The sequence below is a fragment of the Bradyrhizobium sp. CW1 genome (assembly GCF_023100665.1).
In the GTDB taxonomy this organism is placed as follows: Bacteria; Pseudomonadota; Alphaproteobacteria; order Rhizobiales; family Xanthobacteraceae; genus Bradyrhizobium; species Bradyrhizobium canariense_D.
Genome location: NZ_CP064684.1, coordinates 2518491 through 2574077 on the forward strand (window position 1 = coordinate 2518491; position 55587 = coordinate 2574077).

At 62.0% G+C, this 55587-nt stretch carries 53 protein-coding genes and 5 pseudogenes (1 of these 58 cut by a window edge); 26 read left to right on the plus strand and 32 right to left on the minus strand.

Features of this window, described 5'->3' with window-relative positions; genetic code table 11:
- The 7 genes and pseudogenes from IVB54_RS12160 to IVB54_RS12190 form a co-directional block, all read right to left on the minus strand.
- A protein-coding gene (locus IVB54_RS12160; protein ID WP_247361295.1) for a hypothetical protein crosses the window boundary here: on the minus strand, positions 1 to 378 show its 5' portion. 45 nt of this gene lie to the left of the window's left edge; 378 of the gene's 423 nt are visible here — the first part of the coding sequence; it begins with the start codon at positions 376 to 378; its stop codon lies beyond the left edge, outside the window.
- Between the two features lie 19 nt (positions 379 to 397).
- A complete protein-coding gene (locus tag IVB54_RS12165; RefSeq protein WP_247361298.1) occupies positions 398 to 619 on the minus strand; it encodes a hypothetical protein in 222 nt (73 codons plus the stop codon).
- 841 nt (positions 620 to 1460) lie between these two features.
- Complete coding sequence (locus IVB54_RS12170; RefSeq protein ID WP_247285483.1) at positions 1461 to 2681, minus strand: IS701 family transposase; 1221 nt, start codon at positions 2679 to 2681, stop codon at positions 1461 to 1463.
- A 185-nt stretch (positions 2682 to 2866) separates the two neighbouring features.
- On the minus strand, positions 2867 to 3100 hold the full coding sequence (locus tag IVB54_RS12175; RefSeq protein ID WP_247441793.1) for a hypothetical protein: 234 nt from the start codon (positions 3098 to 3100) through the stop codon (positions 2867 to 2869).
- 40 nt (positions 3101 to 3140) lie between these two features.
- Entirely contained in the window at positions 3141 to 3884 is a 744-nt protein-coding gene (locus IVB54_RS12180; RefSeq protein WP_247777232.1) for a Crp/Fnr family transcriptional regulator, read from the minus strand.
- A gap of 665 nt (positions 3885 to 4549) precedes the next feature.
- Entirely contained in the window at positions 4550 to 4912 is a 363-nt protein-coding gene (locus IVB54_RS12185; protein ID WP_247441790.1) for a hypothetical protein, read from the minus strand.
- A gap of 363 nt (positions 4913 to 5275) precedes the next feature.
- Positions 5276 to 5518 (minus strand): annotated as a pseudogene (locus tag IVB54_RS12190) (IS256 family transposase); the annotation flags it as partial.
- Between the two features lie 391 nt (positions 5519 to 5909).
- On the opposite strand from IVB54_RS12190, the pseudogene istA reads away from it, so the two are divergent.
- The 4 genes and pseudogenes from istA to IVB54_RS12210 all read left to right on the plus strand — a co-directional run.
- A pseudogene (istA, locus tag IVB54_RS12195) lies at positions 5910 to 7400 on the plus strand (IS21 family transposase); the annotation flags it as partial.
- Between the two features lie 8 nt (positions 7401 to 7408).
- Positions 7409 to 8272, plus strand: a complete 864-nt coding sequence (gene istB / locus IVB54_RS12200; RefSeq protein WP_346658833.1) for an IS21-like element helper ATPase IstB — start codon at positions 7409 to 7411, stop codon at positions 8270 to 8272.
- A 170-nt stretch (positions 8273 to 8442) separates the two neighbouring features.
- Positions 8443 to 9842: pseudogene (locus IVB54_RS12205) on the plus strand (IS1182 family transposase).
- Between the two features lie 731 nt (positions 9843 to 10573).
- Positions 10574 to 10783 (plus strand): hypothetical protein, encoded by a 210-nt coding sequence (locus tag IVB54_RS12210; RefSeq protein WP_247441385.1) that lies wholly within the window; start codon positions 10574 to 10576, stop codon positions 10781 to 10783.
- Positions 10784 to 10894: 111 nt separating this feature from the next.
- Here IVB54_RS12210 and IVB54_RS12215 read toward each other — a convergent pair.
- Positions 10895 to 11108: pseudogene (locus IVB54_RS12215) on the minus strand (hypothetical protein).
- Positions 11109 to 11742: 634 nt separating this feature from the next.
- On the opposite strand from IVB54_RS12215, the gene IVB54_RS12220 reads away from it, so the two are divergent.
- Positions 11743 to 12360, plus strand: a complete 618-nt coding sequence (locus tag IVB54_RS12220; RefSeq protein ID WP_247777233.1) for a hypothetical protein — start codon at positions 11743 to 11745, stop codon at positions 12358 to 12360.
- 641 nt (positions 12361 to 13001) lie between these two features.
- A complete protein-coding gene (locus tag IVB54_RS12225) occupies positions 13002 to 13193 on the plus strand; it encodes a PilZ domain-containing protein (RefSeq protein ID WP_345947063.1) in 192 nt (63 codons plus the stop codon).
- Between the two features lie 658 nt (positions 13194 to 13851).
- On the opposite strand, the gene IVB54_RS12230 is transcribed toward IVB54_RS12225, so the two are convergent.
- The 3 genes from IVB54_RS12230 to IVB54_RS12240 all read right to left on the minus strand — a co-directional run bounded on the left by IVB54_RS12230 (position 13852) and on the right by IVB54_RS12240 (position 16102).
- Positions 13852 to 14442 (minus strand): tyrosine-type recombinase/integrase, encoded by a 591-nt coding sequence (locus IVB54_RS12230; protein WP_247441381.1) that lies wholly within the window; start codon positions 14440 to 14442, stop codon positions 13852 to 13854.
- Entirely contained in the window at positions 14393 to 15187 is a 795-nt protein-coding gene (locus IVB54_RS12235) for an Arm DNA-binding domain-containing protein (RefSeq protein WP_247441379.1), read from the minus strand. The genes IVB54_RS12230 and IVB54_RS12235 overlap by 50 nt, the downstream gene beginning before the upstream one ends.
- Positions 15188 to 15883: 696 nt before the next feature.
- Entirely contained in the window at positions 15884 to 16102 is a 219-nt protein-coding gene (locus IVB54_RS12240) for a hypothetical protein (protein WP_007612884.1), read from the minus strand.
- A 228-nt stretch (positions 16103 to 16330) separates the two neighbouring features.
- Between IVB54_RS12240 and IVB54_RS12245 the strand changes: the two genes are divergently transcribed.
- The 4 genes from IVB54_RS12245 (at position 16331) to uraD (ending at position 18940) form a co-directional block, all read left to right on the plus strand.
- Positions 16331 to 16609 (plus strand): hypothetical protein, encoded by a 279-nt coding sequence (locus IVB54_RS12245; RefSeq protein ID WP_018456703.1) that lies wholly within the window; start codon positions 16331 to 16333, stop codon positions 16607 to 16609.
- Between the two features lie 88 nt (positions 16610 to 16697).
- Positions 16698 to 17111 (plus strand): DUF3830 family protein, encoded by a 414-nt coding sequence (locus IVB54_RS12250; protein WP_007601448.1) that lies wholly within the window; start codon positions 16698 to 16700, stop codon positions 17109 to 17111.
- Positions 17112 to 18047 carry an allantoinase PuuE gene (gene puuE / locus IVB54_RS12255; protein WP_247297953.1) on the plus strand — a complete coding sequence of 312 codons (936 nt, stop codon included), beginning with the start codon at positions 17112 to 17114 and terminating at the stop codon, positions 18045 to 18047.
- Positions 18048 to 18052: 5 nt separating this feature from the next.
- The gene (gene uraD, locus IVB54_RS12260) at positions 18053 to 18940 is read left to right on the plus strand and encodes a 2-oxo-4-hydroxy-4-carboxy-5-ureidoimidazoline decarboxylase (RefSeq protein WP_247297950.1); all 888 of its coding nucleotides are present in this window, start codon (positions 18053 to 18055) and stop codon (positions 18938 to 18940) included.
- On the opposite strand, the gene IVB54_RS12265 is transcribed toward uraD, so the two are convergent.
- Together IVB54_RS12265 and IVB54_RS12270 are read right to left on the minus strand one after the other, a co-directional pair.
- A complete protein-coding gene (locus IVB54_RS12265; protein ID WP_247777234.1) occupies positions 18937 to 21663 on the minus strand; it encodes a molybdopterin-dependent oxidoreductase in 2727 nt (908 codons plus the stop codon). The genes uraD and IVB54_RS12265 overlap by 4 nt on opposite strands.
- Positions 21660 to 22487, minus strand: a complete 828-nt coding sequence (locus IVB54_RS12270) for an FAD binding domain-containing protein (RefSeq protein WP_247441375.1) — start codon at positions 22485 to 22487, stop codon at positions 21660 to 21662. The genes IVB54_RS12265 and IVB54_RS12270 overlap by 4 nt, the downstream gene beginning before the upstream one ends.
- A 153-nt stretch (positions 22488 to 22640) precedes the next feature.
- Between IVB54_RS12270 and IVB54_RS12275 the strand changes: the two genes are divergently transcribed.
- Positions 22641 to 23990: an 8-oxoguanine deaminase gene (locus tag IVB54_RS12275; protein WP_247338199.1), complete on the plus strand. Its 1350-nt coding sequence runs from the start codon at positions 22641 to 22643 to the stop codon at positions 23988 to 23990.
- A 112-nt stretch (positions 23991 to 24102) separates the two neighbouring features.
- Here IVB54_RS12275 and IVB54_RS12280 read toward each other — a convergent pair whose 3' ends face one another.
- The 4 genes from IVB54_RS12280 to IVB54_RS12295 form a co-directional block, all read right to left on the minus strand.
- On the minus strand, positions 24103 to 25179 hold the full coding sequence (locus IVB54_RS12280; protein WP_247777506.1) for a BMP family ABC transporter substrate-binding protein: 1077 nt from the start codon (positions 25177 to 25179) through the stop codon (positions 24103 to 24105).
- 78 nt (positions 25180 to 25257) lie between these two features.
- Positions 25258 to 26175 (minus strand): ABC transporter permease, encoded by a 918-nt coding sequence (locus IVB54_RS12285; protein WP_247390827.1) that lies wholly within the window; start codon positions 26173 to 26175, stop codon positions 25258 to 25260.
- Positions 26162 to 27253, minus strand: a complete 1092-nt coding sequence (locus IVB54_RS12290) for an ABC transporter permease (protein ID WP_247777235.1) — start codon at positions 27251 to 27253, stop codon at positions 26162 to 26164. Before IVB54_RS12290 ends, IVB54_RS12285 begins: the two co-directional genes overlap by 14 nt.
- Positions 27237 to 28808: an ABC transporter ATP-binding protein gene (locus tag IVB54_RS12295; protein ID WP_247390825.1), complete on the minus strand. Its 1572-nt coding sequence runs from the start codon at positions 28806 to 28808 to the stop codon at positions 27237 to 27239. Before IVB54_RS12295 ends, IVB54_RS12290 begins: the two co-directional genes overlap by 17 nt.
- A gap of 571 nt (positions 28809 to 29379) precedes the next feature.
- Between IVB54_RS12295 and IVB54_RS12300 the strand changes: the two genes are divergently transcribed.
- Positions 29380 to 30489 (plus strand): hypothetical protein, encoded by a 1110-nt coding sequence (locus IVB54_RS12300; RefSeq protein ID WP_247777236.1) that lies wholly within the window; start codon positions 29380 to 29382, stop codon positions 30487 to 30489.
- Between the two features lie 132 nt (positions 30490 to 30621).
- On the opposite strand, the gene IVB54_RS12305 is transcribed toward IVB54_RS12300, so the two are convergent.
- The 6 genes from IVB54_RS12305 to IVB54_RS12330 are packed head-to-tail and all read right to left on the minus strand — an operon-like array spanning position 30622 to position 36494.
- Positions 30622 to 31107 (minus strand): nucleoside deaminase, encoded by a 486-nt coding sequence (locus IVB54_RS12305; RefSeq protein WP_085361054.1) that lies wholly within the window; start codon positions 31105 to 31107, stop codon positions 30622 to 30624.
- A gap of 13 nt (positions 31108 to 31120) precedes the next feature.
- Positions 31121 to 32653 (minus strand): ABC transporter ATP-binding protein, encoded by a 1533-nt coding sequence (locus IVB54_RS12310; RefSeq protein ID WP_247777237.1) that lies wholly within the window; start codon positions 32651 to 32653, stop codon positions 31121 to 31123.
- A complete protein-coding gene (locus IVB54_RS12315) occupies positions 32650 to 33333 on the minus strand; it encodes an isochorismatase family cysteine hydrolase (protein ID WP_247777238.1) in 684 nt (227 codons plus the stop codon). The genes IVB54_RS12310 and IVB54_RS12315 overlap by 4 nt, the downstream gene beginning before the upstream one ends.
- 11 nt (positions 33334 to 33344) lie before the next feature.
- Complete coding sequence (locus tag IVB54_RS12320) at positions 33345 to 34271, minus strand: ABC transporter permease (protein ID WP_247372376.1); 927 nt, start codon at positions 34269 to 34271, stop codon at positions 33345 to 33347.
- Position 34272: 1 nt separating this feature from the next.
- The gene (locus IVB54_RS12325) at positions 34273 to 35385 is read right to left on the minus strand and encodes an ABC transporter permease (protein WP_247375636.1); all 1113 of its coding nucleotides are present in this window, start codon (positions 35383 to 35385) and stop codon (positions 34273 to 34275) included.
- Entirely contained in the window at positions 35382 to 36494 is a 1113-nt protein-coding gene (locus tag IVB54_RS12330) for a BMP family ABC transporter substrate-binding protein (RefSeq protein WP_247777239.1), read from the minus strand. Before IVB54_RS12330 ends, IVB54_RS12325 begins: the two co-directional genes overlap by 4 nt.
- A 404-nt stretch (positions 36495 to 36898) precedes the next feature.
- On the opposite strand from IVB54_RS12330, the gene IVB54_RS12335 reads away from it, so the two are divergent.
- Both IVB54_RS12335 and IVB54_RS12340 read left to right on the plus strand, forming a co-directional pair.
- On the plus strand, positions 36899 to 38158 hold the full coding sequence (locus IVB54_RS12335; RefSeq protein ID WP_018456684.1) for an allantoate amidohydrolase: 1260 nt from the start codon (positions 36899 to 36901) through the stop codon (positions 38156 to 38158).
- 97 nt (positions 38159 to 38255) lie between these two features.
- Entirely contained in the window at positions 38256 to 39629 is a 1374-nt protein-coding gene (locus tag IVB54_RS12340) for a hypothetical protein (RefSeq protein WP_247777240.1), read from the plus strand.
- Between the two features lie 10 nt (positions 39630 to 39639).
- On the opposite strand, the gene IVB54_RS12345 is transcribed toward IVB54_RS12340, so the two are convergent.
- Together IVB54_RS12345 and IVB54_RS12350 are read right to left on the minus strand one after the other, a co-directional pair.
- Positions 39640 to 40959: a dicarboxylate/amino acid:cation symporter gene (locus IVB54_RS12345; protein WP_018456682.1), complete on the minus strand. Its 1320-nt coding sequence runs from the start codon at positions 40957 to 40959 to the stop codon at positions 39640 to 39642.
- Between the two features lie 213 nt (positions 40960 to 41172).
- Positions 41173 to 41394 carry a hypothetical protein gene (locus IVB54_RS12350; RefSeq protein WP_018456680.1) on the minus strand — a complete coding sequence of 74 codons (222 nt, stop codon included), beginning with the start codon at positions 41392 to 41394 and terminating at the stop codon, positions 41173 to 41175.
- A 351-nt stretch (positions 41395 to 41745) separates the two neighbouring features.
- Here IVB54_RS12350 and IVB54_RS12355 point away from each other — a divergent pair, with 351 nt between their 5' ends.
- Entirely contained in the window at positions 41746 to 41928 is a 183-nt protein-coding gene (locus tag IVB54_RS12355; RefSeq protein WP_018456679.1) for a hypothetical protein, read from the plus strand.
- A 19-nt stretch (positions 41929 to 41947) separates the two neighbouring features.
- Here the strand turns inward: IVB54_RS12355 and IVB54_RS12360 are convergent, their stop codons facing one another.
- The 3 genes from IVB54_RS12360 to IVB54_RS12370 form a co-directional block, all read right to left on the minus strand.
- A complete protein-coding gene (locus tag IVB54_RS12360; protein WP_247452791.1) occupies positions 41948 to 43324 on the minus strand; it encodes a VWA domain-containing protein in 1377 nt (458 codons plus the stop codon).
- Positions 43325 to 43329: 5 nt separating this feature from the next.
- Positions 43330 to 44277 (minus strand): MoxR family ATPase, encoded by a 948-nt coding sequence (locus IVB54_RS12365; protein ID WP_085395396.1) that lies wholly within the window; start codon positions 44275 to 44277, stop codon positions 43330 to 43332.
- Between the two features lie 148 nt (positions 44278 to 44425).
- Entirely contained in the window at positions 44426 to 44626 is a 201-nt protein-coding gene (locus IVB54_RS12370; RefSeq protein WP_007612817.1) for a hypothetical protein, read from the minus strand.
- 224 nt (positions 44627 to 44850) lie between these two features.
- On the opposite strand from IVB54_RS12370, the gene IVB54_RS12375 reads away from it, so the two are divergent.
- Positions 44851 to 45825, plus strand: a complete 975-nt coding sequence (locus IVB54_RS12375) for a quinone oxidoreductase (RefSeq protein ID WP_247297903.1) — start codon at positions 44851 to 44853, stop codon at positions 45823 to 45825.
- A gap of 143 nt (positions 45826 to 45968) precedes the next feature.
- Here the strand turns inward: IVB54_RS12375 and IVB54_RS12380 are convergent, their stop codons facing one another.
- Positions 45969 to 46244 carry a hypothetical protein gene (locus tag IVB54_RS12380; protein ID WP_247297900.1) on the minus strand — a complete coding sequence of 92 codons (276 nt, stop codon included), beginning with the start codon at positions 46242 to 46244 and terminating at the stop codon, positions 45969 to 45971.
- A gap of 95 nt (positions 46245 to 46339) precedes the next feature.
- Complete coding sequence (locus IVB54_RS12385) at positions 46340 to 46948, minus strand: S24 family peptidase (protein ID WP_247297883.1); 609 nt, start codon at positions 46946 to 46948, stop codon at positions 46340 to 46342.
- Between the two features lie 165 nt (positions 46949 to 47113).
- Between IVB54_RS12385 and IVB54_RS12390 the strand changes: the two genes are divergently transcribed.
- Together IVB54_RS12390 and IVB54_RS12395 are read left to right on the plus strand one after the other, a co-directional pair.
- Positions 47114 to 47641, plus strand: coding sequence for a GcrA family cell cycle regulator (locus tag IVB54_RS12390; RefSeq protein ID WP_247338212.1), 528 nt, complete (start codon positions 47114 to 47116; stop codon positions 47639 to 47641).
- 46 nt (positions 47642 to 47687) lie between these two features.
- Positions 47688 to 48257: a hypothetical protein gene (locus IVB54_RS12395; protein WP_247452794.1), complete on the plus strand. Its 570-nt coding sequence runs from the start codon at positions 47688 to 47690 to the stop codon at positions 48255 to 48257.
- A 40-nt stretch (positions 48258 to 48297) separates the two neighbouring features.
- On the opposite strand, the gene IVB54_RS12400 is transcribed toward IVB54_RS12395, so the two are convergent.
- A complete protein-coding gene (locus tag IVB54_RS12400) occupies positions 48298 to 48654 on the minus strand; it encodes a hypothetical protein (RefSeq protein ID WP_247452796.1) in 357 nt (118 codons plus the stop codon).
- Positions 48655 to 48897: 243 nt separating this feature from the next.
- On the opposite strand from IVB54_RS12400, the gene IVB54_RS12405 reads away from it, so the two are divergent.
- The 3 genes from IVB54_RS12405 to IVB54_RS12415 all read left to right on the plus strand — a co-directional run bounded on the left by IVB54_RS12405 (position 48898) and on the right by IVB54_RS12415 (position 50068).
- Positions 48898 to 49098: a hypothetical protein gene (locus IVB54_RS12405; protein WP_247777241.1), complete on the plus strand. Its 201-nt coding sequence runs from the start codon at positions 48898 to 48900 to the stop codon at positions 49096 to 49098.
- A gap of 311 nt (positions 49099 to 49409) precedes the next feature.
- Positions 49410 to 49595, plus strand: coding sequence for a hypothetical protein (locus tag IVB54_RS12410; protein WP_247297873.1), 186 nt, complete (start codon positions 49410 to 49412; stop codon positions 49593 to 49595).
- 131 nt (positions 49596 to 49726) lie between these two features.
- On the plus strand, positions 49727 to 50068 hold the full coding sequence (locus tag IVB54_RS12415; RefSeq protein WP_018456669.1) for a phasin: 342 nt from the start codon (positions 49727 to 49729) through the stop codon (positions 50066 to 50068).
- Positions 50069 to 50255: 187 nt separating this feature from the next.
- On the opposite strand, the pseudogene IVB54_RS12420 reads toward IVB54_RS12415, so the two are convergent.
- A pseudogene (locus IVB54_RS12420) lies at positions 50256 to 50498 on the minus strand (cytochrome c); the annotation flags it as partial.
- Between the two features lie 1218 nt (positions 50499 to 51716).
- Here IVB54_RS12420 and IVB54_RS12425 point away from each other — a divergent pair.
- The 5 genes from IVB54_RS12425 (at position 51717) to IVB54_RS12445 (ending at position 55135) form a co-directional block, all read left to right on the plus strand.
- Complete coding sequence (locus IVB54_RS12425; RefSeq protein WP_247367704.1) at positions 51717 to 52205, plus strand: hypothetical protein; 489 nt, start codon at positions 51717 to 51719, stop codon at positions 52203 to 52205.
- Between the two features lie 276 nt (positions 52206 to 52481).
- Positions 52482 to 52709, plus strand: a complete 228-nt coding sequence (locus IVB54_RS12430; RefSeq protein WP_247452800.1) for a hypothetical protein — start codon at positions 52482 to 52484, stop codon at positions 52707 to 52709.
- 106 nt (positions 52710 to 52815) lie between these two features.
- Entirely contained in the window at positions 52816 to 53319 is a 504-nt protein-coding gene (locus tag IVB54_RS12435; protein WP_247452802.1) for a hypothetical protein, read from the plus strand.
- 1128 nt (positions 53320 to 54447) lie between these two features.
- Complete coding sequence (locus tag IVB54_RS12440) at positions 54448 to 54669, plus strand: hypothetical protein (protein WP_018460208.1); 222 nt, start codon at positions 54448 to 54450, stop codon at positions 54667 to 54669.
- A 58-nt stretch (positions 54670 to 54727) separates the two neighbouring features.
- The gene (locus IVB54_RS12445; RefSeq protein ID WP_247452804.1) at positions 54728 to 55135 is read left to right on the plus strand and encodes a hypothetical protein; all 408 of its coding nucleotides are present in this window, start codon (positions 54728 to 54730) and stop codon (positions 55133 to 55135) included.
- Positions 55136 to 55587 lie beyond the last annotated feature (452 nt).

Consider the following 55587-nt stretch of genomic DNA (forward strand, 5'->3'; position numbering starts at 1 on the left):
AGAAAACGACTTCGCGATCGCGAGAACTGCGGCTTCGTCAGTTTCGAGTGCGATCTTCTGGGCGAGCATCACATCGCCAATCGCCAACGCCCGTTCGGGGAGGAAGCACCACCCCACCTTAGGCTCCAGTTTTTCATCCAGCTCCAAAACATTACTCATCGTGCCCTGATAAATTCGGTATCGACGGCCAGTAAGAGAACCAGCGACTTCAAAAAAGCCATTGGCATCAAATTGTGCGCGCTGTTCTGGAGATAACCATTCCCGCAAAAGACGACGTGCACGCGCTTCCGGGCCATTTTGCTCGTTGAAGCTCCGATAGAGGGCACGCAGGGCACGCAGACGCGCGCCCTGGGCGACGTTACGTCCGAACAAAAACATCTTTGGTGCTGGAACGGTTCTAACCGCCGACTAAGTGCGGATAGAACAGCGTTTCCTCCGCTGTTGGATCAAATGACCGTATCAGCTTGAGATCGCCGGCCGGCGTCCGAGTGGCAGCGGTAAATCCTTGGCCGTTAAATTTCTTGAAGCGCCGCTCAGCCTCGGCGAGCCCGTTGGGGTCGTCTTGCTCAAAGAAATGTCTGCTGTCGCCTGTGCTGTCCATTACGATCTGGGTAGCCATGGAGGAGAACTCCGCGATCCTTAGCCTCTGATGAAAAACAAACCTCGCCCTGGTGAATAGTGTTCCTGCTCTCGGCAAATTTCGATGTGCCTTCTTGTTAGTCAGCGGTCGTTTGGCTCGCTGAATGGACGAAGACCTGATCCGCCGCGACCTGACGGCGGCACAACGGGGTAAGCTGGTCGGAAGGCGGAAAGCGGCTTAGAGGCGGTGCATCCGGAGACGAGGAAGGGCGGCGACCGCAGATCAAACCGCAAAATCGGCGGTAAGGACAAGTTCGCCAAGGACACGGCGGAAAAGAGCGGAGAACCACTTCGCAGTGCCGAGCGGAATTTTAGGCGCACTCGGAAGCTAGGTCCCGAGCTTGGACCATGTTTCAACACGTCGCGTACCAGCCGTCAGGAAATGGAACGAGCAGCCAGGGGCCGTCCTCAATGTTATCGTTTGCAGCTACGGGTCTGCTGGGCGCTCGAGGCTCGGAGGCGAACTCATCCACCTCAGCGGCATTGGCCGCGTTACGTTTTTCGGCTAAATCTCTTTGCATGAACAAAACTCCCCACCGGGGCACCAACAAATTGGCAGCGTCTTCAAAAAATATCGGTCAAACTTTAGGCGACAAGATATCAGACCCTCGGCAAGCGATAGGAGGGCGGCGCTGTCCTTTTTGCACGCTAGCATTACAGTTGCTTTTTTGATTTGAAGTGGGCGCGTTGAGCGGCAGCCTGGTGAGCTCTGCGCCAGAAGGACCATGCGATGATGTGTGCGGGTTGAATCCGCTTCCGCGCAAGTCTGATAGCAATGCGGCGGATTTCCTGGATTGACCAACGGATCAGTGGTGGGGTGGTTATGTTTTGGCTTTTGCCGGGGGGCGCCGTTTCGTTTTTTTGGGCGGTGGCGGATTAGCGCGATGTCGGATCGCGGCCATCATGGCGAAGGCGAGCATCACCAAGGACACATGACGGTGCCAGCCATGCCAGGATCTGCTCTCGTTGTGATCGAGCCCGAACTCGTTTTTCGCGGTTTCAAAGCTGTCCTCGATCGCCCATCGATGGCCTTCGACCGCGACCAGCGTTTCAATGGCTGTTCCCGCTGGGCACCAGGTGGTGAAGAAGGCGAGGTCATCATCGGCAATGCGACGACGGATCAGTAGACCGCGTGTCCACAAACCGTCATTTGCACTGTTGGACTGCTCGGCCTCGAGATCCGCCAATTCGAGATAACACCAATCGTGCAGCCGCGGTCCTTTGGTTCCGGCTCCCGCCGACAGGCGCTTCCAGTCGGATGAGCGCCGCGTCCGGGCGAGGTCTGCAGCCGTACCGGCGACCGGCGGTCGCTTGCCCCAGGATCGAAACACATGAGCGCTGCTGACCCCAAGCACGTAGCCTTTGCCTGCCCGACGTAGTTGCTGTTCAATGTTGCCAACACCGTAGACGGTATCACCGGCAACCCACTTGAATGGTACAGACCCGGCTATCGCGCGTGCGATCATTCTCGTCGCAAGCTTTGGTTTGGTCGCAAAGCCGACATCGGCAGGCACATATGTGGCTTCCAGACGATCTGGATCGTCGGTCCATTCCTTCGGAAGATACAACGCGCGATCGATGAACGCATGGCCATGACGCGAAACGTAGGCAGCGAAGACGCCGATCTGGCAGTTCGTGATCTTTCCTGCCGAACCAGTGTATTGCCGCGCCACTCCGCATGACGCTTTGCCCTGTTTGAGAAAACCGGTCTCGTCGATCACGAGCACCGCATCGTCATCCGCCAAATGCTCGATGACATAGTCGTGCACGATATCGCGCAGGGCATCAGCGTCCCAGTCTCCACGACCCAGAATCGCCTGCTGCCGCCATGGGCCGGGATCGCCAGCCGCCTCCGCGCGCATCCAACCGGTCTTGCGCTGCTCATCTCCGAGCAGACCTTCCAGGAACAGACCTGCATTCGTCGCAACACGCTCTTGCGTGAACAACGGACGTATCCGTTGCTTGATCTCTCGAAGCGACGCCGCCCACAACGCAAGCGTCGCCTCAACCGACGCGGCCCGCGCCCACGACATTCGAATCATGGTTGCCCATGGATTCAGAAGCCCGCAACAAAAGCAACTGTAATGCTAGGCCATGTACCTATTAAGCGGCTGGCCGCCTGATGTCCGACCGCCAACAGCCGGCGATGAGCCGATGGTCTCCGAGGTCGCAGACTTTGGCTTAGGCCAACAGACGAAAGGGTGGCCAAGAAGGGGGGACACGAAGGTCACCAGCTTTCAGTCTGCTCAACAGTGGCAGAGACCGTCAGGAGAACGCCGCCGTCATTCCTAACGACAATCGCGATGGTGCCTGGACGAGCAGCAAGGGTAAAATCGCGCACGGCCTCGCCTAGGGCAATCATGGCCATCCTGTGAGCTGCAACAACGCTCTGCATTTCTTGGCCGAACTCGTCCAGAGTGACCCGTTCTGCTTCATGATAGTCGAAATGAAAACGCGGCATTTGCGCTAAGTTAGTAAGTGCCCGGACGTTCCTAAAACCGTTAGCCAGATTTGCTGAGCGTTGATCCTGCGCTTGGGTTCAACTCATGCAGATATTCAGGGCTGAACTCGGCTACAGCTTGCAGTTCTTGTGGGCGCAGCAGAGTAACGGTGTGGTTTTCCCATTCGATGAGGCCCAAACCCCTGAGTTCCTGGATCGTCCTGTTCACGTGAACTACTGAAAGCCCACATGCATCGGCAACATCTTGCTGCGTGAGCGGTATCCGGTAGCTGCCATTGTCCGCCAGCCCGACGAAATCCATGCGAGTGGCAAGTTCGCAAAGAAGATGCGCGAGTCGACCTAAGGCTTGGCGGGCTCCGAGATTCTCAACCCATTCGCGATAGATGGCAGCCTGTATCAGCGTTTCGCGCCAAAACGCGTGTGTAAGTCCGAGAGATTCGGCCATCATCTCTCTGAGAGATGAATGGGGCACAGCGGCTATCGTCGAATTGCCTACGCTGCAAAGATTACAATCCGCGATCGGCAAATGCAGGGTAGGCAAATCGGGCATGTCCCCAGCGAGGTAGAACGACGAGATCTGATTTCGATCATTCACCACCCTTTGCCGAGCTAGAAAGCCGTCGACCACAACGATGCAGCTGCTGGGCTTGTCTCCCTCGCGCACCGCGTATTCGCCGTCAGCCAGGGACTTCACCCTGTATGGTATGCGCGCGAGTCTAACCTTATCGCGTTCGAATAGACCGCCGACTGCCTGTAGGCGCGCTATTAGCTTGCGGTGCGGCATGATCGCTCCCTTGCACATGCAGGCGGGAGCGCGACCTCTCTCAGCCACCGACGCCTACGGACAAAGCCTCGGCCGGTGATGCTTCAGTAAAGCATGAAATTCGCCAGCGTTCCTAGATTCTTCGGCAACGAACATCGCTTTCTCGCGCTCCAGCCGGATCAAGCCGATACGAATGTCCGCTTCGAGCCGCCGATCACGGCTAAGGTGGGGGACTTGCGCGCTTTGCGTTGGTAAGCCGACGTTCCTGAGTAAACGTCCTAGCTTCGCGGCTTCCGACGTGGCTTTCCAGCCTGGTTCCTCAACAGCGGGCGCATGCCGTCGATGCTGGTGATGCTGTTTTTTAATCCGGGCGGCAGCGGCATCTCGCCGGGCGCGGCATCGTTGCAGGCCGGGCAGGGTCGCCAGCGCCGCCGCAGCCGCAGGCCTTTGGCCCGTCCCAAGGGCGTTCGGGATGGTTCTCGCAAACCCAGTGGGTGCCGTCACAGCGGGAGCATGCCACGTTCGGTCCTCGTCAATGCGCCGCGGACTCTTCCTCGATCTCCTGCCCGTGCAAATGGTCGAGCACATCGCCGAGGTGTCCAGCATGTTGCCGCAGCTCGTGCAGCAGATGAAGTGGTCACGTTCGCTTTGCGGCGGCGGACCTTGCGGCTTGCCCTCTCGGAACATCATGCGGCGCCCTGCAGCGGCAGCGCGAGCTGTACGTCAAAGCGCCTGGTGGCATTGGCGCTGATGAAGCCCTGCAGGGCGGCCGAGACCTCGTCATCGCTGTCGACCGCGCGCTGGGCCAGCGCGTCGGCGATGTCGGAGGTGGCGTCGCGCGACCATCCTTGGCTCGCGTTGAAGCACACGATACGGACCGGATAGACATACTGGCCGGAGAGGAGGCCTTGCAGCACTGTTTCGAGATCGGTGTCCTGTTCGTCCGTCTCGCGCCAGGCGCAGCCGGCGTGCGCGCCAAAGTCTTCGAGCACGATGTAAATGTCTCGGTCGAGACGGTCGGTTGGCACGACCGAGGGCGAGGAACGCATACACTTACTCCGATACTACGGACGGCCGAGAGGCGGCCCCAGCTTGGGGGGCTGGTGGGGTAGGCCGGGGCCGCTCCGCCAGCTCAGGCGGCGAGCCGGCGATGACTCAAATGCCGCCGCTCCATGTGGTTCCACTTAGCTGGTCACCCGGAAAATCCCCAGTCGCGCGAGCTTACGTTCTTCTATCCTTCCTGGTCTCGATAGCGGGCGAGCTCCGCTCTTGCGAGTGCCCGGGCCTGTTCAAGCGCTTCTGCCCCGGTCAATAGGTTCGGTGCAAGCCGCCGTCCCGCGATATCGTCCCAATAGAAGTAAACGCTCGGCCGACCAGAGCTATCGCCAAATTTTGGTGACGGCCGGAGCCGGTCAGGCGGCGGCGGTTATGGGCTGGCGGTCGGTCGGCTTCGCGATGACCTCGATCCCATCATTGAATGTCACACCGACAACGAGTTTTGGCAACTGGTTGTGGCCATCGAGACGACGCCAGCTTCTCTGCGCGGCCTCGAGCAGTTTGAAGACCATCGCGAGTGCCGTCTTGTTGGACAGGCAGCCCTTCGATCGGATGGTGCGGTGGCGAACGGTGGCGAAGGTGCTTTCGATGGGGTTGGTAACCGGTATGAGAGTTTCTCGGTGCCGATGTTCCGCTGCGATTTTCAAGATCGTAGCGTATGGTGCGACCATCGGGACAGAGGCACCGGGAGCACGAAGGTGCGGGCAGGCCGATGCATTCGATGAGCCGCGAGCTCGAGTTAGTAGCTGGCCGCCTCTGCGACTCGCCCGGTTGCGCTGAGAGCGCGAATCCGTAGTTGTCGTGTCGCCCGTAGCTCCCGTCATGTGGTCTGATTGGCAGGAGGTGCGAATGCGACGGGTGATTGGCATCGACGTCTGTCATTCGGCCTGCAATATTGACCCCCTAAGCCGGGGGATCGGCGTCCAAAATTGACCCCCTACAGGTTGGTCTGTTGCGCTGCCTGCTTCGTCATGAAGCAGGTGGTCGGGGATGCTGATCGTGGAGACAATCGCCCGGATACGGCGCGAGCACTTCATCAAGGGCAAGACGATCAAGGAGATCGCCCGTGACCTGAAGGTGTCGCGGAACACAGTCCGGAAGGTGCTGAGATCGGGAGAGACCTCATTCGAGTACGAGCGTGTTGTCCAGCCGCGGCCGAAGCTGGGACGATGGGCAGCAGAACTCGACGGGTTGTTGTCAGGGAACGCGGGCAAGTCCGCTCGCGAGCAACTGACATTGATCCGGATGTTCGAGGAGCTGCGTGAGCGCGGCTATGACGGCGGTTACGACGCCGTGCGGCGCTACGCCAGGCGATGGAGCAAGGAGCGCGGACAATCCACGGCCGCTGCCTACGTCCCGCTTAGCTTTGCGCCCGGAGAAGCTTACCAGTTTGACTGGAGCCACGAGGTCGTCCTGCTCAATGGCGTGACGGTGATGGTGAAGGCCGCCCATGTCCGGCTCTGCCACAGCCGGATGCTGTTCGTGCGTTGCTATCCGCGCGAGACACAGGAGATGGTGTTCGACGCCCACGACCGGGCGTTCGCCCTGTTCAAGGGCACCTGCGTGCGCGGCATCTACGACAACATGAAGACGGCGGTGGAGACGATCTTCGTCGGCAAAGGGCGTCTCTACAATCGCCGCTTCATGCAGATGTGCAGCCACTACCTGGTCGATCCGGTTGCCTGCACGCCAGCGTCGGGTTGGGAGAAGGGCCAGGTCGAGAACCAGGTTGGGCTTGTCCGGGAGCGCTTCTTCACGCCGCGGCTGCGGTTCAAAACCCTCGACGAGTTGAACGCGTGGCTGCTGGACAAGTGCATCGCCTACGCCAAGGCGCACCGGCATCCAGAACTGGCCGAACAGACGGTCTGGGAGGTGTTCGAAGCCGAGCGGCCGAAGCTCGTTCCCTATGCCGGCCGGTTCGACGGATTCCACGCGGTGCCGGCATCGGTCTCGACGACCTGTCTGGTGCGGTTCGACAACAATAAATACTCGGTCACGGCCAACGCTGTCGGGCGGCCTGTCGAGGTTCACGCCTACGCCGACCGCATTGTGATCCGTCAGGACGGACGCATCGTTGCCGAGCATGCTCGCTCGTTCGGCCGCGGCGAGACGACCTATGATCCCTGGCATTACGTGCCGGTACTGGCTCGCAAACCCGGTGCCTTGCGCAACGGCGCTCCCTTCAAGGACTGGGTGCTTCCGGCTGCGATCGAACGTGTGCGGCGTAAGCTTACCAGTGCCGACGATGGCAACCGGCAGATGGTCGATATCCTCAACGCGGTTCTGACCGACGGCTTGCCGGCCGTCGAAGCAGCCTGCGCCGAGGCGATCGCTCACGGCGTTCATTCCGCCGATGTCGTGCTCAACATCCTGGCCCGCCAGCGTGATCCTGCGCCGCCAGCCAACATTCTCACCCCGGCCGCACTGACATTGCGCCACGCCCCGATCGCCGACTGTGCCCGTTACGACAACCTCAGGAGAACCATCTGATGGAACGTACTCAACTCTTCGACCTCATGGGCGAGCTCAAACTCTACGGCATGAAGGCTGCCTTCGACGAGATCATGGCGACCGCTGTCAAACGCCAGCACGAACCCCAGCGCATTGTCGGCGACCTGCTCAACGCCGAGATCAACGAGAAGCAGGCCCGCTCGATTAAGTACCAGCTCACCATCGCCAAGCTGCCGCTGGCCAAGGATCTCGAGGACTTCCAGTTCGAAGGCACACCCATCAACCAGACGCTGGTCAATGATCTCGCCGGCGGCGGCTTCATCGCCCAGCAACGTAACGCCGTGCTGATCGGCGGTACCGGCACCGGCAAAACACATATGGCCATCGCAATCGCCAGAAGCTGCATCCGATCCGGTGCCCGCGGCCGCTTCTACAACGTGGTCGACCTCGTCAACCGTCTGGAGATCGAGACCCGCAATGGACGGCAAGGTCGGATTGCCGAGCATTTGACCCGGATGGACTTCATCGTCCTCGACGAACTCGGTTATCTACCGTTCGCCCAATCCGGCGGCCAGCTCCTGTTCCACCTCGTCAGCCGGCTCTACGAGCGCACGTCCATCGTCGTCACCACCAATCTCGCGTTCGGTGAATGGCCCAGCGTCTTCGGCGACGCCAAAATGACCACCGCGCTTCTAGATCGCCTGACCCACCATTGCGACATCGTCGAGACCGGCAACGACAGCTGGCGCTTCAAAAGCCGCGACGACGATCACGCAACCCGCGCTCGCACCGTCTCCGCAACCCCGACCAGCTCCGACGGTGCGAGCGCTACCGCCAAAACCCGCCGCTCGAAGGGGTCAAAATTGGACGCCGATACGGGGTCAAATTTGAACGCCGATTGACAGTCATACTGCCGCTCGATGTCAGTAAGTCGCCTTCTGGCCCTTAGCAGAAACGGCGTACAAGCCGCTGCGATGTCTGTTCTCCGTCCGATTGTGTTGCCAAACTCCGGTTGAGACGACTCGCGAGCCGTGATTCCGTTGGTTTGAGGCGGCATTTGCGGGAGCAGCGGATGTTAGGTCGGCAGGAGAGCGGTCAGGGCCAGTTCTTTTACTCCTTTGATCTCGACAAGGTGGTGCCGGTTGATCACCTGGTACGGCAAATCGACGGTTTTCTGGACCTGAGTTGGGTGCACAACGAGCTCGCTCCATTCTACTCCCACACTGGCCGTCCTTCGATTGATCCGGTGCTCATGATCCGGATGCTGGTCTTGGGCTACGTATTTGCACTTCGTTCCGAGCGTCGGCTCTGCGCCGAGGTCCAGGTCAATCTGGCTTATAGATGGTTTTGCAAGCTCGGCATCGAGGATCATATCCCTGATCACTCGGTGTTTTGCCGGGCGCGGCGCGAACGCTTCCGTGAGAGCGATGCCTTACGCCGGGTTTTTGAACGTGTAGTGGCGCTGTGTATTTCGGCGGGGCTGGTCGGAGGCGAAGCGTTCTCAGTCGATGCGAGCCTGATCAAGGCCGATGTGAACAAGACTAGGCGACTTCCCGGCGACCAGCCTATTACCTGGCCAAAGGCGGAGGAAGCATCCCATGCGGTGCGCGAGTACATCGCAGCGCTTGATGCCGCCAATAGCGATAAGGGCGGCGATGAAGACGGCGGCGGTTCAAGTGAAGGCAGCCGTCGCCGCAAGCCTCCCAAGGAAGTCTCGCTCACCGATCCGCAAGCAACATGGGTTACGAGGCCGGGCGTGGATCCATTCTTTGCTTATGATGCGAACTATTTCATCGACAACAAGGCCGGGATCATCCTCGATGCGGTAGGCACGCGCGCGAACCGTGCGGTTGAGATTGCTGTCACCCAGATCATGGTGGACCGTGTTGAGCGTCGCTTCGATCTGCGCCCCAAGAGATTGGCAGGCGACACGGCTTACGGCGCGGTCAGATTGCTCAAATGGCTAGTGGATCGCAAGATCACGCCGCACGTTCCGGTGTGGGACAAGTCGGCACGCCCCGATGGCACCTTTAGCCGAGCGGACTTCGTCTTCGACAAAAAGCGCAATGTCTATGTTTGCCCGGGTGGCGCGGAACTGACCAGCACCGGCAACATCGATCAAGGTCCATCGTTTACTACAGGGCCAGCAAGAGCGATTGCTCTGGCTGCGCCTTGAAGCCCAAATGCACGACGGCGGTCGTGCGCAAAATTACCCGTGACGTCAACGAAGATGTGCGCGATCATGTCCGTGCGCTGGCCAATACGGAAGCCTTCGAGCAATCGCACCGCGAGCGCAAAAAGTTCGAGATGCGTTTTGCTCATATGAAACGCATTCTCAGGCTCGACCGGCTTCGGCTGCGGGGCCTGAATGGCGTCAGGGACGAAGTGCTGCTCACAGCCACCGCGCAGAACCTGAGGCGGCTGGCCAAGCTAATCTGCCGTCCCCCGCCACAACTGGCAGTCGCGTGCTGAAATCCGCCGCAAAGCGGAAACCGCCGACACCCCTTACCAAAAAAACCGCCGAAACTCCAAAGCCAAGCTCGCCCCCAAGTCAGAAACGAGTTTTGCAACACAATCCGTCCGACATCGGACGTGACCGCGCATGTCCGCATCCGGTTCATGCATGCGATGTTCAGCGCGTAATCTGGCAACCGCCGTTGCAGCGCCCCACGGCGCACGCATCCAGACATCGCGCTCGTTAAGGAAACGGTTACCGGTCACTGTCACCATTTACGTATAGGTCGCATAAATGCGGCAGCGCATTCTGAGAACACTCTAATTTTCGACACGCCCGATTGGCGGTCTCTTGCAGGAGGGACCCAATGTTTAAGGGCTTCACTGTGGCAGTTGTGGCGCTGATTAGTACGGCGCAAGTGGATCAATACCTAACCAACGGTCGGTACACCGACGCGGCCGTGGCTATGCTGCGGCAAATTCGTCACGCGTTGGATTTTAGATAGTTCTTTGCGAGGGAGACGCCTGATGGAAGGCATTTCATGGGCTGATCTCAATCGGGACGAACAGCGTGCCATCGCGATATTGGGAGCCGGTCTTTCCATCGAACTTTGCCACGCACTTGCTCTCCTGACGCTAGGTCGGCTCGGTCTGACCATAGGGTCTCATTTGACGATTGCTGGAGACGCTTTGCGGAGAAATGCCGTTCTGAAGGGTTTAGCAGGGTAAACATAGGACTGCGCTCGGGCATGCCAAACGCGATTGAACTCATTGTAGACGGTTACGTTAGCTTGAATGACCGGGGGGCTCTCGACGATTTGCGCATGCAGCGCCGGAAGCTGGCCGTAGACCTAAAGGCGCGCACAGGTTTTGATTATCAAGCAACGGTCCAGCAGATCGCAGACGATATCATCGTGATCGAGGCTGGGCTGGCGCGGTTGGATGCGGCGACGAGCTAACCTCCCGAAGCCGTTCGTGTTCAAATCTGCGATTGAAGACGCGCAAGAGCGCGGCCGATGGCCGCTTGTTTGCTGGGTGAAAGTTGCACATGGAAAACACCGGCTCGCGACCTACTCGACGTCAATCATTCCCTCCTTAGTAATGCGCAGTTTTCCGGACGTAGTAATACCCTTGTGCCTGAACGGCCGCTTTGATTTCGTCGCTGACCTTGAGAACTCTTGCTCTGCTCTTGCGCCACTTGTGTGCAGAGTAAAGCAGGGGTACGGCAGAGCCTGTACTCAGAACGAGCAAGTCGCGCTTGCTGCTGCGATAGACATCATACATTTCGCCCCCGCGATCATGTCGAACTACGCATGAAATATATTTTGGTCGGCTCGATGAAGAAGCTTAATATCTCGCATGGCGGTGTAGGTTGTAAATATGCAACGCCCGCGAGTTTTTTGCTCGGTGCCTTCCAAGCGGGGGCAAACTGAGGTGCCGCCCCGGCGGACTGTGAATTGCGGGGAAATCACCAGCGGCGGCACGATGAACTTAGGTTTTGTTTGTATGTTGTTCGTATGCCACGCCAACGCACCAACTCTGCTCTTGATCAGTACGAATTGGCGGTCGATGAGATCGTGACCGCTTGCGACGGTGATCTGCGCAGTGCGCTTCGAGCGCTCATGCTCCTCAACGAGCAGTTAGAGCAAGAGCTGACGCTTGTGAGCAGCGGGGTCCGTCCTCCTGACAAGCGACTTCATTAAAGTAAGTTGTGCTTGCGTATTGACATGCCCCACCACGCATCCGGCGTCATCCTGCTCTCAGCTTGGGTCCCGCCGATCGCCGGTTGATCCAGAAGCACGCCCGGCATCGGCGCGTGGTTGCCGGCATAGCGGTTGACTGGCCCCATGAGGCGGGAAGACGCCGGAGATCACCGAGCGGGCGTGGCTGCCAGACGACGACAAAGACACCGTCCGCCATGACAACTGAAGACGAGCGCGCCGCATTTTTCACGGTGATGGAGCGCGCCAACCGCGTCGGTGCGTTGTTGCCGGAGCGGATCGAGCACATCGATATTGACGATCCTGTTGTGCTCGCTGAATTGCGCGTGGTGATGGCCGAGTTCAACGCGACGTGTGGGGCTCTACTGGGCTTTAAAAAGCCCAGTAGAGCCGGCTGCCGATCTCTTTTTGGGGGGCGGTTCTACAATTCTTTTTTCGGGATTTCGAAGGTTGAGCATGATCACCACCGATATCGGTCCGGCCGGTTCGCCCAATTCATCTCAGCAAATGCCTTCGCCAGCTTCTCCGGGCCGCATTTGGCTTTGAACGCTTCCCATTCTGCGCTGAAGCGCTGCTTCGCTACCTCCAATGTCGTCGCCTCGCCGAACGGCGCGCTGGGAATGGCCGGTGTGACGTTCCAAAGCCAAACGGCGGGCGGGCGCTCATGGGCAAGCCGGATCCCCCCGATCAGCTGGCCGTCTCCAAACACCATGAAATCGTCAGGGCGGATTGCGCGGAGGCGGAGCATGTCAATCCTGATGCAGGTCTATGTTTGGAAACATCGTCTCCGCCGAAGCTCGCAGCATATCGAGTAGCATTCGCGCCTCTTGAAGCTGATGCTCTAGTTTGTGTTTATTGTCGCCCGGAGGGCAGTTCTCGATCAGCGCACGGGTGTGCTGCAGGCAGAGATCGAGCAGAAGGATCGCGCGGCGAGCATGGTGAGCGGTCTCGACCGCTTGTTTGGAAGCGGATTTCGGAAATGGGACAACTTATGCACTTAGAAACACCACTCAATTGAAAAGAGGGGTAATGTACTGAGACCCGTTTAACGCGAGTTCAATTTTCCAATTGCTTTCGTGCATTGTTCTGAGACCGACCTTAGCAGGTCATTAATAATAAATTAGGCGCCGCAATCTAGGCTGCACGGGTTCGGCTTCGCACACCCCGGACGACCTTTCTGGCAAGCTTTGACCCCAGCGCTCTGGAGGCGTTGGGGTCTTTGCGTTTTGTGGGCCTTTGGGTTTAGCGCCCGACACGGCCGCGCTTGCCGCATCAGCGGGCGACGGTGTGTGCACAATCTCGGGGCCGATCTGACGGTAAACAATACATCTACCTCGTCAGCAAATTCTGATCTGAGTTTCCGCGACAGATTTCATCGATCTCTCAGAAATGGTGCGTAGAATTGAGCGCCATGGAAAAGCGAACCGCACGCCGTCAGCGCGTATTCAAAGGCGCAATGATCGAGTTTCCCGGAGGCGCCTTCAGTTGCGTCGTCCGAAATCTGTCCCACATGGGCGCCCAAGTGGACGTGCCTAGCGCATCCGGCATTCCGCACGAGTTCACACTGGTCATCCCCAGTGCACAGTTGCAGCAACCCTGCCGCGCGGTGTGGCGCTCCGACCGACGAATCGGAGTGGCGTTTTCCTGATCTTCAGTGTCGTTGTTAGCGCCGCGCGGTCTGTGCCGGGCGTAGTGGCCTGAGTGGCTGTGCCGTGAGCGCGCGGCGGCTCGCGGGAACTGCCGTTCGTTTTTTGATCCACATCAATAGTCCCGGCCATCGCGGCGCGACGTTGCAGCTATCATGACCCGGCAGACGAACCGGCACCCAAGCCCAAGCCGCCGCCCAAACCGAAGCGCAAGGCGTCGCGGATGGACGAGGCACGGGCAATTATCGCGGCCTATGCCGACGATCTGCGGGAGCTGAACAGAAAGCTGAAGCGGAAACTGTATTGACCGGCCGAGACGGAAGCGGGCGAAGGTGTATCGCGTCGTCCGATGATCCGGCGTCGGCCAGCCGGGTCCGCCTGTGAGCCGTACAACTACGGGTGTTCCACCAACGGAACGCTCGCGTTCGCGACCTGTTCAGCGAGGACTAGTCCGTGAACCGGGACCGACCCTGAAGCACGCGAAGGTGTACCGGATCGTGAGTTGAGGCGTATGGATGCAAAATATTTTTTGGATATCGGATCAGGACACAACGGAGGACACAGCCGCGTCATGGCATTGATCTAACTTATATTTTTGCCGTCTGCGAAGCCCTGCGGAGGGCAGGGCCTGGCCCGAGACCGCTTGGCGCAGTCAGGCGGCTAGCCGTGGCCCTCCAGACTTCTGGACCTTGCGACAGGCTCGCCGATGATCCGCAGCAGCTCGGCCGCGACGCCGTCCAGCACCGCACGCTTTTCTTTCATCCGCTTACTGTGGTTGTAGACCTTGCCCGTGACGGTCGGCACGACGGTGTCGCCCTTCTTTGTCACGGCGTGGTCAAGGCATTTGGCGATCGCAGCATCGTCAAAGCCGAGATCGCCGGCCAATGTTGCCGCCGTCCTCCTCAGATCGTGAGGCGTGAACGGCTTGAGGCCCAACAGCTCACAGAGGCCGGCGGTTTTGGTCTTGTCTTTGTTTATCTCATGCTTGGTGCCGCGCAGGGCGTCGGCCATCGCCTTGCGGTGGATCGGCTGGCCCTTGTACATGGGGCTCTCGAACACAAACTGCTGGTCTGCGGACGCCAGCGCCTCCTTAATGATTTCAACCGCTACATCGGACAGCGGCTGCTGGATCACCCGCCGCTTCTTCACCCGCTTGAGGGGCACGTCGAAACGTGGGTTGTCGCCGTCGAGGTCGAATAGCTCATCCCGGCGTGCACCGAGCAGCTCGCGGGAGCTCGCGATCAAGACCATGCCAGAAGACCCTGATCTCCTCCTCCGATAGGACTCGGGTGCGCGGGTGTTCCGGATCGAGTTTCGGCAGGTTGATGCAGGGGCTGGCGGTCACATAATCTCGCCCCGCTTCAGCCGCCCAGTTGAAGAGTCCCGAGGCGGCCTTGCGCATATGACGTGCGTTGCTGACGGAGGGCTTGCCGAACTTCCCCGCGACGATGTCGTTCGACAGCGTCGCGATGTCATGCTTGGTGACGTCACCCGCGAGTGTTTTACCAAGCCGCGCACCGAGGAAGCGGCGCAGATGGCTCGCCGTGTTTTCCCAAGCCTCCAGCCGGGGCCGCATCTCGCCGTCGGGCTTACGGACCGGCGTCTTCATCCACTCGATTCGCTCCTCGATGATCTCGGCGACCGTGTTGCCACGTCGCGCTTTCGTCGCCTTCTGGTCGCGGAAGGTCTCGGTGATAGCTTCGGTACCCAGTCCCTTGAGGCCGTAGACCCTGCTGCGGGCGTCCTCGACGGTGAAGGTCTCGGGATTGTAGACGCCGAGCCAGCCGGTGCGCTGCTTTCCAGTCTGCCGGTCGGTGAACTTGTACGAGAAGGTCGCGACGCCTGCCGTGGTGATGCTGACATAGAGACCAGGGCACTTGCGGTCGTAGAGCTTGGTCCGCTTGGCGACCCGCTTCTCGCATAGGCGGTCGGTCAGGATGACGCTGCTATTGCGGCCGCGCTTGCCGGCGGAGGAGGGGGCGATGCTACTATCCATGTGGTTTCGGCTCCTAAGGCTTGGGACCAAAGGGCTCGGCTTTGAGGCTTTCAGCTTGTCGTGCGGACGCTGAAAGGCTTAGGGCCGAGCCCTTAATTTGGTGAAGCCCGCTGAAACAGCCTGCATCAGGGTAGTCGAAAAGCACGTGTTTTAAAGACTTTTGTTAGTTTCGGCGTGTTTCACCGAATGCCAAAATATAGACGTGTGGTCCTGGCCGTCGTTGCTACGGTCAAGCCCTGGCGAATGCGGCATCTGCGTCAACCGGCGCGGTGTCGGTGACTTTCGCAGGGTGAGGGAGGCCAGCAGGAACTCGGCTCCCGGGAGAGCATGGCATAAGCCGTCCAACCATCGCGCAGGGAAGGCCGAGTGATTGGCTACACCTGTATGCTGCTGTGCGGTTTCCTGCGTGTGCTTTTCGCGCAGCGGACCGCGGGTGCCAGCCGGCACCCGGCCTTCCCTGCGCCCTCTTGGACAAGAGGGTCGAGCGACGAAGCAAAGCTCGGGCGAAATCAGCCGCGAGAACGCGAAGGCGTGTCTGCGATTGGACTGGCGCTGCCGCCTCATACTCCGTCATTGCGAGCGCAGCGAAGCAATTCAGAAATGCATCCGTGGAAAATGTCTGGATGCTTCGTCGCAAGGGCTCCTCGCAATGACGACGTGGAGGCAGTTTCGCTCTGTCGCACCAGGCTTCCCGGATCACCGTCCCGCTGGTGCAGACATCGCGCCGTTGGAATAGCGCGACCAGTCGGGCCCGGTCGGCTGCGACGGCCAGAGCGCGGCGTTGGAGTCGCGCACCGACTGGGTGATGGGATGGGGTTGCGCCTTGCGGACATGACGGCGGTCGTTCGCCGCGGCAGTCTGGATGGTGGCGGCAGCAATCAGCGTCGCGCCGAGAATGATGAAAGTCTTTTGCATTGTTTCTTTCTCCCGTGACAACGCCCGGCTGTGAGATGTGTGTTTTGTGTGTCGCCGTCGCGGCTGACATGGCGACGCGCCCGGCCGATATCACCGCTCGCGATATCACATTTGGGGCGAGCAAATTTTCTAGCCTCGGCTAAATATTCGGCAATCGCGACCGGTGGCACCGGTGGACTTGCCTGCTCCAATCCGGTTCAATGGGCCAAATCTGGTTTTCAGGCGACAATGATGTCGAAATATCTGCTGGTCCTTCTGCTGATCGCCTCGCCGGCCGTGGCGCAGGTCAAGCTGACCCCAAAAACATCGGCGGCGCATCCGGACCCCTGCGCGCCGATCGGGCGGACCGCGGACGGCAAGCTGGTCTACTCCATGAAATGCGAGAATTTGCCTGTGCCGCCTCCGTCGCCGCAGGCGGAACTGAGGGAGGCGCCGCAGCCCGCCGCCGAGCCGGAGCCCGAGACGCGGCGGAGTGGAGTTTTCGGCTGGTCCTACGACCGCAGGTAACGGGCCGCGCCCCTTGCGCGAAGCCCGACGGAGTGCTCTTTGCCTGAAAATTCCCCGTGGGGCCACCGCCCCGATCCAGAGAGATGAGATGACCAAACTCGTTATCCGCGCCGGCGACTTCACCTTCGATGCCCGTTTCGAGGAGCAAGCGGCGCCCAAGACTGTCGCCGCGTTCCGCAAGGCGCTGCCGTTCGAAAGCCACATCATCCACGTGCGCTGGAGCGGCGAGGGGGTGTGGATGCCGCTCGGCGACTTGGACTTCGGTGTCGGTTACGAGAACCACACCAGCTATCCCGCGCCCGGCCAGATCATCCTCTATCCCGGCGGCATCAGCGAGACCGAGATCCTGATGGCCTATGGCGGCGTGCACTTCGCGAGCAAGATGGGCCAACTCGCCGGCAACCATTTCATCACGCTGACCTCTGGCCTGGAGAATCTGGCGACGCTCGGCAAGAGCGTGCTGTGGAAGGGCGCGCTGCCGATCCGCTTCGAGGAAGTCTGAGTGACTGGTGCCCGCTACCCGCGCGATCTCCGCGGTTACGGCCGCAACCCGCCGCACCCGCAATGGCCCGGCAACGCGCGGGTCGCGGTGCAGTTCGTCGTCAATTTCGAGGAGGGCGGCGAAAACAACATCCTGCATGGCGACCCGGCCTCGGAAGCGTTTCTGTCCGACGTGCTCGGCGCACAGCCTTGGCCCGGCCAGCGCCACGCCAACATCGAATCGATGTTCGAGTATGGCTCGCGCGCCGGCTTCTGGCGGCTCTGGCGGATGTTCAGCGAGCGAAAGTGGCCGACTACCGTGTTCGGCGTCGCCACAGCGCTGAAGCGCAATCCGGAAATCGTAGCTGCCATGAAGGAAGCGGGCTGGGACATCGCCAGCCACAGCCTGAAGTGGATCGAGCACAAGGACATGACCGAGGCGCAGGAGCGCGCGGAGATCGCGGAAGCGATCCGCGTCCACACTGCGGCGACCGGCTCGCGGCCGCTCGGCTGGTACACCGGACGCTCCTCGATCAACACCAACCGTCTGTTGATGGAGGAGGGCGGCTTCCTCTATCTCTGCGATTCCTACGCCGACGATCTGCCCTATTGGGTCAAGGGCGCCAGCGGTAAGCAGCTCGTCATTCCCTATACGCTCGACGCCAACGACATGCGCTTCATCAATCCGCAAGGCTTTGCCGAAGGCGAGCAGTTCTTCACCTATCTGAAGGATGCCTTCGACGTGCTCTATGCCGAAGGCGAGAGCGCGCCGAAGATGATGTCGGTCGGCCTGCACTGTCGTCTCGCCGGTCGCCCCGGCCGCGCGGCGGGGCTGATCCGCTTCCTCGACTACATCGGCAAGCACGAGCGCGTCTGGGTGCCGACGCGATTGCAGATCGCCCAGCATTGGCACGACAAGCTCGCGCACCTTGCGGCCGACGCATTCGAGATCGGGTGAGGACGATGTCGCAGATATCGCTGTCTGATCTCAATGCCGCCGATGAAGCCGATTTCGTTGCCGCGCTCGCCAACGTCGTTGAATATTCGCCGTGGATCGCCGGTCAACTGGCCGCGAAGCGACCGTTCGCCGGCATCAACCAGTTGCACGCCGCGCTGATGGCGGCGATCCAGAGTGCCGAACCCGAGGTGCAATTGGCGTTGATCCGGGCGCATCCGGACCTCGCCAACAAGACCCAGCGCGCGGCGGGGCTCACCGCGGAATCGACCGACGAGCAGAACAGCGCCGGCCTCGACCGGCTGTCGGAGGCCGAATACGCGGCGTTCGAGCGCGTCAACAATGCCTATCGCGACAAGTTCGACATCCCCTATATCGTCTGCGTGCGCCGTCACACCAGGGATTCCGTGCTGCGCGATTTCGAGACGCGATTGCGCAATATCGCCAAGACCGAGACGCGACGTGCGATCGAGGAGATCGGCCGTATCTCGGCGTTGCGGCTTGATCAACTCGTCGAAGCCGATGACAAGCTCAAGGTCCACGGCCGGCTCTCGACCCATGTGCTGGACAACCACGCCGGCAAACCCGCGCCGGGCATTCCGGTCGAGCTGGTCGAGCTCGCGAATCTCGGCGAGAGCCGGGTGATAGCGCGCGCGGTGACCAATGCGGACGGCCGCACCGACCAGCCGCTGATCGGGGGCCGGCCGCTGCCGATCGGCCGCTACGAGCTCCGGTTTAGCGTCGCCAAATATTACGCCCAGCGCAACGTGCAGCTCACCGACCCGCCGTTCCTCGACGAGATCCCGCTACGCTTTGCGATCAGCGAGCCGGAAAGCCACTATCACGTGCCGCTGCTCGTCACGCCCTGGAGCTATTCGACCTATCGCGGCAGTTAATTGCCGAACTTGTCGTGCAGCGCCGGAAACAGCCGGTCCGGCTTGAAGGGCGGCGCCGTGAAGCGGATGCCGGTGGCGTCCGCGATCGCGTTGCCGAGCGCGGCGGCGACCGGATTGTACGGACTCTCGCTCATCGACTTCGCCCCCAGCGGGCCGATCGTGTCGGAGGTCTCGGCGAAGAAGACCTCGGTGCGGGGGACATCGGCGAAAGAGGGCAGGTGATAGTCGCGAAATTTGGGGTTGGCGACGCGGCCGTCCGCGTCGATCACCATCTCCTCGTAGAGCGCGGCACCGAGCGCCTGCGCGACACCGCCTTCGACCTGGCCGCGGCATTGCATGGGATTGGCGACGACGCCGGCGTCCGCCGCATGCACGCTCCTGAGAATCCGGAGCTCGCCGGTGCCCTTGTTCACGGCGACGCGAAAGCCCTGCACGTTGAAGCCGACCGAACGCGGCGTCCCGCCGGAATTGCCGGCGCCTGCCAACGGCTGTCCGCGCTCGCGCGCGAGCTTTGCCAGCTCGACAAAGGACATGCGCCGTACGCCACTGACGACGGCCTCGCTCTCGAGCGTGCAGCTGCCGACGTCGCAGAGCCATGCGCCGGCGGCGGCCGCCTTCAGCTCGGTTGCGAGCTGCACGGCTGCCGCATGCGTCGCCTTCCCGGCGACGAACATGCCGGCGCTGCCATAGGCGCCGGTGTCGTGGCCGCCATGGGCGGTGTCGGACTGGCGCAGGCGGATCCGGTCGACGGTGGTCGCAAGCGTGGTCGCCGCGATCTGCCGGTGCACGGTGCTGGTGCCGTTGCCGAATTCGGCGGTGCCGACGGTGAGGTCGAAGCTGGCGTCGTCGTTGAGGGTGACCATCGCATCCGCGAGATGGCCCGCCGGGGGCACCGTGTCGATCATGGTCAGCGCGACGCCGTCGCCGATCAGCCACTCCGGCGACAGGTCCGGCTGCGGGCCATCGGCCTGCATCGCGCGCTCGACGAGGTCGAGGCACTGGTCGAGCCCGTAGGAGCCGTAGAACACGTCGTGAAATTCCGACGGCGGTGGGGACACCATGGGATCGCCGGGCTTGACGACGTTGCGCCGGCGCATCTCGTAAGGGCTGATGCCGAGTTGCTTGGCCAGTTCGTCGATCGCGGCCTCGACCGCGATCAGTGTTTGCGGCAAGCCGTAACCACGAAACGCGCCTGCCGGCACTGTATTGGTGTAGACCGCGTGGCCGTCGACCCGCTTGTTCCGGCAATTGTAGACGCTGATGGATTCCGCCAGCGAGTGGAACATCACCGGGCCGGCGTGATTGCCGTAGGCGCCGGTGTTGGAGAGCACGTCGAGCTGGAGCGCGGTGAGCTTGCCGTCCGCGTCGGCACCGGCCTTGACGTGGACCCGCATCGGGTGCCGCGTCGAGGTTGCGATGAACTGCTCCTCCCGGGTGAGCTCCAGCTTCACCGGACGTCCGGTCTTGAGCGCGGCGAGCGCCAGAATGTCCTCGACGAACATCTCCTGCTTGCCTCCAAAGCCGCCGCCGACGCGCTCGCAGAAGACGCGAACCTTGTCCATGGGAAGCTCGAAGATATCAGACAGCGCGCGCCGGGTCAGGAACGGCACCTGCGTCGAGGTGCGAACGTTGAGCACGCCGGAAGCATCGAGCCAGGCGAGGCCGCCATGGGTTTCCAGCGCGGCATGCTGCACACGGTGACTATGGAAGGTGCCCTCGAAGGTGACGGCAGATGTCGCGAGCGCAGCCGCCACGTCGCCGAATTCGCCATGCGTCTCCGCGGCAAGGTTGCGCTGGGCGTCGGCGACGCGGTTCGCGGTGGTGCGGTCGGGATGAATGATGGGTGCGCCGGGCGCCATTGCTATTTCAGGGTCGATCAGCGCGGGGAGGACCTCGTAGTCGACCTTCAACCGGCGGCAAGCGTCCTCGGCGGCGGCTTCGCTGTCTGCGACGACGGCGGCAACCTTCTGGCCGATGAAGCGGACGATTTCGTCGAGAACACGAGTGTCCTCGGGATCCATCCAGTCCTTCTCATGCCGCGCGGTCGAGAGCAGGATCGTAGGCGCATCCTCATGCGTCAGCACCGCCTGCACGCCGGGAACGCCCAGCGCGTCCGACTTGTCGATCGCGACGATTCTCGCGTGGGCGTGGGGCGAACGGAGCAGCTTGATATGCAGCAGGCCGTCAATCTGCGTGTCGAACGTGTAGCGCGCCTTGCCGCGCACGACATCGGGGCCAGCCGGCGCCGGCAGGCTGCGGCCGAATGCGGCGCCGGCCTCGACGCTCTCCTCGATGTTGGTCTTGCCGAGCAACGCGTCCTCGATCGCGCGATAGCCGGTGCAGCGGCAGATATTGCCCTTCAGCGCGACGCCGAGATCGGTGCGCTGCGCCTGGTTCAGCGAGGCGCAGGTCAGGATCATGCCGGCGGTGCAGAAGCCGCATTGAAAGCCCTGCGCATCGAGGAAAGCCTGCTGCATCGGGTGCGCGCCGCCGTCTCCGCCCAGACCTTCGATCGTGGTGACGGCGCGACCTTCGGCGCGGAAGGCCGGGACCAGGCAGCTATGCACCGGTTCGCCGTCCAGCAGCACGGTGCAGGCGCCGCAATCGCCGGCGTCGCAGCCCTTCTTCACGCCGAAATGGCCGAGCTCGCGCAGGAACGTGCGCAGGCACTGGCCGCCGCGTGGCTCCTGCGGAAACGTCGTGCCATTGACCTCGAAGCTCATGACGACGGTGCTCCGAGGAGTTCGTCGCGAATCTCTTCGGCAAGCCGCAATGTCATGTGCTTGCGCCAGAGCGGCTTGCCGTGGATGTCGGTGTGGTACAGATCGTCCGAAATCTGCTGCGCGATGGCGTCGCGAAGCGCTTTCGTGTCGGGGGCCTCGCGAAAGGACAACCGGATCGGCCGCACCGTCGATGCGGTGACTGTGAGCGTCAGCGTGCCATCGGCATCCAGACTGCCGATCACCAGCGCCGCCGAGCGGCCGACCGGCGCCAGTGAGATCTGGCGAAAGGCCGTACGACGCTTCAGCGCGGCGATCGGAATATCGATCTGCCGGAGCAGATCCCCCGGCGCCAGAAGGTTACGCTGGTTGCCGGTGACGAAGTCGAAGACGGCCATCATCTGTTCGCCGCCGCCGGCCTTCCAGATGGTGCAGATGCCCTCCAGCGCAGCGGTGAGCGAGATCATCGGTCCCGCCGGCAGCGACATGCAGAGATTGCCGCCAACCGTCGCCGTCTTCCATATCTTGAACGAAGCAAGGAAGGCGCGGCAGCACTGGTTGATCAGCGGTGCTGCGAACCAGTCGGGTGGGCAGGCGAATCCGTCGAGCTGCGCAACGGTGCAGGTGGCCGCGATGCTGAAATGGCTCTCGGTGACCGTTAGCGCTGGCCATTTGAGGTCGGTGAGATCAATGAGCCGAGTCAGGTGAACTTGCGGTTCCGAGAACAGCCAGGTGCCGCCCGCGAGCCATGCATCACCTGGCGTCCAAACGGGCAGCTGCGCGCGCGTTTGCGGATGGGCAACCGCTGTGATGGTATTCAAGTCCATGGCGACGCCAACGCTTCCAACGAGTGAATCGAGCCGGGAGAAAGTCTTGCAAGACGAGCGCCAAGTCGCAACAACAAGTCGCAGCAAAAGCGCAATCAGGCCGGCACCTGCCTTGCAGGCGTGTCGTGAGCGGATGTGAGGAGGAGCAGATTCATGAGCGACGCAAAGCCGATCTGGATCAGGGATCCCCTGGCCGTCCTCGCCGATGGCGCCGAGCGCGGCGTCGTGGTGCAGGACGGCCGGATCGTCGAGCTGGTGCCGGCCGGCGGCGCGCCCGCAACCGTTGACGTCGCGGTGTTCGATGCTGGCGACCACGTCGTGCTGCCGGGCCTCATCAACACCCATCACCATTTCTACCAGACGCTGACGCGGGCGCTACCCGCGGCGATGGACCGCGAGTTGTTTCCCTGGCTCCAGGCGCTCTATCCGGTGTGGGCGAAGCTGACGCCGGAACGGCTGCAGCTCGGCGTCACCGTGGCGATGTCCGAGCTGCTGCTCTCGGGCTGCACCACGACGACGGATCATCACTACGTCTTCCCGGCGGGGCTCGAGGAGTCCGTCGACATCGAGGTCGAGGTCGCAAAGCGGCTCGGCGTGCGCGTGCTGCTCACGCGCGGCTCGATGAACCTGTCGCAGCGCGACGGCGGTCTGCCGCCCGATAGCGTCGTACAGGATGAGGACACCATCCTCGCGGACAGCGCGCGCGTTGTGGCGAAATATCATCAGCGCGGTGCTGATGCGATGGTGCAGATCGCGCTGGCGCCGTGCTCGCCGTTCTCGGTGACGACGTCCCTGATGCGCGCCACCGCCGATCTCGCCGACAAGCTCGACGTACGTCTGCACACCCATCTCGCCGAGACCGAGGACGAGAACAAATTCTGCCAGGAGATGTTTGGCTGCCGTCCGCTCGACTATCTCGAACAATGTGGCTGGCTCAATGCACGGACGTGGCTCGCCCATGGCATCTTTTTCAATGCAGACGAGATGAAGCGGCTAGGCAAGGCGAAGACGACGATCAGTCATTGCGCCTGCAGCAACCAGCTCCTGGCCTCCGGCTGCTGTCCCGTCTGCGAGATGGAGGAGGCCGGTGTCGGCATCGGCATCGGCGTCGATGGCTCGGCCTCGAACGACGGATCGAACCTGATGCAGGAGGTGCGGGCCGCGTTCCTGCTGCAACGGGCGCGCTACGGGGTGACGAAGGTCAGTCACAGGGATGCGCTGCGCTGGGCCACCAAGGGCTCGGCGGCCTGCGTCGGCCGGCCGGAACTTGGCGAGATCGCCATCGGCAAGGCGGCCGATCTCGCGCTGTTCAGGCTCGACGAGCTCCGCTTCTCCGGCCATGGCGATCCCCTGGCTGCACTGGTGCTGTGTGGGGCGCATCGGGCCGACAGGGTGATGGTGGCGGGAAAATGGGCCGTGATCGACGGCGCGATCCCCGGCCTTGATGTGGCAGACCTCATCCACCGCCACAGTTCAGCGGCGCGGGCCATGCAGGCGGGATAGTATCCAGGCGAAGATAGAAAGAGGGGGCGACCACAAGTGCCGGGTGCTTCTGGCCACCCCCTCCGAACCTCCTCCGGGAGGAGCAGGTGATTTAGGCGATGCAAGAAGCGTGCTACTTGCCCGGCAGCTTGTCGTCGATGCCTTTGACGTAGAAATTCAAGCCGAGGATCTGGCCGTCGTCGAGATTGGCGCCGCCCTTGCACTCGACCTCCTTACCGTCCTGCCCAAGGACCGGGCACTTGAACGGATGCAGCTTGCCCGCGGTGATCGCGGCCTGGGCATCCTCGGCGATCTTCTTCACGTCGTCAGGCATATTGGTGTAGGGCGCCATCGCGAACATGTGGCTGTCGAGGCCGCCCCATGTGTCCTCGGATTTCCAGGTTCCGTCGAGCTCGGCCTTGACCCGGGCGATGTAGTAGGGACCCCAGGTGTCGAGGATCGAGGTCAGCTGGGTCTTCGGCCCGAACTTGATCATCTCGGAATCCTGGCCGAAGGCGAGCTTGCCGCGTTCGCTGGCGATCTGCATTGCCGCCGGCGAATCCGTGTGTTGCATGATGATGTCGGCGCCCTGGTCGATCAGCGCCTTGGCGGCGTCGGCCTCCTTGCCTGGGTCGAACCAGGTGTTGGCCCAGATGATCTTGACCTTGATGTTCGGATTGATGGTCTGCGCGGCGAGGATCGTCGCGTTGATGCCGGAGACGACCTCGGGAATTGGGAACGAGCCGATATAGCCGAGCACGCCGGACTTCGACATCTTGGCCGCGATCAGGCCCTGGATGTAGCGGCCCTGGTACCATTTGGCCGAATAGGTCGACATGTTCGGGTTGCGCTTGTATCCGGTCGCGTGCTCGAAATGCACGTTCGGATATTTCTTCGCGACCTTCAGCGTCGGATCCATGTAGCCGAACGAGGTGGTGAAGATCAGCTTGTTGCCGGCGCGGACGAGCTGCTCGATGGAGCGCTCGGCGTCGGGGCCTTCAGGCACGTTTTCGAGGAAAGTGGTCTCGATCTTGTCGCCGAGCTCCTTCACCAGCGCCTGGCGTGCCAGTTCATGCTGATAGGTCCAGCCGAGGTCACCGACCGGGCCGAGATAGATAAACCCGACTTTCAGCTTGTCGGCGGCGGAGGCTGCACCGACGCTCCCGGCAAGCAAGAGCCCGGCGGCCACCGCAAGAAGTGATTTCCTCATCATCAATCTCCAAACATCAGGGGAAAGCCATGATCCGCAACGTGCGCGCCCCATCGCGCACGGTGCGGAGATGAAACGCTAGCGGTCAGGCACGAACACGGTGCCAAGCGCAGCCGGTGCGGTCGATCCACCCGTGCGCGCGCGGGAGAGCAGGACCAAGACGATGACAGTCGAAAGATAAGGCAGCGCCGACATCAACTGCGAGGGAATGCCGACGCCCCAGCCCTGCGCGTGCAGCTGCAGGATCGTCACCGCGCCGAACAGATACGCGCCGACCACGAGGCGGCCCGGCCGCCAGGACGAGAACACCACCAGCGCCAGCGCGATCCAGCCGCGGCCTGCGGTCATGCCCGGAATGAAGAAGGGCGTATAGGCGAGCGGCAGATAAGCGCCGGCAAGTCCTGCGCAGGCGCCGCCGAACATCACCGCTAAGGTGCGGATGCGCAGCACGGGATAGCCGAGCGCATGCGCAGACACGTGGTTGTCGCCGCAGGCGCGCAGGATCAATCCCGGCCGCGTACGGTACAGGAACCACCAGACGCCGATGACCAGCGCCAGCGAGAAATAGACGAAGGCGTCCTCGCCGAACAACACGCGGCCAACCAGCGGAATATCCGTGAGACCGGGAATGTTGAGATGCAGCGCCGGCGTGATGCGCTCGCCGACGAAGCCAGCGCCGATCAGGCCGGAGAGTCCGACACCCAGGATGGTCAGCGCCAGCCCTGTCGCAACCTGGTTGACCGCAAGCCCGAGCGCCATCAGTGCGAAGACCAGTGATATCAACGTGCCGGCGACGATGCCGAACAGTGCGCCGATAAAGATCGAGCCGGTCAACCACGCACCTGCAAAGCCACATGCGGCGCCGACGATCATCATGCCCTCGACGCCGAGATTGAGCACACCGGAGCGCTCGGTCACGAGCTCGCCGGTCGCCGCGATCAGGAGCGGCGTCGAGGCGGCGAGCACCGCGAGGATGATGGCTTCAATGAGTTCCACGAGCCACCTGTCGGTTCGGGAAAACCAGCTTGAAGCGGTAGAGGATGAGGGAATCGCAGGCGAGCACGTAGAACAGCAGGATGCCCTGAAAAACCTTTGTCACGTCCAACGGGATCTTCATCGCGATCTGCGCCTGCTCGCCGCCGATAAAGGTCAACGCGAGAAAAAGGCCTGCAATTAATATTCCAAGGGGGTTCAACCGGCCGAGAAAGGCGACGATGATCGCCGTAAAACCGTAACCCGGCGAGATGCCGGGCTGGAGATGCCCGACCGGACCCGCGACCTCGATGATGCCGGCGAGGCCCGCCAGCGCGCCCGAGAGGGCGAAGGTCAGGATGATCAACTGGTTGGAATTGAAGCCGCCGAACCGCGCGGCGCGTGGCGCGGCGCCCACCACACGGATCTCGAAGCCCTTGATGGTGCGTCCCAGCAGGATTGCGGCTGCCGCGACGACGAGAAGGGCGATGATCGAGCCGAGATGCAGCCGGCCGCCTTCGATCAGCAGCGGCACCGTTGCGACCGGGTCGAACTCGGCGGTGGTCGGGAAATTGAAACCGTGCGGATCGCGCCAGGGGCCGCGCACGAGATAGTCGAGGAAGAGATCGGCCACATACACCAGCATCAGGCTGGTCAGGATTTCGCTGGCGCCGAACTTCACCTTGCAGATTGCTGGGATCAGTGCGTAGAGCGCGCCTGCGGCGGCGGCGAGCACGAGCATGACCGGCAGCACCCAGACACCGGCGTCGGTGCCCTGCGTCTTCACCGCAATCCAGCTTCCGGCGACTGCACCGATCAGGAACTGCCCTTCGGCGCCGATGTTCCAGGCATTGGCGAGATAGCAGAGCGACAGCCCGATCGCGATCATCACCAGCGGTGTCGCCTTCACCGCGATTTCCTGGAGCGAATAGCTGTCGGTCCAAGGCGCGACGAAATAGGCGTGCAGCGCGAGCAGCGGATTTTTGCCGAGGATCGCGAACAGGATGACCATGGTCACGATCGTGAGGCCGATCGCGATCAGCGGCGAGATCAGCGCGATCGCGTTGGAGCGTTCGGCGCGCTTCTCAAGCACCAACTGCATGCGCGGCCTCCTTCGGCTCCAGCGTGCTGCCGCCCATCAACAGGCCTAGTTTTTCGCGCGTCGCCTCGCTGGTGGCGAGCGGTGCGGACAGATGGCCATGGAACATCACGGCGATGCGGTCGGCGATTTCCGCGAGCTCGTCGAGGTCCTGGCTGGTGACGAGCACGGCGGCGCCTGCGGTTGCGAGATCAAGCAGCGCCTGTCGGATGACGGCGGCAGCGCCAGCGTCGACGCCCCAGGTCGGCTGGCTCACCACCAGCACCGCGGGATTGCGCAGGATCTCGCGTCCCACGATGAATTTCTGCAGATTGCCGCCGGAGAGGGATGCTGCTTCCGGATCGCGCTTGGCCTTGCGGACGTCGAAGGTCTCGGTTGCGCGGTCAACCGTCTTCAGGGTGGCGGCAGTATCGATGAAGCCGTGATGGACCATGCCGCTGGCGGCGTGCCCGGTGAGAAGCGCATTCTCGGAAAGCTTCATGCGCGGCGCGGTGCCGTGGCCGAGCCGCTCCTCCGGAACGAATGCCGCGCCGAGCTTGCGGCGCTGCGTGATCGAGAGATGGCCGGCAGCAAGGCCTTCGATGACGATCGTGCCGGGATCCTTCGACAGGCGTTCGCCGGACAGCGCGGCGAAAAGTTCGTCCTGGCCGTTGCCGGCGACCCCGGCGATCCCGAGGATCTCGCCGCCTTTCAGCTCGAACGAGATGTGCTCGAGCCGCACGCCATGCGCTTCGCCGGGGGCGAGCGAGAGGTCGTTGACGACGAGACGCGGCACCGTGGTCTGCCGGCCGGCGGCCGCCTTCACCTCCTTGATCTCACCGCCGACCATCATGCGCGCGAGCGAAGCGGCGGTCTCAAGCCTGGGATTGCAGGTCTCCACCTTCTTGCCGCCGCGCAGGATCGTTGCCGTGTCGCACAGGCGCTTCACCTCCTCGAGCTTGTGGCTGATGTAGAGGATGGCGCGACCTTCGGCCTTGAGCCGCTCCAGCACGACGAAGAGCTGGTCGGCTTCCTGTGGCGTCAGCACCGCGGTGGGCTCGTCAAGGATCAGGAATTGCGGATCCTGCATCAGCGCGCGGACGATCTCGATGCGCTGGCGCTCGCCGACCGACAATTGCCAGACCTCGCGTTTGGGGTCGAGCGGCAGACCATAAGTCTTCGACACCTGCTCAAGCCGCGCCGACATGTCCTTGAAGGATTCTCTTCCGTCGAGGCCGAGCGCGACGTTCTCGGCGACGGTGAGATTGTCGAACAACGAGAAATGCTGGAACACCATGCCGATGCCGCGGCTGCGCGCTTCCGAGGGACCGGACAGCACGATCGGCTGGCCCTGCCAGAAAATCTGGCCAGCGCTGGGCTGGATCAGCCCGTAGATCGCCTTGACCAGCGTCGACTTGCCGGCGCCGTTCTCGCCCAGCAGCGCGTGGATTTCCGTTGGCCAGATATCGATGTCGATGGCATCGTTGGCGAGGAAATCGCCATAGCGCTTGGTGAGCCCGACCGTCCTGAGGAGCGGGGACTCGCCGGAATGCAGGCTCTTAGCCGTGGGATCCAACATTCGCTGATGCGCTTGCATGGGGTGAAGTGCCTCAATACTGGGCTAGTTTGAACCGCCGCGTAAGGTGTGAAAAAGCGTCATCCCTTGCTCAACGCTTCGGCAGGCAGGAGGTGTCGGCGAGTCTCGGCTCTCGCCGGCGGCGATCGTCCTCAGACACCTTCCGAGCAGCCTTTGCAGTCCCGGCTTGCGTGTGACGCCTGTTGCAAATTTGTGACGGCTTAAGCCAAATCGGAACCCGCTATGCAGGCTTGGCGTGAAGTTAAGCAGAGACGCGCCAGCACGCGTATGATTTGCGAACACCGCGACAGTAGCTTCCACCCGTCTTGTTTGCCTTGTCCGGTCGACATGAAAAGGCGAACGAAATCAAATGGGGATATCCGGCAATGGGTCGCTCTCGGCCGACGGCGTGGCGGTGAGGTTGGCCTTCCAAATCGGCCGGTGAACGCCGCGCCCTGTGCAAACAAGCGGCATGCCTTGAAACAAGTTGAGGCTTCTCACTCCGGGAGATCGGCGCAAGTGTCGCACCCAAGGGACGTTCATTTTTACGTGTCCAAACTTGGGGGTATTCAGGATGTCGTTTCGTTTCAAGGCAATTGCAGCAGGCGCGCTGTCACTTGCTACGCTTGCTACCAATGGCCTGGCTCAGGCGGCGGATCTGCCGGTCAAGGCTGCCAAGAAGGCGGCCGACCTTCCGTTCTTCCTGGTGATCGACGACCGCGTCACCTTCTCCTATATCTTCAATGCCTCGCAGCCCGGAGCGTTCACCAACACCAACGGCGTGATCAACGCCAAGACGACGAAGCAGGTCTACTCCTTCACCCACTTCGATGCCTGGACCTACGGCACCAACTTCTTCACCATCTCGATGTTCAAGTCGGACCACAACGATCCGGCAGGCCCGTGTACCGCCACAGGCGTGGTCGTGTCGCCGGCTGCAGGCTTCGCAGCGACACCCACGAGCTGTCCCGGCGCGACAGAAATCTACGGTCTTTTCCGCTCGACCTTCGGCTGGAACGAGATCTTCAACACCAAGGCCTTCACTCAGGGCCCGCTGCATAACATCTCGTTCGAGGTTGGCATGGATGCCAACACGGAGAACCGGTATTTCGGCGCCGCCAAGCGCGACGTTGTCGCGGGTCTGCAGTTTGCCTTCGATCTTCCCTATAAGGGCTACTTCAACGTCGCGCCGCTGGTGTATTGGGAGTTCGCCAACCACAACTCCTTCTCGCAGTGCGGCGCCGGTTGGTCCGCTCCGTGTATTGCCGACGGCAACACGTCGTTCAAGCCGACCTGGGCGATCGAAACCAATTACTATATGGACCTCGGCTTCCTGCCGCAGAACATGCAGTATTTCTCGATCAGCGGCCGCGCGGCGTGGTATGGCAAGAAGGGCACCGACACTGAGCCGCTTCCCGCCAGCGTCGCCAACGGCGTCTATCCCACCAAGGTCGAGTTCAACTCCGAGCCGATCCGCCTGACCCTCGATGCCTCGAAGGCGATTTGGGGTGATAAGTACTCGCACTTCGTCGACGTCTGGGTCGCCTATCGCTATTGGCAGAACAAGTTCGGCCTCGATCACAACAACGCCGTGGCCTGCACCACTTTGGCCGGTGGCGCGAGGGTGAGCACCGGCTCCTGCACCGAGTCCTCGCTCTACTCCGGTGTCACTGTGAAATTCTAGCCCCCTGACACGCTTCAGGTGAACGACGATGGCGCCGCGTCAAACCTCCGCGGCGTCATCTTCGTTTGTGGGCAGGACGGTAGGGGATGAGCCGTAGGCGCAATCCGCTCTACGAAATTGAATTGGTGTTTGCTACTTCGTCCACACGCCGTCGTGCAGCGCTTCGGCCTCGTCTTCGAGCAGCGGCCCCGCAACCTCTGTCGGCCGCTGGCCGCTGGCAAAGACTTCGCGACAGGGCAAGTCGAGCGTCGGGTTCTCCGGATGATCGCCGGTGATGCCGCGCAGGCGGTGCTCGCTGAGGCCATAGACGACACGGCCGATGCCGGCCCAGTAGATCGCGCCGGCGCACATCGCGCAGGGCTCGGCGGAGGAATAGAGCGTGGCTCTCGCCAACACCTCGCGGCCAAGCGTGCGGCAGGCCTGCGTGGCGGCGAGGCGCTCGGCATGCGCGGTGCCGTCGTGATCCGGCATGTAGCCGTTCTCAGCCTCGATCAGGACCTTGCCCTCGGCATCGACCACGATGCAGCCGAAGGGATGGTTGCCGTGCGTGAGGGAACGGCGGGCGACCGCGAAGGAAAGGCGAAGGAAGTGCTCGTCACGCTCGGACCCGCCGCTCATCGCTCTTCCCTGGTCAATGCCCCGCCATGTGCCGGCCGACCACGGTGAGATCGGCTTCGCTGGTCCGTGCTTCATACACGAATTCGCCGTGGAACATCACCACCAGCCGATCGGAGAGTTCAAGGAGTTCGTCGAGGTCCTCGCTGACCAACAGCACCGCGGCGCCGCGGTTGCGCGCGGCCATGATCTCGGCATGGATTTGCGCCACCGCCGCGAAATCGAGCCCGAAGCAGGGATTGGCCGCGATCAGCACCTCGACGTCGCCGCCGAGCTCACGGGCCAGCACGGCGCGCTGGACATTGCCGCCCGACAGCGCCGAGATCGGCGTGTCGGGCGTGCGGGTCTTGATCTTGTACTGGGCGATCTTCTTCCGCGCGTCGACGCGGAAGGCACCGCGGTTGAGCCACCAGCCGAGGCTAGCGAAAGGCGCGCGGTCGAATTCGCGGAAGGCGATGTTGTCGGCGACGCTCATGCCGCCGACACAGGCGTTCTTCAGCGGCTCCTCCGGCAGGAGTGACATATTGTGCCGCCGCATCTCCTCGCGGCTGGCGTGATAGGGATCGCCGGCGACGCGGATCTCGCCACTCTCAGCCCCGCGCTGCCCGGCCAGCACCTCGACGAGCTGGCGCTGGCCGTTGCCGGAGACGCCGGCGATGCCGACGATCTCGCCGGCACGGACCGTAAGGGAGACGTCGTGCACGGCGATGGCGCCGGCGTCGTCGCGCGCGCGCATCTTCGCCAGCTCCAGCCTCGCCTTGCCGGCCTCACCGGTGCGCGGCGGCTGTAGCGTCAGCTCCTCGGCGCCGATCATGGTGCGCGCCATCGCGTCCGGCGTCAGTTCGGACACCTTGCCGGCGCCGGCGAGCTTGCCGCGGCGCAGGATCGTAACGTCGTCGGCGAAGGCCATGACCTCGCGGAACTTGTGCGTGATCATCAGGATGGTCAGCTCGCCCTTGACGACCATGTCGCGGAGCATGCCAAGCACCTCGTCGGCTTCCGCCGGGGTCAGCACCGAGGTCGGCTCGTCCAGGATCAGGAAGCGACGCTTCAGGTAGAGCTGCTTGAGGATCTCGCATTTCTGCCGCTCGCCCGCGGAGATGTCGGAGACCTTTGCGCTGAGCGGTACCTTGAATGGCATGCGCGCGAGAAAGGCCTCGAGCTCCTTCATCTCTTTCGGCCAGTTCACGACAGCCGGCACGTCATCGCGCGCCAGCACCAGATTTTCGGCGACCGTCATCGCCGGCACCAGCGTGAAATGCTGGTAGACCATGCCGAGGCCGAGGGCGTGGGCGTCCTTCGGATTGCCGATCGCCTGCTCGCGCCCGCCGACGAGAATGTCACCCTCGGTGGCGTGGTAATAGCCCATAATGCATTTGACGAGCGTCGACTTGCCGGCGCCGTTCTCGCCGAGCAGCGCATGGAACGAACCCGGCCGCACTTTCAGCGCGACATTGTCCAGCGCCAGGAAATCACCGAAACGCATGCTCATGGCGATGGCATCGACGCCGAAGGCGCCCGATGGCGGCGACGTTTTGCCGACGATCACGAAATCGCTCCGATGAAGGCGTCGGCGGTCGAGACCGCGCCGAACACGCCGCCCTGCATCTTGATCATCTTCAGCGCGTGGTCGTGGTTGCTCTTGTCAGTGGCACCGCAGCAATCGTGCAGCAGCACGCATTCGAAGCCGCGGTCGTTGGCCTCACGCATGGTGGTGTGAACGCAAACGTCGGTGGTGATGCCAGTGAGCACGATGTTCTCGATGCCGCGGACGCGCAGGATCAGCTCCAGGTCGGTGGCGCAGAACGAGCCCTTGCCGGGCTTGTCGATGATGGGTTCGCCGGGCAGCGGCGCGAGCTCCGGGATGATGTCCCACCCAGGCTCGCCGCGCACCAGGATGCGGCCGCAGGGACCGGGATCGCCGATGCCGGCGCCGATCTGCCGGGAGCGCCAACGCTTGTTGGCAGGCAAATCCGAGAGATCGGGACGGTGGCCTTCGCGGGTATGGATGATGTGAAAGCCTTGAGCGCGCATTGCCGTCAGCAGTTTCTTGATCGGCTCGATCGGCGCCCGCGTCAGTGAGAGATCATAGCCCATCTTGTCCACATAGCCGCCGACGCCGCAGAAATCGGTCTGCATGTCGATGATGATGAGCGCGGTGTTCTCGGGGCGCAGATCGCCGTTATAGGGCCATGCATAGGGTTCGGACTTGATGGTGCGCTCGGGCATGATTTCGCTCTCTAGCGGGTGATCGACAATTCGGCCGGGGCTCCGGTCAACGTGCGTTTCGGCGAGCAGGTGATGATCATGATCGCCAGCGTCAGGAGGTAGGGGGCTGCGTTGAAGAGGTGGTAGCCGGAGGTGACGCCGACCGATTGCAACGCGGGTCCCAGCGCTGCGGCGCCACCGAAAGCGAGCGAGGCCCAGAGACACAGCAAGGGGTCCCAGCGCGCGAAGATCACGAGCGCCACGGCCGTGATGCCCTGGCCCGAGGACAGGCCCTCGTTCCAGCTTCCGGGATAGAACAGCGACAGAAAGGAGCCACCGATGCCGGCGAGGAAGCCGCCGACCATGGTCGCGCGCAAGCGGATCAACAGCACGGAGTGGCCCATCGCACGCGCGGCGTCCGAACTCTCGCCGGCGGTGCGGATCAGGAGGCCCCAGCGCGTGGTCCGGAAGGCCCAGTAGAGAGTTGGGGCGAGCGCGACACCAATCAGGAACAACACGTTGACCCGTAGTGCCGCGCGCACCTGTTGAATGTCGCTCCACCAGCCGAAATCGATCGCGGGCAGCCGCGGCGCGGTGGGCTCGATCAGCGGCTTGCCGAGATAGAAGGCAAGCCCGGTGCCGAACAGCATCAAGGCGATGCCAACCGCAATGTCGTTGACCCGCGGCAACGAGCAGATGCCGGCATGCAGCGCGCCCAGAAGCGCGCCGGTGATGCCAGCGGCGAGCACGCCGAGCCACGGCGATCCCGTAAGGTAGGAAATCCCGTAGGCGCTCATCGCGCCCATTACCAGCGTGCCTTCGAGGCCGAGATTGATGCGGCCGGAGCGCTCGGTGATGCATTCGCCCAGGCTCACGAACAGGAACGGGGTCGAGACTCGAATGGCGCCGCCGAGCACGGCGAGCGGGACGGTCCAGAGTCCGATCGAGCCGTCTGCCATCTCAGGACTTTCCCTTCAGAAACCCGATGCGGCCGTAGAGCGCATCGCTGGCCAGCACGAAGACGAAGATGATGCCTTGCAGCACCAGCACGGATGCATCCGGCAATCCGAGGCGGCGCTGCAACAGCCCGCCGCTGGCGCTGATACCACCGAGCAGGATCGCGACGGGGATAATGGCGAGCGGATTTTGCCGCGCCAGGAAGGCGACGAGAATCCCTGTGAAGCCGTAGCCTGCGGCGAGATTCGCGTTGGTGCGCCCCTGCACCGCGGCGACCTCGACCATGCCTGCAAGGCCCGCGGCGCCGCCGGCGAGGAAGCAGACGATCAGGATCAGCTTGCTGACATTGAGACCGACGATCTTCGCAGCGCGGATGTTGCCGCCGGCAACACGCGCGGCGAAGCCAAACACAGTGTGATAGATCAGGATATAGGCGGCGAACGCGGCGATCAGGCCGAACACGAGACCCCAATGCACATCGGTGCCGGGGATCGATCCGATCATGTTGGCCGCGCCGATCTCGCGGGTCGACGGCTTGTTCAGGCTGCCGGGGTCGCGCATTGCGCCTTCGACGAGATGGTTGAGGACCGCGAGCGCGATATAGACGAGCAGCAGGCTCGAGATCGTTTCGTTGACGCCGCGATATTGCCGTAGCGCGCCCGAAAGCATGACCCAGAGGCCGCCGCCGATCACGCCGGCGACGACCATGGCGATCTGCACGATGAGCGGCGGCATGCCCTGAAGCACCAGCGCTGCGCTGGTTGCCGACAGCGCGCCGATCAGGAGTGCGCCTTCGCCGCCGATGATAACCATGCCGAGCTGCGCGGGCAGCGCCGTGCAGAGTGCGGTAAGGATCAGCGGCGCCGCGCGCGTCAACGTGTTCTGCCATGAGAACCAGGTGCCGAACGCGCCGTAGTACATGTAGAAATAGAGGTCGAGCGGGCTCTTGCCGAACATTGCGACGAAGATGCCGAAAACCCCGAGCGCGCCGGCCAGCGCCGCGCCCGGGATCAGGATATATTCGATCGCTCCGCCGTGACGCTGGAGGAATCCCGGATCGGCGGCCGGGGCAACGGTCCCGACCGCTTCAGCGAGATCTGCAGCTTCCGTCGTCACGAAGTCGCCCCGACCACGCCCTCCACGAGATAGTCCATCTTCTCGAGTTCGGGATCCTTCTGGCCGCGATCGGTGCCGGCCGCGATCACCGTCTTGCCCTTGTTATCGACCAGCCCTCCCTTGAAGATGGCGTAGCCGTCACCGGACAAGAACTTGGCCTTGACGTGGTCGGCGTGCTTGCGCGCCTCGGCGGAGACCGCTTCGCCATAGGGCGAGGTCTTGACGATCTCCTCCTTGAGGCCGCCGCGATAGAAGTTCGGAATGCTCTCGCCGGCGGCGATCATCTTGACGAACTTGGGGTACAGCGCTTCCCAGTTCCACTCGGCGCCCGTGAGATACGCTTTTGGCGCGAGCGGCGACTGGTTGACGTGATAGCCGCACACCATGGCGCCCCGACGCGCGGCGTTCTCGACCATGGTCTTCGGACCGTCGACATGGCAGGTCAGTACGTCGACGCCCTGATCGATCAGGCTGTTGGTGGCCTCGGCTTCCTTGACCGGCATCGACCAGTCACCAGTGAAGATCACTTGCGTGGTGGCCTTGGGATTGGCAAGCCTCGCGCCGAGCGCGAAGGCGTTGATGTTGCGCAGCACCTGCGGGATCGGTTTCGCGGCGACGAAGCCGAGCTTGCCGCTCTTGGAGCTATAGCCGGCGACGATGCCCGAGATGTATTGGGCTTCATCGATGTAGCCGAAATAGCTGCCGGCGTTTTTCGGGTCCTTGTCGCTCCACAGGCCGCCGCAGTGCTCGAAGTGCAGCTTCGGGAATTTGTTGGCCATCTTGACCATGTGAGGATTGTAGTAGCCGAACGAGGTCGGGAAGAGCAGGGTGGCGCCGTCGAGATTGATCATGGACTCGATCGTCTTCTCGACCGCGTCGGTCTCCGGCACCTTCTCTTCTTCCACGACTTTGAGGCCGGGAATCTTCTTCAGCGCCGCCGCGCCCTGCGCATGCGCCTGGTTGTAGCCATAGTCGTCCCGCGAGCCGACGTAGATGAATCCGATGGTGGTCTCGGCCGCGAAGGCCGGACGAATGCCCGTCGCCGCACCGAGGGTGACGGCCGCGCCGCCCTGCAACAAATGACGTCGTGAGACCCTGCCAAATTCCATTGCTTGCTCCCCTTGGCGGATGCACCGCCTCATCTCGCGCTGCGCCGGTCTGGCGGAGCCCGGGATAGATTGTCGCAAGCTTCGTGCCAGAGGCTACCGAGGGAGGATTTCCACTTAAGTTATTGAGAGCAATTTGCTATTTTCGGTGATCCGAGCTTGATCAGGAAAGCAGCAGATGAAAATATAGGCAGTATTTTATAATTGTATGCAATGGAGTTAAGCAGTCTTAACCGGCTTGGACATGTGCATGACGAGGGTCGGGTGGTCTGCCGGCAACCGCATTCATGCTAACCACGCGCTGATCGGAACGATGTCGAGAGCGTGATTTCGCTGGCACCGAACTTGAATCGATTGCCGCCAGGACCGCCGTCGCCGCGGTCCCAAGAGATGGAAAGCCCGCCGAGATGGCTGCTGGTACCGCCGTTCATAATGGTTCGCTCGGCGAAGAGATCGTGCGAAGAATCAACGAGCTCGCGGCGATCTCGGAAGAAGGCGACAAGCTCACCCGCATCTATCTGACCGGCGAGCTGCGCAAGGCCGCGGACCTCATCCTGAGCTGGATGCGCGACGCCGGCATGAGCGCGCGTCTCGACGCGATCGGCAATGTCTGCGGGCGCTACGAAGGGGAGCGGCCGGGCGCGCCCTGCCTGATGCTCGGCTCGCACTACGACACCGTGCGCGATGCCGGCAAATGGGACGGGCCGTTGGGCGTGATCACGGCGATCGCCTGCGTCGCCGATCTCAACCGCCGCGGCAAGCGCCTGCCGTTCGCGATCGAAATCGTCGGTTTTGCGGATGAGGAAGGGGTGCGCTTTGCCTCGACCCTGCTCGGCAGCCGCGCCGTGGCCGGCACTTTTGACGAAAGCGTCCTCAACACACGCGACAGCGATGGCGTCGGGATGCGCGATGCGCTGGTGCAGTTCGGGCTCGACCCCGATCATATCGGCGCGGCCGCGCGGGCCCGGCGCGAGCTGCTTGCCTATTTCGAGCTGCACATCGAGCAGGGGCCGGTGCTGGAAACGCAAAACCTCCCCGTCGGAGTTGTCACTGCGATCGCGGGCGCGACACGGCTTGCCGCGCGGCTGACCGGCATGGCGGGGCACGCAGGCACGGTGCCGATGGCACTCCGGCGCGATGCGTTGGCGGGCGCGGCCGAATGCATCGGTGCGATCGAGCAGTTTTGCCGCACCGACGAGGGTGGGCTGGTCGGCACCGTCGGCTACATCCAGGCGAGGCCCGGCGCGACCAACGTCATCCCGGGCGAGGTGTCGTTCACCATCGATATGCGGGCGCCGACCGACATGCACCGCAAGCGCGCGGTCGCCGATGTCGTGAGGCAGATCGAGGCCATCGCAAAGCGCCGCCAATTGACACTTCAGCTCGACGTCACCCACGAGAACCGCACCGCGCCCTGCGCGCCCTGGCTCAAGGAGCAGATCGCGCAGGCGATCAAAGCGGAAGGTTTTTCCGTGTTCGAGCTGCCGAGCGGGGCGGGGCATGACGGCATGGCCATGATCGACATTGCCGACGTCGGCATGATCTTCGTTCGCTGCCGCGGCGGAATCAGCCATCACCCCGACGAGCATGTCGAGCTCGCCGATGCCGACGCCGGCGCGCGAGTGTTGCTGGGGCTGATCGAGAATTTTCGGCCGCGGCAAGGGTAAATCGGCTCCTCACGTCACCGGCTAGAGATAAGAATCAGACAGGTCTAGCGTCGTAACGGCGTCCCGCCGGACCACGAGACAACATTCGACGGCGCGTATGAACAGCGGCATCTCTTTTCCATCCCATGGCGAAAACCGATTTTACCAGGGTATGGCGGCGACCTTCGTTGCCAACGCGCTTCAGGCGGTGAACTTTCTCGGTGATCGATTCCTGAGGAAGTCGCATCATCCGTTCACGGCTATCGAGGACCTTTACCGGCACTCGATGGACAGTGCTTTTGCGGTATCTGAGTCCTTTCTCGTTACGGGCGCGCCGCACGCTTCTGCGTACTATCCGCGCGACTTTGCCTGGTTCTATCCCGACATCCTCGACCCCGACACCATCATGGATTCGCAGGATGCGGTTCGCCGGGCTCGTCTGCTCGAAAAGAGCGTCCGCCTGCTGCTGGAAGCGGTTCGCGCCAACGTCGTCACGACGACGATCGTCCCGGCGGCGCGCGCCCGGTATCTCGGCGTGAACTATTTCTCGCGCCCTTCGGATACGCTGCTCGGCATTCTGGCCGGCCTGCGGCAGATGATCTCTGCCGAGGAGAGAGCGTCGTCCTATCTGGCGATGTCGCAATGCGTGCATGCCGGTCGCCTGCTGCTGGCCGAATATTGCGGTGATCTGAAGCGCGCGATCCTCCAGCTCGCAAGCGAGCTCGAGCCGTTCAATGATGATGGCTCTACGTATTTGCTGTGCGATGCCAGTGCTCCGCGCTCTGCGGCAACGGACACGCGCGCCGAGCGCAGGCGTTTCGTCACCAATGCCTGCGTCTACACGACCTTCGTGTGGGGCGTGCGGCTCGGGATCATCGACGAGAACGAGCTGAAGCGGCGGCTCGGACGCGACCTGGCGCAGTACAAGAGGGACCTGCTCCGCCTGTTCGGCAAGGGCGGCTATATCAGGCATTCCCTGGATGGCCCCCCAAGCTCGCCGGTGTCCTCGGTCGCTCTGGATTTCGTCAGTGTGCATCGCGGCTTCTGGGATATGAACGAGCCGGCCGAGCGCGCGCTGTTCGCAGCCACGGCGGATCTGATCATTGCGGAGCCGCGCTTTCGCATCCCCGGCACATTCCACTTCCTGGTGTCCGCGGATAATCCGCGGAACAAGATGATCCACAAGATCGCGGCTCCCGCCTATCAGGGACGTTCCTCCTGGCCGACGTTCAACGTCGAATTCGCGGATCGCATGCTGGACTATGACGAATTCTCGTGCAGCGATACCTACCGTTCCTCTGCCCAGGGAATTCTGAAGGACATTCGCACCGCAACCGAAGTCCACGGCGGCTATCAGGAACTGATCTCGGAGCGGGGCCTGAAGTATCGCACCTGGGCCTACAAGGGTGCCGTGGCCCACTCCTGGTTTCCGCGTTTCCTCTCCGTCTGGAGGAGGGCGCATGGAACGCCGCTCCTCCAGTGGAATGACTGAACGGCGGTCGTTACCCCGCCGTCACGTCCACAAGCTCGCCACCGTCGAGGACCTTGGCCGCCTTGGCGCGGTCGAGGTCGCCTTCCCAGGCGGCCACCACCACGGTCGCAACGCAATTTCCGGTGAGGTTGCCGACCGCGCGAGCCATGCCGATGAACCAGTCGACCGACAAGACCAGCACGAGGCCGATCGCAGGGATGCTGGGCACCGCGTTCAGCGTCGCCGCCAGAATCACGATCGCGGAGCCCGGCACGCCATGCGCGCCCTTGGAGGTGATCAGGGAGACGCCGAGCACCAGTAGGAGGTCGCCGAAGGACAGCGGCGTGTTGGTCGCCTGCGCGATGAAGACGACCGCAAGCGTCAGGTAGATCGAGAACGCGTCGAGGTTGAAGGAATATCCGGTCGGAATCACGAGGCCGACGACGGAATCCTTCACGCCCATCCGCTCCAGCTTCTTCATGATCTGCGGCAGCACGGCGTCGGACGAGGCGGTCGCGAGCACGATCGTCAACTCCTCGCGCAGGTAGGCGAGGAATTTGAGGATGTTGATGCCGGCAAGCGCCATGACGCCGCCGAGCACGCCCAGCACGAAGATGCCGACCGAGACGTAGAACAGCGCAACCAGTGAGACGAGCTGCTTGAGCGAGCCGACGCCGTATTTGCCGACGGTGTAGGCGACTGCGCCGAGCACGCCAAGTGGAGCAACGCGGACGATAAGCCCCATGACGCGGAACAGCACGGTCGAGGCGGCATCGATCATCGACGTCACGAGCTTGCCCTTCTCGCCGCCGACCAGTGCGAGGCCTACGCCGAACAGCACGGCGAAAAACAGCACCTGGAGCACGTCGTTGCGCGACAACGCGTCGAACGAGGTGCTCGGGATCACGTTGAGGAGGAAGGAGCCGATGCCGCCGCCCTGAAGCTTGTGGGCGTTGTCGGCATAGGTATTGAGCGCCTTGGCGTCCAGCGTCGAGGGGTCGATGTTCATGCCATGACCGGGGCCGAAAGTGTAGGCCAGGATGAGACCTACCACGAGCGCGACTGTGGTCATCACCTCGAAATAGACCAGCGCTTTGACGCCGACCCGTCCGACCTTCTTGAGGTCGCCCGCGCCAGCAATGCCGTGCACGACGACGCAGAACACGATCGGCGCCACGATCATCGAAATCAGCTTCAGGAAGGCGTCGCTCAGAATCTTGAGCGAGATGGCAAAATCCGGCGCGGCCACCCCGAGAATGATGCCGAGGATCAGCGCGGCCAGGACCTGGACGAACAGCGACGTGTAGAGCGGCTTTGGCTCGGCGGCCGGGGCCGCGGCAATGGTCGACATGGTGACTCCCCCGTTTTGACGACGTCTCGATCGTCGAAAGGAGCAACTAGCGTGCCAGATTGTCGCGGTTTTCGCTGAGGAGGAGGTCTATTCGGTCTTTTTGCGGTGCGACCGGCATCCGCATCGGCGCCGGGAAACCGTTCCAGGTGCCGTCGGTCACGTGGACAGACGATTTTGCGGTCCACAGTCACGTTCTGCGCGCGGGTGGCCGCGTCACGCCGCGAGATCCAGCAGCCGACACGATCCGCGTACCAGCACCTTGCGTCCATTCGGCGTCATGACCGGCACGCCGTCGCAGACGACGACAAGACCGAACTTGACGAGGCTCTCGATGAGATAGGCCTTGGAAAGGCGACCGTTCGACACCGGGTCGCGAAGCGCCTTCAGAACCTCCCATTGGTCTGGCGAAAGATCGAAGTCGATGTCGTTGCTCATGTTGCCTCAAGCCGTAGTGCCGTTCGTGCGCCTCTGTTAGAGGCGCTGCATGAAGACCGTGCGACGACAATGAGTCGGGAATTCGGTGAGGCGTTTAGAACTTCTCTTCACAAATTGCTGCACGCCATTGCGCCACAAGAGTTAAGACCGCTCGGTCACGAGGACCGTCCGAGCCTCGATCACATATTGATGATGTAGGCTTGATGTTGGTCCGCGAACTACCGCACTGCACGGGAAGCACTGCTGTCCCATTCTGCGTCGCAACATGCACAGAAATCATGAGAACGAAGGGTTCGGGATTCTGTTACGCTGATTCGCGGGGAATGGCTTCACACGGCAGGAGTGGAGTGCATGAACAGGCTGGTCGAAATTCGCAGTCAGGAATCCCTGTGCCGGGAGCGTGCCGCGCTTGATTTGCAGCGCCGGCTTTTCTGGCTTGCGCAAGCTCAGGAATGGGAGCAGCGCGCGCTTGACGAGATCGCCTATCATTTCCGGGAGTGCAATGTGGCTCAGACGGAGCTGGGGCGAAACTGACGTCGGCTGTGGGTAAGGCCTACTGATAAGTCGCCACAATATCGGATACCGCGCGCTCGAGCTGCTGCGCGGTGGCGCACTGGCGCACCACGCTGCAGAAGGTCGCATAGCGCGGCATCTCGGAATCGCCAAAGCCCCAGGCGAGACGTCCTTCGGGATTGAGCCACACCAGTCGCTTCGAGCGCTCAGAGATGCGGCGCAGGATGTCGGCGCGCGGATCGAGATTGTTGCTGCGGGCATCGCCCAGCACGATCACCGTGGTCTGCGGCGTCAGCGTGCTCATAAACTCCTTCTCGAAATCGACCAGCGACGAGCCGTAGTCGGAGGAGCCGAAGCCGACCTTGGACATGATCTCGGCCATCGCTTCTTCCGGCGATTTCGATTCCAGGATGTCGCTGACTTCGATCAGATGCGAGGAGAAGGCAAAGGAATGGACGTCGTCGACCACCTCGTGCAGCGAGTGGATCAGGAGCAGGAAGAAATCCGAGACCTGCGCCACCGAGCCCGAGACGTCGCAGAGCGCCACGATCTTCGGCCGATCGCGATGCTTGCGCTTCCAGGCCGTGAGAAAGGGGATGCCGCCCCAGGCGGCATTGCGGCGCAGCGTGCGGCGGACGTCGAGATGACCGCGCCGTTGGCGCTTGCGTGGTTTCGAATAGCGCTCGCGCAGGCGACGTGCGATCTGGCGGATGAGAGCGCGCATCTCCGCGACATGGCGGCGCTCGATGCGGGCAAGCGGCGCGTTGCGAAGAATCTCGTTGCGGAGGTTTTCAGCTTCCTCGCGGGCATAGAGCGCAAGCCCCTGCGCGACGGTGTCGCGGACGGCTTCGCGCAAGGCATCGAGCGCGGCGCGAAGCCGCTCGGCCAGTGCCGGATTGGTCGCGGTCAGCTCCTCGAGATCGTCGCGCAGCCGCTGGAGCCCCATGGCGTCAAGGATGCGGCTGGAGAAGATGCCGCGCTGGGTGGAGTAGCGGATGTCGGATAGGGAGGCCGCACCTGAGGCGCTGGCGATCGCGGCGGTGATCGCGTTGCGATCCTGCAACAGCAGCATCTGCGCGAGGGGCCCCAATTCTGCGGGAGGCGAACCGGCGCTCGCATCGCTGGCCGCGCCCGACGACGGAGATTGATCCGCGTCCTCCGAAACATAGTTGCTGTCGGCTTCAGGCTGTTCCTGTCGCGGCTCCGGCTGGCTGAAGAACAGATCGAAACAGTCTCCGAGCGCGAGCTTTTCGTCCTGCGACTTGGCGAGCGTCAGAAGGAGCGCATCGCGCAGGATGGTCCGGTCGGAGAGGCCGACCTGCGCGACCGCACGCATCGCATCGATGCTTTCGGCCGGCGAGACATGGACGCCGGCGCCCCGTGCGGCACGGAAGAAACGATGGATATTCTCGCGCATCGGGGTCAACCGAAGACGTTGGATCGTGCTGCCTTGGCAATGAAGGTCGTAATCTGAGGCTGAGCCGCCTCGATGTCGGCCTCGTATTTCAGGAGCACGTTGAGCGTGTCCTTGACGATCTCGGTGTCGAGTTCCGAGGCCTGCAAGAGCACCAGCACGCGTGCCCAGTCGATGGTCTCGCTGACCGAAGGCAGCTTCTTCAGGTCGAGCGAGCGGATTTCGTGGATGAAGCCGACCATCTGCCGCCGCAGCGTCTGCGAAATGTTGGGGACGCGGCTCTCGACGATGCGCTCCTCGAGCCGCTGCTCGGGGAAGCCGATGTGCAGATGCAGGCAGCGCCGCTTCAGGGCGTCGCCCAGATCGCGCTCGCTGTTGGAGGTGAGGATCACCGTTGGCGGCGTGATCGCGGAGACGGTGCCGAGTTCTGGGATCGTGACCTGGAAGTCGGAGAGAATTTCCAGCAGAAGCGATTCGAATTCCGCATCCGACTTGTCGATCTCGTCGATCAGGAGCACGCAGCCGCCCGGCTGCTCCAGCGCTTGCAGCAGCGGCCGCGGCTCGACGAACTCCTTGGAGAAGAACACGTCGCCGAAATCGTGGAGCTGATGAAGTGCAGCGTGCAAAGTCTGCGCGCCGCCGAGGACTTCCCCGAGCTTGTCCTTGAGGATCTGCGTGTAGAGAAGCTGCTTGGCGTATTTCCATTCATAGAGCGCCTTGGCCTCGTCGAGGCCTTCGTAGCACTGAAGGCGGATCATCTTCAGGCCGCGCCAGGCCGCAATCGCCTTGGCAAGCTCGGTCTTGCCGACGCCCGCGGGTCCTTCGACCAGGATCGGCTTCTCGATCTGTTGCGACAAATAGACGGCGGTCGCGATCTGCCGGCTCGCGATGTAGCCTTGAGCGGCGAGGCCGCTCTCCACTGCCTCGATCGCTGTCGAGGGCTTCTGTTCAGCCACGAAAAGGCGCTCCCAAAGGTCTTGATTGAGGCTTGTTCTGCCTGCGTTCACGGCAAAGAACAAGCCTCGTTTGGGAGAGGCCAGATCCGCGCGAATGGGCGTTTTTTCCGCTCAACGCAAATAGCCGGGCGGCCAACCGGCCGCGGGATCAGTGCCGCAGCAACTCCGGCTTGCGGATCGTCTGTCTGACCTCGGCGCCGCAATCGGCGCATTCATAGACGAAGTCGATCTTGGCAAGACTCCAATGCGGTTCGACCTCGCGCACATACATTGGAAGGAACCCCATGCAAGCAGGGCAAATCACAGGCGCGATCTCGATATCCTGATGATGCTGTACATAAGCTGGCATCTCGGCTCTCCTTCGCAGACGACCTCCAAACCCGCGCGAAGGCTACTGCCGGCCGCCGAAAGGCCGACATCAACTCTTTCGAACAGAGGCGGAACGGCGGAGGTTTGTCGTTCGCTGTGACATTCTTGTTACGTCTCTGTACTGTGACGGGTGGAGCAAATACCTATTTCAAAAGACCGATCCGGTATTCGGACTTCGACCTCAACGATAAGGGAGCAACGCCCATGACGCATGCCATTCGCTTTCACAAGACTGGTGGTCCGGAAGTGCTGGTCTGGGAAGAAGTCAGTGTCGGCAAGCCCGGACCAGGCGAGGCACGAATCCGCCATACCGCCGTCGGTCTCAACTTCGTCGACATCTACAATCGTTCGGGCCTTTACCCGGTGCAACTGCCGAGTGGGCTTGGTAGCGAGGCTGCTGGCGTCGTCGAGGAGGTCGGGCCTGGCGTCACCGATCTGAAGCCCGGCGATCGCGTCGCCTACGGCGCCTCGCCGCTCGGGGCCTATTCCGAGGCGCGGCTGATCCCGGCCGACCGACTGCTGAAGCTGCCGGACGGTGTCGACGACAAGACCGCGGCGGCGATGATGCTGAAGGGGCTCACAACGCAATATCTGATCCGGCAGACCTATCGGGTGAAGGCCGGCGACACCATCCTGCTGCATGCGGCCGCCGGCGGCGTCGGCCTGATTCTCTCCCAGTGGGCCAAGCATCTCGGCGCAACCGTGATCGGCACCGTCAGCAACGACGAGAAGGCCAAGCTCGCCAAGGCGCATGGCTGCGACCATGTCATCATCTATAGCCGCGAGGATTTCGTGAAGCGCGTGGACGAGATCACCGGCGGCAAGAAGGTGCCGGTGGTCTATGACTCCGTCGGCAAGGACACGTTCTTGAAGTCGCTCGACTGCCTCGCGCCGCTCGGCGTCGCCGCGCTGTTCGGTGCGTCCTCCGGCGCCGTCGAGCCGCTCAATCTCGGTCTGCTGGCGCAGAAGGGCTCGCTCTACGTCACCCGGCCGACGCTGTTCACCTACGCCGCCAAGCGTGAGAGCCTGGTCGCGATGGCGGGCGAGCTGTTCGATGTCGTCAAGTCCGGCGCGGTCAAGATCGAGGTGCGCCAGACCTATCCACTGAAGGACGCCGCCAAGGCGCATGCCGATCTCGCCGCGCGCAAGACCACGGGATCGACCGTCCTCACGGTGTGATCTCCGACCGGGCTGTGGCGCAGGCTGGCAGAGCGTTTCGAGCGAACCGGATTCCGGTTCGCGTAAAGAAAACGCGTCAAAATAAGAAATCCAGAGCCCGTTCCGATTCGATCGGACCGGAAAAGGTCGGCCCTGGGCCTGCGTTATGTCCGCTCGTGCTTGCGCAGATCGCGGGCGTGATCGAGGCGGAGAGCCTGGAGGTCGACTTCTTCGGGCGGGATCCGGGGCAGGGCAGCCTCAGCGAGGATCGCCTCGGTCACGTCTTCGACCGAATTCTCCACGATTTCCTGGATGAACGAGATATTCCGATATTCCCCTGAGGCACCGCGGGAAATGACCTCGCGCCTGGTGATTTCAGGGTCGACCACTGCCTCGCGGCCGCGGCGCCCATAGTCGATCATCACGACGAAATACTGCATGAAACGATCCTGCCGTGCCCATGGTCGGGCACGGCAGAGTATTTCCGAAAAACGGAATCAAGTCAAGGTGAATTTCGTAAAAACGGAAATTGCAGCTACTTGCCCCTCTTGCGCGGGCGCGCCGACTTGGCGCGCAGCCGCTCCAGCTGCCCCTTGGGCATGGACAGGCAGATCTCGCCGACCCACTCTAGTTTCACGCCGACGATCTGCTTGGCATTGAAGCTGCTGAGATTGACGACGGAGGGGGATTTGCCTCGTTCGATGGTCTTCAGATAGCGCTCGCCGGTCTTGAGCCGGACCACGGCCTCCTCGCCGTAGAAGCTCGACAGCGGATGGCGCTGGTCCTTGTAGACTACGATTACGTCGCCGCTCTCGTATTTGGGCAGCATCGAATCGCCCACGATCTCGAATGCGATGGTCTCCTCCATGATCGGAAAGGGCAGCGCGATGTCGCCAAGGCCTTCGGGGGGAACCTGCTCATAGTCCGGCTCGATCACGGCACCGGCCCCGACGCGGCCCATGATCGGCGCGAGATTGAGCTCGAGATATTCCATGATCGGAATGATTTCCGAAGCCTTCACCAGGCGTTCGCCGCCGAGGATCTCCGAGACAGCGCCGGGGCGTACGCCCATGGCAGCCGCCAGGCCGCCCTTGCTCTTGCCCGTCTTTTCCAGGCCCCGTTCGATCATTGCAGCGTCCAACATGGTGATTCCCTCGATTGTCCATCGTCCGTCTCTTGTAATCCGAAATTCGGAATTGATGCAATTATGAATATCAGAATTATCGCTTGACTCTGACTTCGGAATACCGGAATGTAGGCTCCGCTTCGCGATCGTGCGATCGAAGGAGGCGCATCACAGGACAGCAGCATGGAACCGGGCCATTGGCCGTCGGAGCACTCCGACGCGCTTCGCGACTATTTTCTCAAGGGAATGTCTTATACGGAGATCGGAAGACAGATTAACGCAAGGTTTGGAACGGCTTACACGCGCAGCGCGGTGGTCGGCCGTGCCAAGCGGCTCGGGCTGATCGTGCAGGTGCGGATGACGAGTCCGTCGATCGTGCCGGTGCTGCCGTCTGGAGCCTGTCTTATCCTCCCGCACCGTCCCGCGTTACTGAACCTGCCGCCGAAATCTGCGAGAAAGCCTGCCGCGCAGGTCAAATTGCGCTGCGTCGGCGTCCAGCCGCGCCTGGTCCCGTTGGTCGAACTCGCTGCCGAGGACTGTCGCTATCCCTATGGCGGCGACAAGGACGGGGAGGAGATTACCTTCTGCGGCCATCCAAGTGAGCCGGGCTCGAGCTATTGCACGCCGCATGCGCGCCTGACGCGCCGCGCCGGAGCTGGATCCGCCCGCGTCGCCGGTCCCGCCGTGCTGAGGCTGGTCTCTGCCGCGTGACCTGACGACCGTCCGTTCAATCGTCAATTTCGCAAGGAGTATCCGAGTGGCACGTGTCCGACGCAACAGGTCCTTTAAACTGGCGAATGTCCACGACCGACGCTCACGTGAGATACCGTTCAATGCGGAGGTGGCGGAAGTCGAGGTGGACAATCCGCTGGCGCTCGACCCCGGCGAGAAGATTATGGCCGTGCGGTCGATCCGCAGCGATCCGCTCGGCCGGCTGCATGCGCACCGTCAGATCGACGAGGCGCAGTATCGCGGCGGGCGCGCCTTCCAGGACGATTGGGAGAAAGCCGAGCGAGGCCCTCAGGCAATGGACCCGACTCGTGAATATGTCGATGGCGCGCGCATGCGCGAGCCGGTCACCGAGAGCCAACGCCAGGCGGTGCTGCGGCTGAACCGGATCGAGCGCGAACTCGGCACAGACGGTGCCGCGCTAGTGCACGACGTGTTGGTGCTAGGCCTGACCATGGACGAGATCGGCCAGCGTCGCGCCGTCCGTACGCAGCGCTGGATCGACTATTTTGCCCGACGTTTCCGTGAATGCCTGGACCGGCTGGCACTGATCTATGGCTTTGCGACGGAAACGGGGCGTGCAGGGCAACGAAGATGACAACGCCGCGATCACGGTCGTGGGCGCGCCGGTCCGCTGCTTAGGGATGCGGTAGGATCTGGTAGGTCGTGGCATAGGGCTCGACCCGCAGCGAGGCGTTGGCCAAAAGGCCGATTCTGGCGGTCGGCGCCTGCTGCAATTCGCCGTTCGGACCGCGATGCACGTTGTATTGCCAGACGGTGAGATCGCCCTTCTGTGCCAGAGCATGTGCAACGGCGCTCGCATCATTGCCGCCGAGGACCTGAAGCTCCTCCGTCGACAATCCGACGACGATTTCGTCCTTGATGGTGACGATCTTGAACAGGTTCATCCTGGTCTCCTGCGCCCACGCGCTTTGTGTCGAGAAGGTGAGAAGCGCGACTGCGGCGCCCTTGATGAGATCGCAGCGAGAAAGCATGCCGTCGTCCTTTGGTGCTGGGGCGCCCGAATCGATCAATGCATCGGCCACGGCGCCCGTGATCTGCGTGACTGTTACGCCACCGCTTTGTCGTTTGCTCCTCGAAAACAGTTCACGGCCGGAAACAAATGGGGCCCGATGAATCCTGATGCGAAGAGGCGGGTCCAAGTCCAAGAGCTCGAGGGGACGGGTTTGAATGAAATCCAAACGTAATAGTTTGTCTCTTGGTCAGAAGGCCGCGCTGTGGCTGCCGATCCACAGCGCGAGATCGACGCCTATTTCGTCGACGATACAACCGCCGACGCCAGACTCAACAATTACGTGTATACGCTGAAGAAGCACTGGTTCGCGTCCACCAACGTCTATTCACATCCGAAACAACACGAAACGCAGCGTCGATTGACGGCAATCGAGGCTGTATGCCTGATCGATGACGCTTCTTGACGCAGGTGGGTGACGGCGGGCCCTATTCCTGTTATCCGGAATTGCCGTGGTGCGATGCAGACGAAGCATCGCTGCGCCAACCGTTGGGCTTGCCGGACGGGTTGTTTCTTGACATAGTTACAACCTCTTCAGGTGCGCGCTTGCACATGTAGCTCGGCGTGCGAACACACCGGGCTTCCCCCCGGCCGAAGGCGCGCCGTCGCCATGGCATCCGGTTATGGCATCCGGTTATGGCGTTGGGTTCTTAGTTGGGTTCTTAGTTGGGACCTCGATGTTGGATCACGAAGTCCGATGCTTGTCATAGGTGCGAGATGAAGAACCTCGATTTCGCAGCTGAGCTGCACCTCAAGCTCGGCGCGCCCGCAAGCGGCACCGTCGAAAGCCTGCGCCTGCTCCGCGCCTTTCTGAAGCTCGCGCCCCGGCAGCGTTTCGAGGTCATCAAGCTCGTCGAAGACCTCGCCACCGAAGAAACCCTCCCCGAACACCCCCTTTCCTGAGCCGGCCCGCGCGCCCGCCTTACGATTTCCTGCCAAAGCCGGCCGCCAAGCGACGACTTCCCCGGGGCTGGACGCTGGCAGGCGATCCGGCAAGTGTGGTATTCAGTTCTGAAAACGGGAGGAGTGCGACCATGATCGAACCGAAGCTCGAAGTTCCGGCCGAACTGCGCGACCTGGCCGAGAAGACGATTGACCAGGCGGAAAAGGCATTCGGCATGTTTTTCGAAGCCGCCACCAAGTCGATGACGACCGTTCCGGGCGCGGGGGCGGACGTGTCGAAGCAGGCGCTCGCTTTCACCGAGCAGAACATGAAGTCGGCGTTCGAGCATGCTCGCAAGCTCGTCCATGCGACCGACCTTCAGGAGGCGATGCGAATCCAATCGGATTTCCTGCGCAGCCAGTTCACCAGTGCCGGAGACCACATGCGCCAGATGACCGGCAGTCTCATGCAACCGGGTAAGGACAAGTCCTGATTCTCGGTGTGTTCACGCCGCGTCCACAGATTGGACTTGTCCGGCGTGAATATCGCCACTGGTGCCGGTCCATGATGGCCGTCGAATGGACCTCATTCGTCGCCCATCATCCTTTCCGCTGATCCCTGTCGATTCTCAGGCAGGGATTTGCATCTGTCGCAGGTGTCTTGACCAATCGGTCGCTCTGCTAACGCAGCGATGCGATGTAGGCCGCGATGTCGCCGGCTTCAGTCCGGCTCAAGGGGAAATTCGGCATCTTCGGGTGCGGGTCTAGCAGGAAAAAAGCGCGTCTTTCTGAACTGAAGTCGGGCCTGCGCGCAACGGGCGCGAAGGAGGGAACGCCGGCGCTCGCCTGGATCTGGCCGTTCGCCACGACATGGCGGCTGGCGCACCAGCGCTTCGCAAGCTCGGCGCCATGATCTGCATCGGCGCTAGAAAAAGATAGGCCGGCAACAAGCGCAGCCTTGAAGCAGGGCGGCCCCGGGGTGTCTAGGAGCCCGGGGCCATAACCTCAGCTTCCGGTGGGTCCAATAGTTCGGCCACGCGGTCCAAGCGGGAATCAGCGGAGCACATTTGGCGAAAAGTTTTGCATCTGCAGCCTGCTGCATTTCTATGCGGTGAACGCCCTTCGGATGATGCGGGGAGTTCGATCCCGCAACATGGGCACTGTGATCGCAGCCCAGCGACAATTGTTGTGTCTATTCCTGGCGTGTGTGGGCGATGACGTCTATGATGCAACTGGACAGATTAGTCGACCAGAACAGCGCTGACGAACATCGTGTACGGTGCTTTTGACAAATAGAAGCCGTTCTAATTTTACCTAGGGCGCTCATTGTGCGGCGCCCGCCGGTGGGGAGGCTTAGCGGCTAAGCGCTACAATACCAGTATTCGTATTCCCCAAATTCTGCACGGCCTTGTTCATCGTAGGATCGTTGACGTAGCCGCTGGCGGGGATAGAAGAGCCATGTTCTCATTCCTAGCGCGATTGCCCAGCCGATTTCCCGTAGTTTGATGGTTGAGAGCGTTGCTCGCGTTAGGTCCGGGCGAACCACCCGTACCGCTCGCGGTGCCACTGCTCGACATCGAGCCGGCCGTCGTGCTGCCTGAGCCTGTTCCTCCTCCAGAAGCTCCACCTGAACCACCTCCGCCAGCTTGCGCCAGGGCCGAGGTGCATGGTCAAAACGCGACCGCTATCCTGTTCGTTCAGGCGGCGCAAAATGATCTTCGTTCGACTGACGCTTCAACGTGGCTTGCAGCCCTTGATGGATATTTGGCCACGTTCCAGGATGCAATTAAGTCCTCACGCAAAATCGTGCAGCTCAAAATCAGCACGCACAATCCTGCTAACGAATGTATCTTCAATGTTAATCGGGCCATCGCCGGCGGGCTCTGCGCCGCTTCCCAGCGAAGGAAGGTGCGACCTCGTCCTAGATTACGCTGCCGATCCAACCGGGGGCCCTGTTCCGCTGCCGCAAACCGAGCTTTATACCCTGACGGCACGCACCCTTCGCAGGGCGGACAAAGCAATATGGAGGCAAATTACTTTCGACCTCTTTCCTCTCTTGATCCATCGTGGAATTCGTCCTGTTCGCTAGACCGGCAGGATGTAAGATTATGTCCGGGCGGCGCTGGGCGAACGGGCTCAAGTGTGCTGGTGGAACTTTATAGCCCCTTGATCTTTGCGTTAGGCGCCGAAGTGAATAGGCAGACGATGCTCCGCTGGCTTAGCTCAGATCGTCGAAAGATCAAAAGCGATCGAAAGCAGCTTGAAGGCAGGGCTCGCCGCCTGCTGCAGAGTTACCTGACGGCCAATGAGTGGCAAAAGCGCCAATACTATCAGGCAATCGCCGGCGCGGCTTCTGCATGTCAGCCTGGTATTGATGATCCGAGCTTAAGTAACGAGAAGCTTGCTGAATTAACCGCTCAGGCCGCGACAAAAGTCGTCCAAGTACGTAATCGGAAAGCAAAAGATGCGCACGATCATTCAGCTGTACTGATCACGGATGCATACGCAACGGTTGCAATCGCCTATCGACGAGCGGCTTCAGCCTACACTGCTGACAAGGAAATGGAGCAGCTGGGCACCGCCGCAGTACACCTGGTCACGATAGCGAATTCATTTATGAATGCTGAATAGGACCGACAACGACAGAAATGTGACTGCGGCTTCGGCAAACCAGCCTCGCTTCTCGCTCAGGCGTATACCTTGCGCAAACCCTTTCTCCTAAGCTGCCCGTAAGACGTTATTTGTACCGTCGTCACCAACAAGAAAAGGCGGGCGGCATGTCGATTGCATTTCGAATTTTTGTTCTCCTGTTCTGTGCTTACGCCGGTTGGGAGACCGCGAGCATCCAATTCGGCGATTTGCGAGAGCCTCAGCAGCAAGGGCGTTCTCCAACCGGATAAGCAAGGAATGAACAAAACAACCCTTCACCTGGAACGTCCGCAACCAAGCCAAGTTCGGCGTGCTGACCTCGCGCCGGCTATCGGTTATGCGATGCTCGTCGATGGTCGTTTCAAGACCGAATTTCTAGATCAGGACGCCGCGACTAACGCGGCCCTTGATTTGTTGGCCAAGTATCCGAAGCTGAAGATCGAGATCTACGATGCAGCATCGAAGTCACGAACGCCGGCGAAATAGCCGCTGCGCCGCAGCATGCGTGATAACCATGTCTTCTGTTTTAATCTACCTTTAGCTTTTTGCTAACAATCGAGGTCTCAAGGTCGTCGCCAAACGGAGGCGGCCTGTGCCTTTGATGAAGTATTTCGGATTCGTCGGCAGCGCTCTCGTCCTGTTGCTGATCGCTATCGGCTGGTGCTTGCCGCAGCAGGCGATGGGCCCCGATAACAGCGACGTAGAGCGACCGTCCATCAAGATCAGCTCAGCCGAGAGGGCGCCTGAACGGGTCATAATCGATACCAGCTTGCCGACCATTGTGGCTCCGTCGAACATCAGTCCTTCTACATCAATGACGTCGGTGCAATCTGCTCGGCCTCTGCAGAGCGCATTCTCCGAACTTGACGTCGCCCGGAAGCCGGTCACTCCGAAATCAGGCGGCGAGGTCTTGAAGTCGAAGCATGCGGCAAAAGGCGAATCCGCGAAAAAAGTCTCTCACCGTCGAGCAGCGAAACCGTTGAATATTATTCCCGCACCCGCAACGGGAGCGCAAGCTGCGGCGCCTGATACGAGAATGTCGTTACTGGAAACACTCAAGGAGCGGCTAGGGCAGACGTTTTTCAAGCTGAACTGATGACGGTGTCCAACGATAGGAGCCGACGAGCGCCAGTCACGGCGGAGGCGCACTCGGCTCGATTGGACCGACCCAATAAATAGTCTCTGAAGATGGCATCCGACGGCGGCAAATCGGCCTCCTGCGTCACCGGGGCGGCTGGAGCAGGCCCGCACAAAACGGCTTTAGTCCGAAAGTCGAATAGCGCCACGTCATCGGGCTCGCGGAAGCAGCAAAACCCCGCCCGCGTAAGCCCGCTTATTTGGAAGGGCGCCCTGTCGTAGAGCGGCTGAGATAGACGTCGCGATGGGCGATCGGCGGCCACGATAGACGGCGAGGGACGCATTACGCTTACTGCGATACTACGATTCGTGGAAAGACGGCCCGGGTCGGGCGCTTGGGTTTAGGGCGGTGGCCGCTTTAGGTCGTCGGCAAGCCGTTGCGGATTCAGCAGAATGCGCGAGGCCGGTTCTCCGTCCTGCTCACAATGGTGAGACCGTTTACGCGGGCAGCCCTGCCTAAGGCAGCCTCTGACCGCAGGAACAGTGGAGGGAAGGTAACCTCGGCCGCAGGTCTCGGCCTGAGGTCGCTTTTTGCGAGCCGCAACCGTCGACCCTGATTCACATAGTGAAATGCAGATGCGGGTCAGAATGCGGCAACGTCCACGTGCCGCGACCTTGACGCTGGCAGGTTTCTCCGACCTGCTCCCTCCCAGGCGCCGCCGGCTCTTGAAGTTGCGCCCGACGGACGGCGCCCGCCCCTCCGGACTGTGGTTGAGCCGTCCCGGACCTGGCGATGGATCTCTCCATCGCAGGCGCGCCCTGCGCAAGTATCATGGCACTGGGCCACATCCGGCCAATCCCTCGGCCGTCTTGATTGCCGCCGGCGTCTCTCCGAAATCGTACCGGCCCGCAAAGGCCGCACCGGGCTGGTGGATCTCGTCCCGCTCACGCTCGGGCATTGTCAGCTCCTCAATCGTTCTCAGTCCACGCGTGCGACATTGACGAAGCGAGCGCTTGTCCGTCGTGCCAGGCGGAATACACAGTCGGGCTAGTGAGGCGCACAACTAAAAATATCTCGGCGCTTACGAAAATAGGAACGAGGTCTGCACTTTCACATTCCTTCCGAAGTGCAATCGGGAGCCTCAGCATGGCAACGCAGATCGTGATGGATCACAGCGGCGACAGCCGCTACTTCTTCGACAACTCCAGCGGTGATGCTCTGGCGGAGGCGGAGAGACGTTTTCTGGAATTCACCGGGAAAGGATACACTGCAGCGGTGCGGAGTAGCCCGGAGGAGGTAACCAGGATCACCACGTTTGATCCGACCGCCGAAGAGACATTGTTTTTTCCGCGGCTCGTCGGTGGGTGATGGCCAGGTGAAGAGGAACTTAGCTCGGGTCAGTCGGTGGCCCCTTCGTAGCCTCTGTATTGGGAAGCTCTATGAAGCATCCAAGGACGAGAAAACGATTCACGCTCGTGCGCTACGCCTCCTTCGTTCTTGGCTTTCGCCTCAGCAGAGGGCGGACTTTGACAGGAAGGGATACTTCGAGGTCGTGGGATGCGACACTGGGAAGCGGTACCGAATCCGGCGCGGCACGTCCGCCAACGTCAACGAGATAGACGAATACGGGCGGCTCGGAACGGGGCGCTGCTTCGTCCCGTTAGGTGGCTTGGCCCAGGGCGACGTCATGCTTGCCCAGAAAATAGCTCTCGAAACCGACGAGAACCGCGCGTTGAGCATCGCCAACAGCTTCCCGGGACCGCTAGGCTTGCGCCTCCCCAGGCGTCGCCCCGCAGAGGCTAGGAGCTCGGGGGTACGCCTGTCCCCGGGCTAGAATTCGAGCCACGGTGCTTCTCATGCGGCGACGCCACAGCGGTCTCGCTGATTGCAACCACAACATTGGTGGTTGACGACTGTTGGATCATCTCGCGTACCACCGCTGGCATCCATTGCCTTATTGATTCGGAGTGTAGCCCTGACCGATTGGCTCTTCAAATCGGCAATACGGGAAAGATCTTCGTCGTGTGTTGAGTATGCCGCTATTAGGCCTGACCGATAACCCGAGGACTGGGGCGTTCGAACGGGAGCTATCTTGTCTCAAAGAATGCAGTTCTGCACCTCGTTTGCTTGAACGCAGCCCTGGATGAAAAGGGCCGAAGAGCCGGAGGCTGCGGGGAGGGCTAGAACAGTCCGCCGCCTTCGGGTTGAATTCTCCCTCGAGTGACGCTGCCCGGACGCGCGGGAAAGCTCGACACAAAGGTGACGCGACGTGAAAGCCTTCAGGCT

What these genes read in the sequence shown, in the direction of transcription:
- IVB54_RS12210 (WP_247441385.1), top strand. Translation starts at nt 10,574, where the DNA reads ATGCCAAACGCGATTGAACTCATTGTAGACGGTTACGTTAGCTTGAAT.
- IVB54_RS12175 (WP_247441793.1), bottom strand. Translation starts at nt 3,100, where the DNA reads ATGCCGCGTTTTCATTTCGACTATCATGAAGCAGAACGGGTCACTCTG.
- IVB54_RS12355 (WP_018456679.1), top strand. Translation starts at nt 41,746, where the DNA reads ATGAACAGGCTGGTCGAAATTCGCAGTCAGGAATCCCTGTGCCGGGAG.
- IVB54_RS12240 (WP_007612884.1), bottom strand. Translation starts at nt 16,102, where the DNA reads ATGCAAAAGACTTTCATCATTCTCGGCGCGACGCTGATTGCTGCCGCC.
- IVB54_RS12165 (WP_247361298.1), bottom strand. Translation starts at nt 619, where the DNA reads ATGGCTACCCAGATCGTAATGGACAGCACAGGCGACAGCAGACATTTC.
- IVB54_RS12430 (WP_247452800.1), top strand. Translation starts at nt 52,482, where the DNA reads ATGAACAAAACAACCCTTCACCTGGAACGTCCGCAACCAAGCCAAGTT.
- IVB54_RS12245 (WP_018456703.1), top strand. Translation starts at nt 16,331, where the DNA reads ATGATGTCGAAATATCTGCTGGTCCTTCTGCTGATCGCCTCGCCGGCC.
- IVB54_RS12350 (WP_018456680.1), bottom strand. Translation starts at nt 41,394, where the DNA reads ATGAGCAACGACATCGACTTCGATCTTTCGCCAGACCAATGGGAGGTT.
- IVB54_RS12415 (WP_018456669.1), top strand. Translation starts at nt 49,727, where the DNA reads ATGATCGAACCGAAGCTCGAAGTTCCGGCCGAACTGCGCGACCTGGCC.
- IVB54_RS12335 (WP_018456684.1), top strand. Translation starts at nt 36,899, where the DNA reads ATGGCTGCTGGTACCGCCGTTCATAATGGTTCGCTCGGCGAAGAGATC.
- IVB54_RS12230 (WP_247441381.1), bottom strand. Translation starts at nt 14,442, where the DNA reads ATGGTCTTGATCGCGAGCTCCCGCGAGCTGCTCGGTGCACGCCGGGAT.
- IVB54_RS12185 (WP_247441790.1), bottom strand. Translation starts at nt 4,912, where the DNA reads ATGCGTTCCTCGCCCTCGGTCGTGCCAACCGACCGTCTCGACCGAGAC.
- IVB54_RS12265 (WP_247777234.1), bottom strand. Translation starts at nt 21,663, where the DNA reads ATGAGCTTCGAGGTCAATGGCACGACGTTTCCGCAGGAGCCACGCGGC.
- IVB54_RS12235 (WP_247441379.1), bottom strand. Translation starts at nt 15,187, where the DNA reads ATGGATAGTAGCATCGCCCCCTCCTCCGCCGGCAAGCGCGGCCGCAAT.
- IVB54_RS12390 (WP_247338212.1), top strand. Translation starts at nt 47,114, where the DNA reads ATGGAACCGGGCCATTGGCCGTCGGAGCACTCCGACGCGCTTCGCGAC.
- IVB54_RS12290 (WP_247777235.1), bottom strand. Translation starts at nt 27,253, where the DNA reads ATGCAGTTGGTGCTTGAGAAGCGCGCCGAACGCTCCAACGCGATCGCG.
- IVB54_RS12370 (WP_007612817.1), bottom strand. Translation starts at nt 44,626, where the DNA reads ATGCCAGCTTATGTACAGCATCATCAGGATATCGAGATCGCGCCTGTG.
- IVB54_RS12225 (WP_345947063.1), top strand. Translation starts at nt 13,002, where the DNA reads ATGATCGAGTTTCCCGGAGGCGCCTTCAGTTGCGTCGTCCGAAATCTG.
- IVB54_RS12400 (WP_247452796.1), bottom strand. Translation starts at nt 48,654, where the DNA reads ATGCTTTCTCGCTGCGATCTCATCAAGGGCGCCGCAGTCGCGCTTCTC.
- istB (WP_346658833.1), top strand. Translation starts at nt 7,409, where the DNA reads ATGGAACGTACTCAACTCTTCGACCTCATGGGCGAGCTCAAACTCTAC.
- IVB54_RS12270 (WP_247441375.1), bottom strand. Translation starts at nt 22,487, where the DNA reads ATGGACTTGAATACCATCACAGCGGTTGCCCATCCGCAAACGCGCGCG.
- IVB54_RS12280 (WP_247777506.1), bottom strand. Translation starts at nt 25,179, where the DNA reads ATGAGGAAATCACTTCTTGCGGTGGCCGCCGGGCTCTTGCTTGCCGGG.
- IVB54_RS12170 (WP_247285483.1), bottom strand. Translation starts at nt 2,681, where the DNA reads ATGATTCGAATGTCGTGGGCGCGGGCCGCGTCGGTTGAGGCGACGCTT.
- IVB54_RS12315 (WP_247777238.1), bottom strand. Translation starts at nt 33,333, where the DNA reads ATGCCCGAGCGCACCATCAAGTCCGAACCCTATGCATGGCCCTATAAC.
- IVB54_RS12275 (WP_247338199.1), top strand. Translation starts at nt 22,641, where the DNA reads ATGAGCGACGCAAAGCCGATCTGGATCAGGGATCCCCTGGCCGTCCTC.
- IVB54_RS12440 (WP_018460208.1), top strand. Translation starts at nt 54,448, where the DNA reads ATGGCAACGCAGATCGTGATGGATCACAGCGGCGACAGCCGCTACTTC.
- IVB54_RS12330 (WP_247777239.1), bottom strand. Translation starts at nt 36,494, where the DNA reads ATGGAATTTGGCAGGGTCTCACGACGTCATTTGTTGCAGGGCGGCGCG.
- IVB54_RS12345 (WP_018456682.1), bottom strand. Translation starts at nt 40,959, where the DNA reads ATGTCGACCATTGCCGCGGCCCCGGCCGCCGAGCCAAAGCCGCTCTAC.
- IVB54_RS12220 (WP_247777233.1), top strand. Translation starts at nt 11,743, where the DNA reads ATGACAACTGAAGACGAGCGCGCCGCATTTTTCACGGTGATGGAGCGC.
- uraD (WP_247297950.1), top strand. Translation starts at nt 18,053, where the DNA reads ATGTCGCAGATATCGCTGTCTGATCTCAATGCCGCCGATGAAGCCGAT.
- IVB54_RS12360 (WP_247452791.1), bottom strand. Translation starts at nt 43,324, where the DNA reads ATGCGCGAGAATATCCATCGTTTCTTCCGTGCCGCACGGGGCGCCGGC.
- IVB54_RS12180 (WP_247777232.1), bottom strand. Translation starts at nt 3,884, where the DNA reads ATGCCGCACCGCAAGCTAATAGCGCGCCTACAGGCAGTCGGCGGTCTA.
- IVB54_RS12340 (WP_247777240.1), top strand. Translation starts at nt 38,256, where the DNA reads ATGAACAGCGGCATCTCTTTTCCATCCCATGGCGAAAACCGATTTTAC.
- IVB54_RS12375 (WP_247297903.1), top strand. Translation starts at nt 44,851, where the DNA reads ATGACGCATGCCATTCGCTTTCACAAGACTGGTGGTCCGGAAGTGCTG.
- IVB54_RS12410 (WP_247297873.1), top strand. Translation starts at nt 49,410, where the DNA reads ATGAAGAACCTCGATTTCGCAGCTGAGCTGCACCTCAAGCTCGGCGCG.
- IVB54_RS12385 (WP_247297883.1), bottom strand. Translation starts at nt 46,948, where the DNA reads ATGTTGGACGCTGCAATGATCGAACGGGGCCTGGAAAAGACGGGCAAG.
- IVB54_RS12320 (WP_247372376.1), bottom strand. Translation starts at nt 34,271, where the DNA reads ATGGCAGACGGCTCGATCGGACTCTGGACCGTCCCGCTCGCCGTGCTC.
- IVB54_RS12300 (WP_247777236.1), top strand. Translation starts at nt 29,380, where the DNA reads ATGTCGTTTCGTTTCAAGGCAATTGCAGCAGGCGCGCTGTCACTTGCT.
- IVB54_RS12295 (WP_247390825.1), bottom strand. Translation starts at nt 28,808, where the DNA reads ATGTTGGATCCCACGGCTAAGAGCCTGCATTCCGGCGAGTCCCCGCTC.
- IVB54_RS12380 (WP_247297900.1), bottom strand. Translation starts at nt 46,244, where the DNA reads ATGCAGTATTTCGTCGTGATGATCGACTATGGGCGCCGCGGCCGCGAG.
- IVB54_RS12250 (WP_007601448.1), top strand. Translation starts at nt 16,698, where the DNA reads ATGACCAAACTCGTTATCCGCGCCGGCGACTTCACCTTCGATGCCCGT.
- IVB54_RS12305 (WP_085361054.1), bottom strand. Translation starts at nt 31,107, where the DNA reads ATGAGCGGCGGGTCCGAGCGTGACGAGCACTTCCTTCGCCTTTCCTTC.